The organism is Tepidibacter mesophilus (assembly GCF_002724055.1).
In the GTDB taxonomy this organism is placed as follows: domain Bacteria; phylum Bacillota; class Clostridia; order Peptostreptococcales; family Peptostreptococcaceae; genus Tepidibacter_A; species Tepidibacter_A mesophilus.
The window spans coordinates 57,672-98,535 of the sequence record NZ_BDQY01000011.1; the positions used below are offsets into that span (position 1 = coordinate 57,672).

Annotated in this window: 41 protein-coding genes, 5 tRNA genes and 2 riboswitches (1 of these 48 running past the window's edge); of the genes, 6 read left to right on the plus strand and 40 right to left on the minus strand. The window is 28.9% G+C overall.

Annotated elements, in window-relative coordinates:
• The 6 genes from spoIID to Tmeso_RS08730 all read right to left on the minus strand — a co-directional run.
• Window positions 1-86 carry the 5' portion of a stage II sporulation protein D gene (gene spoIID / locus Tmeso_RS08705; RefSeq protein WP_099190268.1) on the minus strand. It extends 892 nt beyond the left edge of the window, so 86 of the gene's 978 nt are visible here — the first part of the coding sequence; its start codon is at window positions 84-86; its stop codon lies beyond the left edge, outside the window.
• Window positions 87-142: 56 nt separating this feature from the next.
• On the minus strand, window positions 143-1,396 hold the full coding sequence (gene murA / locus Tmeso_RS08710) for a UDP-N-acetylglucosamine 1-carboxyvinyltransferase (protein ID WP_099190270.1): 1,254 nt from the start codon (window positions 1,394-1,396) through the stop codon (window positions 143-145).
• A gap of 16 nt (window positions 1,397-1,412) precedes the next feature.
• Window positions 1,413-2,186, minus strand: a complete 774-nt coding sequence (locus tag Tmeso_RS08715) for a YwmB family TATA-box binding protein (RefSeq protein WP_099190272.1) — start codon at window positions 2,184-2,186, stop codon at window positions 1,413-1,415.
• A 65-nt stretch (window positions 2,187-2,251) separates the two neighbouring features.
• The gene (locus tag Tmeso_RS08720) at window positions 2,252-3,823 is read right to left on the minus strand and encodes a glycoside hydrolase family 26 protein (protein WP_099190274.1); all 1,572 of its coding nucleotides are present in this window, start codon (window positions 3,821-3,823) and stop codon (window positions 2,252-2,254) included.
• 147 nt (window positions 3,824-3,970) lie between these two features.
• Window positions 3,971-5,146: a class I SAM-dependent methyltransferase gene (locus tag Tmeso_RS08725; RefSeq protein ID WP_099190276.1), complete on the minus strand. Its 1,176-nt coding sequence runs from the start codon at window positions 5,144-5,146 to the stop codon at window positions 3,971-3,973.
• A gap of 93 nt (window positions 5,147-5,239) precedes the next feature.
• Window positions 5,240-6,961: a methyl-accepting chemotaxis protein gene (locus Tmeso_RS08730; RefSeq protein WP_099190278.1), complete on the minus strand. Its 1,722-nt coding sequence runs from the start codon at window positions 6,959-6,961 to the stop codon at window positions 5,240-5,242.
• Between the two features lie 156 nt (window positions 6,962-7,117).
• Here Tmeso_RS08730 and Tmeso_RS08735 point away from each other — a divergent pair, with 156 nt between their 5' ends.
• A complete protein-coding gene (locus tag Tmeso_RS08735; RefSeq protein ID WP_099190280.1) occupies window positions 7,118-7,426 on the plus strand; it encodes a hypothetical protein in 309 nt (102 codons plus the stop codon).
• A 188-nt stretch (window positions 7,427-7,614) separates the two neighbouring features.
• On the opposite strand, the gene Tmeso_RS08740 is transcribed toward Tmeso_RS08735, so the two are convergent.
• From Tmeso_RS08740 to Tmeso_RS08750, 3 genes are all read right to left on the minus strand, one after another.
• Entirely contained in the window at window positions 7,615-7,932 is a 318-nt protein-coding gene (locus Tmeso_RS08740; protein ID WP_207653839.1) for a carboxymuconolactone decarboxylase family protein, read from the minus strand.
• 122 nt (window positions 7,933-8,054) lie between these two features.
• Window positions 8,055-8,366 carry a hypothetical protein gene (locus tag Tmeso_RS08745; protein ID WP_099190282.1) on the minus strand — a complete coding sequence of 104 codons (312 nt, stop codon included), beginning with the start codon at window positions 8,364-8,366 and terminating at the stop codon, window positions 8,055-8,057.
• A gap of 230 nt (window positions 8,367-8,596) precedes the next feature.
• Window positions 8,597-9,208 (minus strand): HD-GYP domain-containing protein, encoded by a 612-nt coding sequence (locus Tmeso_RS08750; protein ID WP_099190284.1) that lies wholly within the window; start codon window positions 9,206-9,208, stop codon window positions 8,597-8,599.
• A gap of 205 nt (window positions 9,209-9,413) precedes the next feature.
• Between Tmeso_RS08750 and Tmeso_RS08755 the strand changes: the two genes are divergently transcribed.
• The 4 genes from Tmeso_RS08755 to cloSI all read left to right on the plus strand — a co-directional run bounded on the left by Tmeso_RS08755 (window position 9,414) and on the right by cloSI (window position 14,510).
• Window positions 9,414-10,505 (plus strand): GGDEF domain-containing protein, encoded by a 1,092-nt coding sequence (locus Tmeso_RS08755; RefSeq protein ID WP_099190285.1) that lies wholly within the window; start codon window positions 9,414-9,416, stop codon window positions 10,503-10,505.
• A gap of 122 nt (window positions 10,506-10,627) precedes the next feature.
• The gene (locus tag Tmeso_RS08760; RefSeq protein WP_242967898.1) at window positions 10,628-11,560 is read left to right on the plus strand and encodes a helix-turn-helix transcriptional regulator; all 933 of its coding nucleotides are present in this window, start codon (window positions 10,628-10,630) and stop codon (window positions 11,558-11,560) included.
• A gap of 53 nt (window positions 11,561-11,613) precedes the next feature.
• Window positions 11,614-12,240 carry a DJ-1/PfpI family protein gene (locus Tmeso_RS08765; RefSeq protein ID WP_099190289.1) on the plus strand — a complete coding sequence of 209 codons (627 nt, stop codon included), beginning with the start codon at window positions 11,614-11,616 and terminating at the stop codon, window positions 12,238-12,240.
• Window positions 12,241-12,926: 686 nt separating this feature from the next.
• Window positions 12,927-14,510 carry a clostripain gene (cloSI, locus tag Tmeso_RS08770; protein ID WP_099190291.1) on the plus strand — a complete coding sequence of 528 codons (1,584 nt, stop codon included), beginning with the start codon at window positions 12,927-12,929 and terminating at the stop codon, window positions 14,508-14,510.
• Between the two features lie 435 nt (window positions 14,511-14,945).
• Here cloSI and Tmeso_RS16420 read toward each other — a convergent pair whose 3' ends face one another.
• The 11 genes from Tmeso_RS16420 to Tmeso_RS08820 all read right to left on the minus strand — a co-directional run bounded on the left by Tmeso_RS16420 (window position 14,946) and on the right by Tmeso_RS08820 (window position 24,010).
• A complete protein-coding gene (locus tag Tmeso_RS16420; RefSeq protein ID WP_187296285.1) occupies window positions 14,946-15,119 on the minus strand; it encodes a hypothetical protein in 174 nt (57 codons plus the stop codon).
• Between the two features lie 169 nt (window positions 15,120-15,288).
• On the minus strand, window positions 15,289-15,978 hold the full coding sequence (locus Tmeso_RS08775; protein WP_099190293.1) for a radical SAM protein: 690 nt from the start codon (window positions 15,976-15,978) through the stop codon (window positions 15,289-15,291).
• A gap of 20 nt (window positions 15,979-15,998) precedes the next feature.
• Window positions 15,999-16,706 carry a B3/B4 domain-containing protein gene (locus tag Tmeso_RS08780; RefSeq protein ID WP_099190295.1) on the minus strand — a complete coding sequence of 236 codons (708 nt, stop codon included), beginning with the start codon at window positions 16,704-16,706 and terminating at the stop codon, window positions 15,999-16,001.
• 39 nt (window positions 16,707-16,745) lie between these two features.
• Window positions 16,746-17,174 (minus strand): EamA family transporter, encoded by a 429-nt coding sequence (locus tag Tmeso_RS08785; protein ID WP_099190297.1) that lies wholly within the window; start codon window positions 17,172-17,174, stop codon window positions 16,746-16,748.
• Between the two features lie 238 nt (window positions 17,175-17,412).
• A riboswitch (guanidine-I (ykkC/yxkD leader) is annotated at window positions 17,413-17,508 on the minus strand.
• A gap of 651 nt (window positions 17,509-18,159) precedes the next feature.
• Window positions 18,160-18,468: a heavy-metal-associated domain-containing protein gene (locus tag Tmeso_RS08790; protein ID WP_099190299.1), complete on the minus strand. Its 309-nt coding sequence runs from the start codon at window positions 18,466-18,468 to the stop codon at window positions 18,160-18,162.
• A 42-nt stretch (window positions 18,469-18,510) separates the two neighbouring features.
• Window positions 18,511-20,007, minus strand: coding sequence for a TrkH family potassium uptake protein (locus tag Tmeso_RS08795; protein WP_207653840.1), 1,497 nt, complete (start codon window positions 20,005-20,007; stop codon window positions 18,511-18,513).
• Complete coding sequence (locus Tmeso_RS08800; RefSeq protein WP_099190302.1) at window positions 20,000-20,665, minus strand: potassium channel family protein; 666 nt, start codon at window positions 20,663-20,665, stop codon at window positions 20,000-20,002. Before Tmeso_RS08800 ends, Tmeso_RS08795 begins: the two co-directional genes overlap by 8 nt.
• A gap of 1 nt (window position 20,666) precedes the next feature.
• Complete coding sequence (locus Tmeso_RS08805) at window positions 20,667-21,104, minus strand: potassium channel family protein (RefSeq protein WP_099190304.1); 438 nt, start codon at window positions 21,102-21,104, stop codon at window positions 20,667-20,669.
• A complete protein-coding gene (locus Tmeso_RS08810) occupies window positions 21,094-21,777 on the minus strand; it encodes a response regulator (protein ID WP_099190306.1) in 684 nt (227 codons plus the stop codon). Before Tmeso_RS08810 ends, Tmeso_RS08805 begins: the two co-directional genes overlap by 11 nt.
• Window positions 21,770-22,150 (minus strand): response regulator transcription factor, encoded by a 381-nt coding sequence (locus Tmeso_RS08815; RefSeq protein WP_099190308.1) that lies wholly within the window; start codon window positions 22,148-22,150, stop codon window positions 21,770-21,772. The genes Tmeso_RS08810 and Tmeso_RS08815 overlap by 8 nt, the downstream gene beginning before the upstream one ends.
• A gap of 6 nt (window positions 22,151-22,156) precedes the next feature.
• A complete protein-coding gene (locus Tmeso_RS08820) occupies window positions 22,157-24,010 on the minus strand; it encodes an ATP-binding protein (protein WP_099190310.1) in 1,854 nt (617 codons plus the stop codon).
• Between the two features lie 72 nt (window positions 24,011-24,082).
• Window positions 24,083-24,212: riboswitch (cyclic di-AMP (ydaO/yuaA leader) on the minus strand.
• Between the two features lie 509 nt (window positions 24,213-24,721).
• On the opposite strand from Tmeso_RS08820, the gene Tmeso_RS17125 reads away from it, so the two are divergent.
• A complete protein-coding gene (locus Tmeso_RS17125; protein ID WP_408646055.1) occupies window positions 24,722-24,904 on the plus strand; it encodes a magnesium transporter CorA family protein in 183 nt (60 codons plus the stop codon).
• On the opposite strand, the gene Tmeso_RS08830 is transcribed toward Tmeso_RS17125, so the two are convergent.
• From Tmeso_RS08830 to Tmeso_RS08925, 20 genes are all read right to left on the minus strand, one after another.
• Entirely contained in the window at window positions 24,901-25,845 is a 945-nt protein-coding gene (locus Tmeso_RS08830) for a magnesium transporter CorA family protein (protein WP_099190314.1), read from the minus strand. The two genes, Tmeso_RS17125 and Tmeso_RS08830, sit on opposite strands and share 4 nt — an antisense overlap.
• 261 nt (window positions 25,846-26,106) lie before the next feature.
• Window positions 26,107-26,349, minus strand: coding sequence for a hypothetical protein (locus Tmeso_RS08835; protein WP_099190316.1), 243 nt, complete (start codon window positions 26,347-26,349; stop codon window positions 26,107-26,109).
• 246 nt (window positions 26,350-26,595) lie between these two features.
• Complete coding sequence (gene glmS / locus Tmeso_RS08840; protein WP_099190318.1) at window positions 26,596-28,422, minus strand: glutamine--fructose-6-phosphate transaminase (isomerizing); 1,827 nt, start codon at window positions 28,420-28,422, stop codon at window positions 26,596-26,598.
• 269 nt (window positions 28,423-28,691) lie between these two features.
• On the minus strand, window positions 28,692-30,038 hold the full coding sequence (glmM, locus tag Tmeso_RS08845; RefSeq protein WP_099190320.1) for a phosphoglucosamine mutase: 1,347 nt from the start codon (window positions 30,036-30,038) through the stop codon (window positions 28,692-28,694).
• Between the two features lie 254 nt (window positions 30,039-30,292).
• Entirely contained in the window at window positions 30,293-31,132 is an 840-nt protein-coding gene (locus Tmeso_RS08850; protein ID WP_099190322.1) for a YitT family protein, read from the minus strand.
• A 343-nt stretch (window positions 31,133-31,475) separates the two neighbouring features.
• Window positions 31,476-32,018 (minus strand): 2-oxoacid:acceptor oxidoreductase family protein, encoded by a 543-nt coding sequence (locus Tmeso_RS08855; RefSeq protein WP_099190324.1) that lies wholly within the window; start codon window positions 32,016-32,018, stop codon window positions 31,476-31,478.
• A 1-nt stretch (window position 32,019) separates the two neighbouring features.
• Window positions 32,020-32,766: a thiamine pyrophosphate-dependent enzyme gene (locus Tmeso_RS08860; protein ID WP_099190326.1), complete on the minus strand. Its 747-nt coding sequence runs from the start codon at window positions 32,764-32,766 to the stop codon at window positions 32,020-32,022.
• Window positions 32,766-33,824, minus strand: coding sequence for a 3-methyl-2-oxobutanoate dehydrogenase subunit VorB (locus Tmeso_RS08865; RefSeq protein WP_099190328.1), 1,059 nt, complete (start codon window positions 33,822-33,824; stop codon window positions 32,766-32,768). The genes Tmeso_RS08860 and Tmeso_RS08865 overlap by 1 nt, the downstream gene beginning before the upstream one ends.
• A gap of 29 nt (window positions 33,825-33,853) precedes the next feature.
• Window positions 33,854-34,069: a 4Fe-4S dicluster domain-containing protein gene (locus Tmeso_RS08870; protein ID WP_099190330.1), complete on the minus strand. Its 216-nt coding sequence runs from the start codon at window positions 34,067-34,069 to the stop codon at window positions 33,854-33,856.
• A gap of 92 nt (window positions 34,070-34,161) precedes the next feature.
• Window positions 34,162-34,839 (minus strand): ATP-binding protein, encoded by a 678-nt coding sequence (locus Tmeso_RS08875; protein WP_099190331.1) that lies wholly within the window; start codon window positions 34,837-34,839, stop codon window positions 34,162-34,164.
• Window positions 34,840-34,851: 12 nt separating this feature from the next.
• On the minus strand, window positions 34,852-35,925 hold the full coding sequence (gene buk, locus Tmeso_RS08880) for a butyrate kinase (RefSeq protein ID WP_099190347.1): 1,074 nt from the start codon (window positions 35,923-35,925) through the stop codon (window positions 34,852-34,854).
• 55 nt (window positions 35,926-35,980) lie between these two features.
• Window positions 35,981-36,886: a phosphate butyryltransferase gene (ptb, locus tag Tmeso_RS08885; RefSeq protein ID WP_099190333.1), complete on the minus strand. Its 906-nt coding sequence runs from the start codon at window positions 36,884-36,886 to the stop codon at window positions 35,981-35,983.
• Window positions 36,886-37,971 (minus strand): butyrate kinase, encoded by a 1,086-nt coding sequence (buk, locus tag Tmeso_RS08890; protein ID WP_242967899.1) that lies wholly within the window; start codon window positions 37,969-37,971, stop codon window positions 36,886-36,888. The genes ptb and buk (Tmeso_RS08890) overlap by 1 nt, the downstream gene beginning before the upstream one ends.
• Window positions 37,972-38,086: 115 nt before the next feature.
• Complete coding sequence (locus Tmeso_RS08895) at window positions 38,087-39,283, minus strand: CdaR family protein (RefSeq protein WP_099190337.1); 1,197 nt, start codon at window positions 39,281-39,283, stop codon at window positions 38,087-38,089.
• Complete coding sequence (gene cdaA, locus Tmeso_RS08900; protein ID WP_278281424.1) at window positions 39,280-40,098, minus strand: diadenylate cyclase CdaA; 819 nt, start codon at window positions 40,096-40,098, stop codon at window positions 39,280-39,282. The genes Tmeso_RS08895 and cdaA overlap by 4 nt, the downstream gene beginning before the upstream one ends.
• 240 nt (window positions 40,099-40,338) lie before the next feature.
• Window positions 40,339-40,415: transfer RNA gene (locus Tmeso_RS08905), tRNA-Arg, on the minus strand.
• Window positions 40,416-40,424: 9 nt separating this feature from the next.
• A tRNA-Gly gene (locus Tmeso_RS08910) sits at window positions 40,425-40,499 on the minus strand.
• Between the two features lie 13 nt (window positions 40,500-40,512).
• Window positions 40,513-40,596, minus strand: a tRNA-Leu gene (locus Tmeso_RS08915).
• A 5-nt stretch (window positions 40,597-40,601) separates the two neighbouring features.
• Window positions 40,602-40,676: transfer RNA gene (locus tag Tmeso_RS08920), tRNA-Thr, on the minus strand.
• Between the two features lie 68 nt (window positions 40,677-40,744).
• Window positions 40,745-40,821: transfer RNA gene (locus Tmeso_RS08925), tRNA-Asp, on the minus strand.
• Window positions 40,822-40,864 lie beyond the last annotated feature (43 nt).

A 40,864-nucleotide genomic window follows, 5' to 3' on the forward strand; every position in this document is an offset into this window, starting at 1 on the left:
TCCTTATATATTCCAACGGTTAATATTACAGGTAAAACTACTATAACTAAAAAAGTATACATAACAACTAAAAAAGGGTTTTTCATAGACCTTCCTCCTTTGATTATCTCTATCAATAAAGTCTATGAAAACCCTCTTATTATTATTCCTCTATAATTTCAATATTAGCACCTAAAGCATTTAACTTTTTGTCTATATCTACATACCCTCTAAATATATGATATGTATCTCCTATAACAGTCTCACCTTCAGATACAAGGCCTGCAAGTATTAAGGCAGCTCCTGCTCTTAAGTCAGTTGCATTAACAGTAGATCCCTGAAGTTGTCCAACCCCTTGAACTACTGCACTTCTTCCTTCTATTTTTATGTTTGCACCCATTCTATTAAGCTCTGGTACATTCATAAATCTATTTTCAAATACAGTCTCTATAACTACACCAGTTCCTTTTGCGACACTTAAAAGTGCCATAAACTGAGATTGCATATCAGTCGGAAAACCTGGATGAGGGAGAGTCTTTATATCAGTAGGTTTTATTTCATTTGGACCTATAACTCTTACAGCATTGTCCATTTCGTAAACCTCACATCCAACCTCTTTAAGCTTTGCAATAGTAGGTTTCAAATGATCTATTAATACATTATCTATTAATACATCTCCTTTAGTTATAGCTGCTGCTACCATATAAGTTCCAGCTTCGATTCTATCAGGTATTACAGTGTGAGTAGCTCCTTTAAGTTCCTTTACGCCCTTAATTTTGATAGTGTTAGTTCCTGCACCTTTAACATTCGCTCCCATTTCATTTAAGAAATTAGCTAAGTCAACTATTTCAGGTTCTTCCGCAACATTTTCTATTATAGTCGTTCCTTCTGCAAATACGGCTGCCATCATAATATTTTCAGTAGCTCCAACAGATGGGAAATCAAGGTATAACTTAGTTCCTACTAATTTATCAGCCTTAGCTTCTATAAATCCATGATCCATTTCAATTTGAGCTCCTAAAGATTTGAATCCTTTAAGATGAAGATCTATAGGTCTTGTCCCTATAGCGCAACCTCCCGGCATTGATATCTTAGAGCTTTGAAATCTAGCAAGCAATGGTCCCATTACTAAAAATGATGCTCTCATCTTTCTTACAAGCTCATATGGTGCTTCACATGTATCTATATTAGTTGCGTCTACAGTAAGTACATCTTCATTATATTCTACTTTAGCACCTAAATGTCTTAAAAGATCCGATATAACATGTACATCTCTTAAATTTGGTACTCCTTTTAATACTGATGTTCCATTTGCAAGAAGTGTTGCTGCTATAATTGGAAGCACTGCATTTTTCGCTCCATTTACTTTTACTGTTCCTTTTAAAGGCTGGCTTTTTCTAACTACTATCTTCGACACTCGTTTCAGTCCTTTCCTAATATTCTAATGTTATAAGAGGTGTACCTATATAAACAAAAGTCTTGTCATAATATTCACTATATCTGACAGACGTATTTACATTTATCTTTTCTTCACCGTATTTTATATAGTCACTCAATTTTTTAGTGTATGCTGTTATTGATAATATGTTATCGTCTCTTATTTCATCCTTTTTTTGCGCATCCAAACTGGATAATATATTGTTTGCTATATTATTATAACACTTTTCATCTATTTTTCCTTCAAAAAATCCAGATATACAAGAATATACATCTATATTTTTTGAATATTTTTTCAAATTATTTTTAAGTTTAATATAATCCTCTACTATACCTTTATACACTTGATTCGTGCTAATGTCAACTATAATATGAGTTTGTTCTATATTTTGACACCTTTCGCTATCAATTATAATAGATATAGCTCTTTCTGCTTTATTTTGACTTTTTTTGTCATATATATATATCTGCCTAAAATCCTTCTGTTCACTTCTTGTATATTCCATATTTTCTTTATTGATATCAAATTTAGTTGCAAGCTCATCAAATATAATATCCATTTCTTCAAAGCTTAAAAATTTATTATCCATAACAGCGTGACCATTTATATTGTAATTATAAAAAGTAGAACCAGTCTTTTCAAAAGAATCTAGGATAAGTTCATAATCATTTTTATCCTTTTGATTGTCTTCTATATTTACCTGCTCAGCTGATGACCCTATACTGAAAAATAAAACTAATATTATTATAAATGCACATATTTTTTTCATAATAAATCCCCCTTTAAATTGTATCTATTTTGATTATTAACAATTTAAAGAGGGTTATACATTTATTATTTTATTTTTTGAAATCCATTTTTGAATGCATTCATTAAATCTTCATTTGTATCTAATCTATATGTTCTAGCCGGATTACCATTTTTATCCCAATCTATTCCATTCCACCATATAGCTATTTTAATTCTTGGATAATTTTGTATAGTATTAAACATATTATTTACCCAATTGATTTTATCTCCTCCAACATCATTAGATCCAAATTCAGTTATCATAAAAGGTTGTTTAAATAATTTAGTATATTCATTATATACAGGAGTATATATACTATCAAACTCTCTCCAAACCTCACCCTTATAATAATTACCTGTGTTATAACCTGTAAGACCTATAACGTCTACATACTCATCTCCAGGATAGTAATTTAAATAGTGATTCCAAGAAAAGTTAGGAAAAGACTTGTCATTAGGATTCCATACCCAAATTACATTATTTACTCCCTCATCTTCAAATATCTTATATATATATTTCCAGAGTTCATTAAATATTAATGTATCCTTTGAATAATAATAACTAGAATATGTACACCAATCTCCATTCATCTCATTATTTAATCTAAATAAAACAGGTTTTCCAAACTTTTTAAGCTTTTTAGCATAATCTTTCAACCAATGATCATATTCTCCATCTAATACATCGTAGCTAATATTTTTATTCTCTGGAAGATTTAAATCTGCTTTTGATGTTTGAAGTGTTAGCTCAACTATTTTTTTGTCATTATAAGCTCTTTTAAGTTCTTCTATATCTAGTGTTGAGTCTAAGCTTTGATATTTTACTAAAACAGAAAAATCATAATCCAATCTATTTTCTAAACTATGTAAATAATTCATATCAGTTGGAGCTGTAGGCTCAAATATTCCAAATTTAATTTTATCAGTGCTAGTTAAATAATTTTTATAAAACTCTTTAGTAGAATCATTCCAATTTTTATGTTTATTATCATACATCTTGTTTATTTTTGCAGTTCCTTTTGAGTTAAAAAACTTCATAGTTCCAATAAGAGATTCAAAATACTGTATAGGCTGTTGAGATTTTAGAATTACTGTATAAACCTCGTTATTATTTTTCTTTATCTCAGCACTTGCGTAGTAATTATAATCTTTATCAAGTCTTTCAAGCTTCTTTCTACTCCATTTTATAATTCTAACATTATTACCATTAATATTAACTCTTTTATCAGTCTCTAGGTTATGATACTCTCTATTGTACAAAAACTTATTGCTGTAATTAGTGTACACATTAAAATTAACCTTATCATAGTATATTTCCATTATACTATTTCCATCTGTAAAACTAGTCTTATATAAAGACTCTGTTGTATCTAGATTCATATAATTTGCAAAGTGTATTGAATATCCCTTTGGATAATTTATGTACTCACTAGTATAGTCATTTATTTTAACTACTTGATGAAAGTCATCCCATTCATTAAATGCATTACTATTAGATATCTGTCCATTCAGTATATTAACTGAATTATCTCTTCCATATTCTACAGCATATGTTGGCTTTATATTAATACTTAAAATAAAAATAAATATAGCTGCATATAAATATATTTTTCTCATTAAATTCCCCCCTATAAAGCTATTTAATCCTCTATATTATAACTTAATTAGAGTTATTTTTAAACTGTATATATATTTTTTGATAATATAATTCATTTTTATTAAATAATATTCTATTTATAAAACCTTTAAAAAAGAAAAGAACAGCTATATTAACTGCTCTTTTGATATTATATTATTCTCTAAAATTAATTTTTCTAAATAAGGACTTGCATTTAAAAAATTTCTAAGTTCCTTATATTCATCTACAATAGATTTATCTACTTCTTCTTTAGACTTAACCGCTCTTATTAATAGATTTTTAGGTGTGTGCTCCGTCTCTATAAATTCTAATATCTGAGTTTTATATCCAAGTATCTCAAGTAAATTAGCTCTTATTGAATCTGTTGCAAGAGATGAGAACCTTTCTTTGATTATGCCATATTTTAACATAGGGTTTAATAAATCATTCTTTATCTGTGAATTTAACTCATGCTGACAACATGGAACCGATAGTATAACCTTACTCTTCCAGCAAATAGCTTTAAACAATGCCATATCAGTAGCTATATCGCAAGCATGAAGAGTTACCATCATATCAATCTCTGTAAACTCATTAAAATCAGATATATTACCTATTTGAAAATTTAAGTTATCGTAGTTTAACGCTCTAGCTACCTTATTACAATACTCTATAACATCTTTTTTAAGATCGAGGCCTACTATTTCCACATTAAATTTAGCAATCTTTACAAGATAATAATATAAAGCAAATGTAAGATATGACTTTCCACAACCAAAATCTATAATCTTTATTTTCTTATTTTTATCAAAGTTTGATTCTATATCTTTTACCATCTCTAAAAATCTATTTAATTGCCTAAACTTATCTCTTTTTTGTTTTTTAACATTACCATGTTCATTCATCACTCCAAGGTACTGAAGAAAATCACAAGGTACATCCTCTTCTAATATATATTTTTTCTTTCTATTGTGAGATATATCAACTGGTTTTTTAGTTGCTTTCTTCTTTATTACATTAGCGTTTAACTTTTTATTTATAAGTATTTGATAGTCATTATTAACGCAGTATAATTGTACTTGCTTGAAGTTCCCGTTTATATGACTTATTATCTCCTCTATACATTCTTTATCTGATAAGTTTTTGTGTATTTCTTTATTAGAATATGAATAAGTAAGGTGATACATAAAATCATCTTTTATTTTTATAGGTCTTATATTTATTTTTGTATACTCTACATCTTTATTTCTTTTGTTGCTCAGAACTAATTGAATTAATTCTTTCTTATCTATAATATCTTTAATTAGATTATTAGCATTCATATAAATATCCTCTTTCTATTTATCTTAATATATTTCATATATGCTATAGTACCATTTTATTTATAAAAGTACAAACTTACCATTATATTTATATTATAATTTGAATTTATCTACTATATTTTTTAATGATTTTGCAATTTCTTCTAATTCATATGATGAATTAGTTATCTCTTCTATTATTGCTGCTTGTTGTTGTATAGATGCACTTATTTGCTGCGTAGAAGCACTTGATTGTTGTGTAACCGCTGATATCTCTTGAATCGATTCTACAACTATCTTTTTATCATCGTTTATCTTTTGTATATTATCTATTAAACTATCAATTCGTGTAACTATATGAGTTATAGCTACAGTGATAGCTTCAAATTTTTCTTCAGTCATGTTAGATGTTTTTTCTGTGCTTAAAAATATTTCTTTTGAATCATGTATTTTTTCCTTAGTGCTGTGAATTTCTATTTTAATATTATTAATAGTATTCTCTATATTATCAACATTATCAGTTACTTGATCTGCTAATTTTCTTATTTCCTGTGCAACTATCCCAAATCCTTTACCAGCTTCACCAGCTCTTGCTGCTTCTATCATTGCATTTAAAGCCAATAAATTAGTTTGATCTGCAATAGATTTTATAGTTTCGGTTATTTCTTCTATTGATTTTGATTCATTATCAAGTACGTCAACTTGTGATACTACTTTTGATAATATAATAATGTTGTCAGATATTGATTTCTTCAATTCTACTATTGCTTTATTTCCTTCTTCATTTACTCTATTTATTTCATCTATATATTTTTCTATCTGATTAGAATTTTCTACTGTTATCTCTATATTTTTAGAAAGATTATCAAGTTGTAACACTGCATGCTCTGCATTTGTAGCTTGCTCTGATGATCCTTTTGCTAAATCATCTGTTGCATCTGAAATACCTTGAAATGTTGTTGAAGTATCTTTTATACTCTCATACATATTCTTTGCATTTTTCTCTACATTATTTGAGAAATCTTTTATACTCTGAATTATATTTCTAATAGATTTTCTCATCTCAATTAAACCATCTATTGTATGTGACAGTTCATCTTTATTTTTAATTTTTTTTATTTTATAATGTAAATCTTCATTAAATTGCAAATCGAAACCATTGGTATCTTCTAAACTTTTTGAAATAATTTTAAGCTTGTTATTTATATTCCTGCTTATAATATAAGCTAATAGAATGCTTATTATTATAATTATAATCATGTATATTATAAATATTTTTCTAAAACTATCATAAGTCGGAGTAGTATCTTTATGATCATTTTTGGCATTTTCTTCATTATATGTTATTAATTTAGATGTTATATTTTGTATATTTTCAAACTTGTATAATGATTCTTCCAGCATAATTGTATTCGCTTCTTGTATTTTTAAGTATCTACTCAATTCAATGACTTTATCACTTGTTTGTAAATACAATTCAACCTCTTTTTTTAATTTTTCTATTAATATCTTATCTTCTTCAAGATAAACAGTTTTCATATAAATTTCAAACTGTTTATATATATTACTTTTTATATTTTTCATTTCTTTTTCTACTTGTATTTTTTGATTTTTATCGTCAATGGATATATGTCTGTATTCTTTTCCTCTATAGTCTGCTATCTCAGCATTTATTGAATTTGCACAGTTTAAACCAGTAAACCATAACTGCATCATTTCCTTAGAATTTTTATTTATGCTATCAATCGATTTTATCGAAAAAACACTTAATCCTATCATCATAGTAACAATCAATCCAAAGCATATAAATAACCTACTTTTTATGCTTAATCTCATTATTCATTCACCCCTGTTGTCTATTTTTAAATATAATTATTAGCTTGTATCATTCTTTACTTCATTATATTCAAGGTTATTTTCTACGTGTTAATTATAATTTCTTGATTTAAGTTTCACTCTATGGGAATACTACTAAAAAAGGTGGTGATGTTTTTGAATATAAATAAGTCTATATCATGTCCAAACTGCAATAGTAAAGATTTTTCATTAAAGTACGAAGCCAAATATGTTTATATCTATAAAATAGATACCAATAACATTGAATCTATAAATAAATCTTCTCATGTGCCTTTTTTATTTGATACAAGGGACAAAACGGACTCTAATCAATATATAGAATGTGAAAGTTGCAAAACTAAATATAAGTGCGACCTTGAACACGACCATGAGAAAATAGATTTTACTATACTTCAAAGAGCAATCCGCTCAGACCATATAGAAAAACCTGAATTTTTGGGGTAAATATAAAAGACATGTTAATTTATAATTAAACTAACATGTCTTTTACATTTATTTTTAGCATGACTTTTAATATCTTATTTTAATTTAATGTTAAATGAGTTATTAATTATATCTTTATCGTATTCAAACTCTAATCCATACGAACTCTTCTCTTTCATAAATGAATCTTTTTCATCACTTCTTTGACTCTATTCATTATCATATGCCTGTAAGGCAACTGGAAGTGATGAGGTCACTATATTCCCTACTGCTGGTAACCCTACTAATATGGCACTTATTATTTCTTCCCTACTTGCACCATTAGCCTTTGCTTGTTTTACATGAAATGGTATACCACTTTCCAGTCTAGTTGCTGCTAAAACTGATATATAAGCAAGAGTCTGTGTTTTCTTATCAAGAGCGCTTACTTTATCTAGCTTTTGTACTACTTCCATCCATGCTTTTGAATACTCTGGCGCTTCATTCATAAATGTTTCAAATGCATTGCTAATCAAAGATTTATTCATAATATACATACCTCCTTACAACAGTATGATAACATTATATGTAATATTTTTAAATAATTGTATATGTTGAGTTAGATGTAATTCTAGCATAATAAACAAAAAAAGGCTATTAGCCTTTTTTATTATCTATAACAATAGTTATTGTTATAGTAATTTTTCTTTTTCCCTTTACTTTTTCTTGTTTCTATTAATCCTTCTATCTTATCAATATAATCTTCATCTTGTGCAATTCTTATTAAACTTGTTAGGTAATAAAAATTTGTACTCTTTGGTATTTTTTTGTTTACTACTAAATCAATAGCCATTTTTGCTGAGTTAAAATTTCTCAAATGTGTATGTCCATCACTAAAATCTTTTTTTGAATTGTAAATAACATATCCTTTCTTTATAGGAAATACCATAAACTCTTTCTTTTCATAAATTTTATTGAACATACTACTCATTCCTTTCAATTTTATTTTATAATAAGCAAAGCTTATATATTAAACTTTTATATTGAATGGTAATGGAGCTATTAATTATTAAGTTATATATTATTTTTTAATTAAAGTTTCGTCTTCACGTCCCTTATTTTATTGTATAACATTTAGCATTGCTTTATTGTAAATTAATTATTAAATCTATAATTTCATATTTATCTAAGAATTTCTTAAACTAATTTTTTCTAGCACTTTAACTCTTGTGACCATATAGGTATAAGTTTGAGTGCAACTTTCCCAAAAGCAGGGTCGAACATAACACTTAGATTTTTTTCTATTTCTAATTTACAAAGCTGCCAATCCATAGCATCTTTATATGACCTTTTGCTAGTCATTGCATCTATAGAATCACATATTGCTATTATTCTCGATCCCATTGGAATTTCTTTTCCTTTTATACCTATAGGATATCCTCTTCCATCCCATCTTTCATGATGGTGAAGTACTATTTTTGAAATTTCTTTTAACTCTTTTGAATCACCCAAAATATCATGACCTATAGTCGGATGGAGCTTTATTTTTTCCCATTCATCATCACTTAAATTTCCTGGTTTGTTTAATATTCCATCAGGAATCCCTATCTTACCAATGTCATGAAGATGTGCAGCTATATGAATTATTTCTCTTGTCCTTCCTCTAATTTCCAATTCTTTACACATATCTTCAGCCATTTTAGCCACCCTATCTGAATGCCCTTTTGTATATATATCTTTTGCCTCTAAGGCTTTTATAAGGCTTTCTATTATATCATGGTAGAATTTTTTTCTTTTAAAATGTTTAATAAAATCTCTAAGCATAAATTTTCACTTTCCCCCTTTATGTACAGTTGAAATTCATTATCAATTATACCATATCTATTTTTACTTTTTCTTTATTTTTTTATAAAAACATTACAACTCTAAAATATTGTGTTATTTATTGGGATTTTAATTGACAGGCAAATGAATTTTGTTTATCATTATTATTGATAATAATTATCATTAACGAAGGAGGTTTTATATTTTGTTTACATTTAAAGAAGATCAACCTTTAAAGATTAAAGTCTTTAAAGAAATATATATGGGAATTAAAATAATGTCTTTATTTTTTGTGGTAATGTTAATAGTTTTTGTACCATTAGATAAGTATCTCAGATCTAAGTTGATACTTTTTTCATTTTTTTATTTTTCTTATATCGTATTAACTTGCTTCTTGTTTTTTAATGAAATAGAAAAATTCAATACATTCATTTCAATTTTTGATGCTATTTTTGCATCACTTTTTATACATATATGCAAAGATAAATTTTATTCTTTTTTAACTATATCTTATATATACATAATGTTTGAAATACTCATTAACAAAAAAGGTCGTATATTTTTTTATCCTTTTTTATTTACTGTTTTAGATTTTACCTTAATATATTTTTATCCTGAAAATTCTATAAATATTAATACTTTTTTTCATGTATTTTTTATGTATTTCTTTGCTTATATCTTCTCTTCTATAGTAAAAGAACAATTAGAGCTAGAAGATAAGCTGCATTTCTTATTCTCTAAGGTTGAGAATACAAATAAAAGCTTAAGAAAAATGGTAGATATGGACTATCTTACTAATCTTTTTAACCATAAAAGTTTCTATTGTGCCTTTGATAGGGTATTAGATCATTACAAAAACTCAAAAATGGAGTTTTCACTTGCTCTTATGGATATAGATAATTTCAAAAGAGTGAATGATACATATGGTCATCTAGCTGGTGATTTTATTTTAAAAGAAAGCGCTACTATAATATCTAATATAGCTGGGAGTAAGCATATGGCTTTTAGATATGGAGGTGAGGAATTCGCACTTCTTTTAGAAGATACTTGTCTTCACCCTTCTTATGTGATTTGTGAGGAAATAAGAAAGACTATTGAAAATCATATTTTTGTAGTAAATGGAGATTGTATCAAAATAACATTGAGCATAGGTCTTATGTCTAGCTGTAATGAATTTGATATTTCTAACCCTAGTGAATTTATATCTAATACTGACAATCTCTTATACAAAGCCAAGAATTCTGGAAAAAACATAGTAATGATTGAAGATTTAGATAAGCTTTTAGATGTTATCTAAATATAAAACTTCCTATATCTTAGCAGAAAATTTTATAATAAATAAGCAGTTTTAATTTGGTAAAATTCGTTGTCATTTGTCGAGTAACAATATAAAATCTATATATATTGAATCGAGGTGAAATGATGAAAATCGAAAGATTGTTAGGGATATTATTTTATATAATAAATAGAAATAATGTTAGTGCAAATAATTTAGCTGAACATTTTGATGTTTCTCGAAGAACAATTATTCGTGATATAAATACATTGACATTAGCAGGGATTCCAATTTATTCTGAAACAGGCTCTAAAGGCGGCTATTCAATTAATCGTGATTATAAGTTAAATGAAAAAATAATTGATGATGCTAACTCTGAATATATTTTACTTGCTTTACAAAGCTTGAAAAGTGTTTATGGTGAAAGAAAAGTTCATGAAACATATGAAAAAGTAAAACATATATATTCTGATAAAAATAATAATCCTGCAATAAATATTGATTTTTCTATAGTAAATGAGAACAGAAATATAATTTACTATATTTCTATGTTAAAAGAAGCCATCCAACATAATAAAACAGTCTTATTCCAATACACTAGCCTCAATAGTAATACTCGAATAGTTAAATGCAATATCATACATGTTCTCTATAAATGGTACTCTTGGTATGCTTTTGCTTATGATTTAGAAAAAAGTGATTTTCGCATGTTTAAGATAGTAAGAATGAGAAAGTTAGAAATAAGTGAAGATTATTTTGATAATGATTATGATGTAACAAAGTTACTTGATTATTATGAAGAAAAAAGAGATAAGCACAATATATATGTTACTATTGAATATTCTAAAGAAATCGACACTTTGATTAATGAATATTTTCATGGTGATGTTATAAATGTGTCGGAAACATCTGTAGTTAAAAAGGTTACTATAAAAGAAAATGACTTTATTATGTTTTCTATAATTTTAGGTTTTGGAGAAAAAATCAAAGTTCTTTCGCCTTTATCATACCAGCAAAGAATTAAGGAACATTTGAAAAATACTTTAATAAAAAATTACGATAACAGTGACATATAGGTGTCACTGTTTTTATGTTACAATGTTTTTAAATTAATTTAAGGAGGAACAAAATGAAGAAAATTATATATCTTTACATTTTAGAATCTATGGCTGAATGGGAAGTTGGCTATATTCTACAAGCTATCAGTATGGAATCTATGTTAAAAAAACAAAATAGAGAATTTGTAATTAAAACTGTTAGTACTAGTAAGAACCCAATACAAACAATCGGTGGATTAACTATCACTCCAGACTGTCTATTAGATGAAATAGATGAAAATAATATGGTTGCCTTGCTTTTACCTGGTGCAGAAACATGGAATCACAAAGAAAATAATCATATTTTGCAAAAAGCCTTATCATATATAGCTAAGGGAATTCTTGTAGGCGCTATATGTGGAGCAACGCTTGCTTTGGCCGATTTAAAAGTTTTAGACAAATTCAAGCATACAAGCAATTCTTTAGATTACCTAACATTGTTTTCAAAACAATATAGTGGTAAGGAATTATATGTTGATTCTCCAGCTTTTGCAGATTGTAACTTGATAACTGCAAGTTCAGCAGGGGGTTTGTTATGGGCCAAGCACATTATACAATATTTGAATGTTTTCCCTTGTGAGATTATTGAATCATGGTACAACTATTATTCTACCGGTGATCCTAAATACTATACACAGCTTATTTCACAGAGTATTTAACCTAAGTCCCCTAATAAAAAAACTATTAATTTATTCACTATTTTTTAGTGCTTTCTTTGAGATATTCTTGATTAAATAATCTAAATCTAAAACCTACCACAATTTAAAGTAAATGCATTTGTGATTTATAATAGTTAATCTAGGATTCATCTTAATAACAGAGATATTCAGACCTATTGCCCCACAATTATATACTATCAAAGATGGAATAGAAATTTTACGAAAAGCTCTATCAAATGTTTTATTTAAAAATTCTATTTCTTCTTTTGAAAAATCATACATAAGTAAAGTAGGTTGTATTTTTTTCGTTAATAAATAAAACTCATGTTTCATCTTTCATTTGTTTTTTTAAATTTTCTGTTAATATTTCATATTATAACAGAATACACTTTAAAAATTTTACATATATCACAATCGACCTATTTTATGGCATATATAGTTACATACGTAGCCCAAATAATTTTGTTGGCATAAATTTATATTGCGTAATATAAAATAAGTCTTCTTACATCGCTATATTTTTTAAATTACAATAAGAGAAAACACTCGAAATATTCAGTAAATAATTGACTTAATTTCAATTAAATGGTAGCATTATGACTACAATATAAACTTCCACGTGGAATATATAATTAAATTACAAGGTTTATATTCAAAAAATAAAATGAAATAAAGGATGATTGATAATGATGAAAAAAAGAACAGTCGTATTAAGTCTAGTTTTGATGACATCTTTATTCTTTGCAAATCCTAATGTTATTAAGGCTGAAGAAGGGTTAAAATCAAATACACTTGAAAGCACAGCAGATCCTGTAATGGAATCAGTATATGAAAAACCTAATGAAACTCAAGTAGAAACACTAGATAGAAAACCTATTACAATTATGTATTATTGTGATGCAGATAATGACCTTGAATCAGACTTATTAAATGATGTCGAGGAAATTAAAAAAGGTATTACTAATGAAATTAATTTAGTAACTTTAATTGATAGAACTGAGGGATACACTTCCAACAAATCAGTTCTTGGAGAGGATTTTTCTGATACAAGATTATATGAAATAAATCCAAAAAAAGCGATAAGAATAAGTGGTGGAGAACAGTTTCCAGAAATAACTACAACTTCAACAAATTTTGAAGCAAATATGGGAGACGCTAATACATTAAAAAACTTTATTGATTTGTGTAAAGAGAAATATCCTGCTGATAAATATGTTTTAATTCTTGCAAATCACGGTGGTGGACCAAAAACAAATGATGAAGCTGAATCTCGCAGAGCAATCTGTTGGGATGAAACAAATGGAATGGATACTTTATATACAGGGGAAATTTCAGATGTACTAACAAAAGAACAATCTGTAGATGTTTTTGGTCTAGATGCTTGTTTTATGGGAAATGCAGAGTTTGCATATCAATTTCATAAAGGAAACGGTGGTTTTGAAGCTGATATAATGGTTGCTTGCGCTCCAACTGAGTGGGGTGATGGGTGGCAATATAATAAAATATTAGATAGACTTCAATCAAAAGATGGAGATAATGGTGAAGAGGACTTAACTTTGAAAGGAAAAGAAAAATATTATTCTCCTAAATCTGTAACTGCTGCTGAGATAGGTGGAATAATCATAGAGGAGCAAAGAGATTCTTGCGAAGGTTCTATTACAGACCAAACACTGGCTTGTTACGATATGTCTAAAATAAAGGATGTTAAAGTTTCAGTAGATGCTTTAGCTCTAACTATTCAAGATAAAAAATTAGAAGTTGAAAATATAAGAGGAGAAATCAATAATCCTAAAATAATGTATTATTTTAATTCTGACAATAAAAGAGAACAATTAAATTATCCATTTTTTGATCTATATGATTTGGCAAAAAAAATAGAAGAAAATAAAAATTTAGAGAAGAATATTAAAGATAAAGCTCAATCAGTTATGGATGCAGTAGATGATATGGTTCTTTATTCATATGGTGGCAAGAACTATAAAGAATTTAAAGATGGTAAAAATGGATTATCTATATTTTTTCCTTCTGGAGAAAGTAAAATTTATATGAACCGCAAACTTTGTAAACAGTTCGAATTTCAATATTGGTATAGTCCTAATGATTTAACTGAGTACTTAGCACTTGGAGATAGTTGTTATGGAAAATTAAAATGGTGTCAAGATGGATTAAACCAAGAAATAAATAAAGTAGGTAACTGGTTTGAATTATTAGATAGTTGGTATGATGACTCTAATGATTTACAGGGTGGATATAATCAGTATCAATGGTAAATCAGTTAAAGTATGGCACATGTTGAACTAAAATCCATGGCTTATATTCATTTCCTATTCTCTAACCTCTACCTTCTTTTACCAATTTTTCTATTTTACTTTCAGTTAGACTTCTTTTTATTTTTGCCATAAAAAATCACCTCGTTTAGAATAAATTTTGTCCTAAATGAGGTGATTTTATCAAACTTTTTTTAAAACTACATAATTGTTGTTTTGTAAAAAAGTTTGATTACTTTTTATATAATTCTCTATAATACAGTTTTTGTAATTATTTACATTTTGTTCATTATTGAAAGTAAAATTCGTCCGAATCAAATATTTCTATAGTTTCAGTAATCTTTGAAATGCTTGTAAAGCTACTTCTATCCCGTTAGCTATTTTTAATATTCCTTGTTTCGGTTCTATTCTAAATTACTAAAAATTATCTATATACTATTATAAATTAAGTTCCTTTTTGACATGGTATAGAGCTTGGTCTAAGTCCTTAATGATTTCTTCTACTTCTTCAATACCAACCGCTTCACGCTCTTCGCTAGTCATTGAAGCATAACTCATTGATGGTGAGTTCTGAATTGCTCTTGCATTGAATAATAAATCTTTTTTGTTCATTACTAATCTCCTCCTACTTGATATTAAAAACTTGACCTTGAATCAATACAAATCATTTCAAAATCAATTAAAAAATCACTTAAAGATCACTATAGCAACAATTAATAGAAAAAAGCATTACTGTCTTTTGGGTTGGCTTACAATATAAGAATACTATATATTAGCATTACTAAATATTTAGTAATTCATTTGAAATCTGCTCAAATCTTTCATCAGTTATACCAAGTTTTTTCTTAAATGGTTCATCCTCCATTCTTGTAATAATTATCTTATTAGGAGATATTTCCTTAATAATATTTTTTGTTTTCTGAATTGATTCTTCATCATCGTTATAGCCTTTAATAACAGTAATTTCAAGTATAAATTTACCTTTGTATTGATTATTAAAAGAAACCATATTTGAAATATGTTCTTCCATTGTATATCCGTTAATTGGTCTTTGAATTTTTTGAAATTGTTCTTCAGATGCTACTTTTATTTCACCAATGACTTCATCACACATATTGGCAATTTTTATATATTTATCCCTACCGAATAGGTATCCGTTTGAAAGTAATCTTACAGTTAATCCCTTACCTTTAATTAAATTAATAACATTAACAATTTTATCATTTACTAAAGCCTCTCCTTTAGAGTTAATAAAAACTAAGTCTACATTACTATTTTCTAAGATACTTTCTAGCTCTCTTAATGAATTCTCCATTCCATCAAAGGACTGTGGAGTATCTATCTTATTGTTTGATCTTCCAATTGGGCAGAATATACAATCGAAGTTACAATATTTCTCTGGCAAAATATTAACTTCAAGTACCCTTAGTCCATCCTCTAAATAAACATCTTTGTAATCGAAAATACTCATTTTCATACCTCCAAATTAAATTAGTCAATTGATATTTTCTTATTATTAATATCCAAAATTGAAATTTGAGTTGTTCCTCCTAAATCGTTTTGTACTGTTTTTGCCAGTTCTTTTAAAGCATTCTCAAACTCTTTTAATCTTTTTTCATCAATCAATTCAATACATAAAAAAGCGTTATTTGTATTTTCAGTAAGCATTGTTCTTACTGCTTCACGCCAATTCCAACACCTGCAAATTGCTCCTTCATTATCTTTATATACTATTTCACCTTCATATGGTTGTGCATTTTCATCTGTCCCTAATGTAACAAAATTTTCATTTCCAACTGCCTTAGTCAATCTTATATCTCCAACAAATGTATCGATATCCTCACCACCGCAGGGCAATCCATATCTTAATGAAATAGAGTTATAAATATCAACTAGAGGATTAATAGTTCCTAAATGGTTTCCATTATACACTCGCTTTAGTAATGCCTCGATGGATGCCCTTGCACCTTTCTTTGTTTTAAATTTTTTGAATGCATCTCTCCATACTTTTATAACTTCGTTACTACTGAACTCTGCATTTTTCAAATATTTTAAGGCTTCTTTTTCTGAATTATAAATCATATCCTTATATCTGTCTTTATCTTTTATGGAGTTATCGATTCCGTGGCAAAGAATAACTCCAATCTTTGTATTAGGGAATAAATCCCAAAAATCATCCTCAATTACAAAATTTTTCATTAAATTACCTCCTCAATATTATAATAACTTTTGTAACTATTATCTTCTGGAAACAAGAAATAAGCCTGTTATACATAATAAAAAACCTGAAATATTGATAATAGAAAGCTTTTCTTTATAAAACAAAACTCCTACAGGAATAAGTAAAAGTGCTACCAAAGTATTTGCTAAAAAACCAGCTATACTTATATTCCAACCGGCTCTATAAGCCAGTAAAAAGCCTAATTCCAAACCTACTACGGCAAATCCTAATAGAATACTTGCCCAATTTACAACTTTAATAGATTCTATAAGGTTTGCCCCAGGAGCAAAGATAAAGAAAACTGTAATAGATACAATCAATGCACAAGTATAAGTAACAATTAATGCAGCGATAGGGTTTAAATTTGATGGTGTTGATTTTTGAAATAAATGATAACATGAATTAGATAGAACTGCTAACAAAATTGAGAAATACTCCAATTTCACAAATATCACTCCTAACTACTTTATTTTTGAACGATTGGGAAATTCCTCAATCGTTAATCTGCTTAACTTTTAAAATTTAAATTCTCAGAATATTTACAGAAAAATGATAGTGAATTGTTTTTTATATTATTCATTAAATTATTATTGGCTATTTATTCATAAAATATTGGATTTTATTTCTGAAGAATTGCGATAGAAAACAAAAATAAAAAAAAACCTAAAGAAATATTATAAAAATATCTCCCAGGCTTTTATCCTTCCGTGTACACAATTAAATGTGCGTTTTCTCTCGGACCAGCCAGTCACAGACTGCGGAACCCTAGAAAACTATTTAACTATTCAGTTATTTATAAGTTGCAACTTACATTTTTATATTAGCATAATAAATTTATTAAGTCAACTTAGTCTTTTTCTGTTGCTTGAAAATTCATAAATATATATATTTTGCATCAACTATATTTCAATAATACGTATAAATATGAAGATATACTATAACGCACCGTGAAATGAGTGTGATTGCACTTTACTGTAATCCACATATTTATATATGGCGAATACCTTTAAATTAGGCTTAATACCAGCATCCCTATTCGTTTGCTGGTACTACTTCTATCAGAACATATAACGCCTAAAGATATTAACTTTCTAGCATCATTACCTAGTTATTCAACAGTACTTATACAAGGTAGAAGAAAAAAAAATAAACGATAAAGAATAGCTTCTTTACTCTATATGAAAATCCTAATGTAGATTTTTTAAAAAGGTTTAATCAAAATACTACTTAAAAACATTGATTCTTCGTAAAAATAAGAACTCCATTTTGAAAAAAAGTTTAATCAAAATTGAGTTCTTTATTATTTTAGTAATATTTATTTTTATAAAAAAGTTTGATAATTTTTGTAGGTCTTAAGTTTAAAATTAAACTTGAATTAATATAAGGCTTTCAACTAGTACTCTTTAAGTATATCCTTAAAGATATACTTACTTATAAAAAATAACTCACCATATAATATAAGAAATATATAGATATAATAATTGTAAATACATAAGATATATTTGTTTTTCTTTTTACTTTTTCTTCACTACCTTTTACAGTGTATCCTCTCGATTCTATAGTTTGAATTATATTCCCTATTTTATTTATTTTGTTATTGTGAATAAATGTAACATGAGAACCTAAAAAATTTGCTTTTATATTCTTTACCCCATCTATTTCTAATAATGCTTTTTCTATCTTTGTTTCACAATTTAAACATGTCATTCCTTCTATATAAAAAAAACTTCTAACCCACATATCATCCTCCTTAATTCAAGTTCTTTATATAATGCAATCAATTCAATTTTTTAATTTATGTTTGCAAGCAAATTTTATATCCCTAAATAATTTTATACCTGCAAAAAATAATACAAAAAACTCTAATCTTCCAAACATCATTCCAATAATTTGACTCCACAGTACCATACCCGGAGCATCTGGTGAAGTTATCCCTATAGATAAGCCCACTGTACTTAGACTAGATGCAAACTCAAACATAGAGTCTTTAAGTGGATAACCATGATATATTAATATAATTACACCTAATACATATATAATTAGATATATTACTGTAAAATTAGATACTTCTAGTATATGATCTTTTGTCACATAGTATCTTCCATCTGGTCTATTTATGAAATTTTCTTTTATTGAATTTTTAGGGGAAACATACTTTTTTATGTCCCAAATCAAAGATTTTATCAGTAAATAAACCCTATATAATTTTAAACCTCCTGCTGTAGACCCTGCTCCTCCACCTATAATCATTACCAAAATCATTATGAATATAGCAAAGTTATCCCAATTAGTGTAAGGTACAGTGGAAAAACCTGTAGTAGAAATAGCAGATATAATCTCAAAAGCACCTATACGAATACTCCTACTTACACTTCCAAATAATTTTATTAAGGATAAAAAAGATACAACAGGTATAGTTATTGACATTAAAAAGAACATAAACTTTGTTTCTCCTATTTTAAAAAACCGTTTTATATCTCCTTTTAAAAGGACAAAATGTGCTGCGAAGTTTATTGTACCTAGTAACATTAGTATAATAGTTATTAGCTCTATTGCTAAACTATTATATTCTCCTATACTCCCAGCTTTTGTTGAAAATCCTCCTGTAGATAGAGCTGCAATAGCATGATTGATAGCATCAAACACAGGCATTCCAGCTAACACATACAAAATAATGCCTGCTACTATATATCCACAATATATGCTCATTATAAGTTTTGTGGATTTTACAACATGTGGAAGAAGCTTATCTGATCTTCCTTCTGCATTATAAAGACTTAATCCATGAGGCCCAATTATTGATGATAGCATAACTACAGCAATTCCTGCCCCTCCAAAAAATTGCATAATACTTCTCCAAAATAAAAATAAATTAGAAGTTTTTGTTACATCCACAACAGATAATCCCGTTGTAGTCCATCCGCTAACAACCTCAAAAATAGCTTGTGTAAAATTAAGTTGATTAGAAAGTATAAAAGGTATAGCAGAAAACAAAATTGCAATAATCCAGCATAATACAACTATAATCCCTCCTTCTGGAAGGGTTAAAGTTGTCTGCTTTTTGCTTTTATTTAAATTTTTCATCATATACCCAAGTATAGTTGCTGCAATTGATGGTATAATAAAATATATAGATTGATATAGTTCATTTACATATATAGGAAGTATCAATAATGGAAGTAATAATGAAAAGCCTATCCCAATTGTTACTATCCCAGTATACTTCATTATAATACTATATCTTTCTCTCAAATAATTTAGTTGCATAATTTTAATCAACCTTCCCTCTTACTACTTTTAAAGCCTCAGATTGGGCTTTTGCTAAAGATAGAACAATTAGCTTATCTCCCTTTTCTATTGTTGTATCTCCTCTAGGTATAACAGCTTCTTCTTTTCTAATTATACATCCAACTAAAGAGTCTTTTGGAAAATCTATATCCATAAATCGTTTATTTATAATTGGATAATTTTCATAAACTTCAATCTCCATAATAGCTAATTTACCTTCTTCTATTGGCAAAATATTTAATATTTCTTCACTGGCTACTTTTTGCTCTATAAGAGATGATATTATATTAGCTGTACTAATTACTGTATTTACTCCTAATTGTTTAAAAATATCTATATTCTCAGGGTCATTCACTATAGCAAATGTTTTTTTAACTTTATATATTTTTTCTGCAATTTGACATACTACTAAATTATCTGGATCCTTACGTGTTAAAGCTATTACTATATCACAATAATGTATACCTGCATCTTCTAGTATATATGGTCTTGTGCCTTCTCCATTAATAATTGTAGCTTTATGCATTCTTGCTAGTTTTTTACAATATTCTTTTTCTTCATTTATAATTGTTACACTATATCCTTTTGATATAAATGATTTAGTAAGAAAATGTACTACTTTTCCTCCACCCACTATAATAATATTCATTTTAGTCCTCCAATTCATTTTCAACAATTGTATTTTTTAATTCCAAAGCAGAAAGCATTGTTGGACAAACAGTTTCTATACCTAGCTCTTCATAAATACTTTGTTTAGATGGTTCAAATAATCTAGCGATTACTTTTGGAACTTTATATATTATCTTTGCAATTTGTGCTATCATAATATTTGTGTTATCGTCATTTGTTACCGTAACAACTACATCTGCTTTATCTATCTTTGCTTCTAAAAGTGTATCTTTTTCTATTGCATCTGCTTCAATCGTAAATCCACTAAAACTATCTTTCAATCTTTCAAAAGATTTTTGATCTCTATCTATAACCACTACACTTTTACCTTTTTTAGATAACAATGTAGCTAAATGAGATCCTAACCTTCCACACCCTATAATAATTATATACTCATTTTTCTTTTTTCTATATGTCATCTGATTCATCCCCTAAATTTATTCCAAATTTTGTATATTTGTAAGCGACTGCCCTTTCTAAATTTTTTTGTGCCGGTTCATAGGATGGATCAAATATAAGAGCAGCTCTATAATAATTTTTAGCTTCTTTGATTTCATTTTTAGATTCTGCAAGCACACCTAGAAGATTATATATTTCTGCTGATTGAATTTCTTTAAGTAATGCTTTCTTTAGAAAGCTTTCAGCCTTATTATAATGTTCTTCAACAATGCATTTTTTTGAATATCCCACTATATCTTTTAATGTCTCTAAATTATTCTCATTTAAATTTTCTCTATTTAATACATCTTTTACTAAAATTCTTATTTCCTCAGGAGTAAAAGGTTTACCAATAAAATCTACTGCACCCAATTTCATCGCTTCTACCGCTTTTTCTACCGTTCCATATGCTGTCATAATAATTACATCCACTTTATTTTGTTGCTGTCTTACTTTTTGAAGAACCTGCATTCCTGTAAGTCCTGGCATTTGTATGTCTAATAAAACCAAATCAAATTTTTCACTTTGAATTTTGTCTAAACCTTCCTCTCCATTTATTGCAATACTTATATCATAATTTTCTTCTTGTAAACAGTATTTCAGCGTCGTTCTAATATTTTTTTCATCATCCACTATTAATATTTTTTTATTCATTTCCTTCATCCTCCTCAATATATTTATGAATACTATTTTGTATTTCTTGATAAGTAAAAGGTTTAACTATATAATCATCTCCACCAACCTTAAACGCTCTCTTTATATCTTCTTCCTGTGTTTTAGCACTTATGAATATAACAGGTATATTTTTTGTGTTTATATCTTCTTTTAAGGCTTCACATACTAGATATCCATTTAATTTAGGTAATACTATATCCAAAAAAATAATATCAGGTATATGTTCTTGTGCCATATTAACAGCTTCAATCCCATCCATAGCTGTTAATACCTGAAATTTTTCTTTTATAAGCAACATCTTTAAAGATAAAATTATATTTTTTTCATCATCTACTATTAATATTTTTTTCATTTGTTATCATTGCCTTTCTAGATTAAGCGTGAAATAAAAAACACTACCTTCTCTTAGTTTGCTTTTAACCCATATGTCTCCACCGTGAGCGTTAATTATTTCTTTACTTATAGCTAACCCTAAGCCTGTAGACCCTTTGATTTCGTCATCCTCGTTTTTTACTTGTATAAATTTTTCAAAAATCTTCTGTTGGTACTCTTCTGGTATTCCTTTTCCATTATCTTGCACAGACACAAGTATTTTATTTCCTGTTTCTTTTGCATTTATTTCTATCTTTCCGTTACCATCTCTAGAAGTGTATCTCAATGCATTTCCTATAAGATTTGTTAATACCCATGATATTTTATTAAAATCAGCTTTTACTTTATTTAAGTTATCTTCTACCTCTATTTTAAGAGTAATATTTTTATTCCTAGCTGTGATATCAAATGGTTTCACAGCATACTCCAATATACTTTTGATATTACATACCTGAAAATCCATATCTATTTTTCCTGACTCTATCTTAGACAAATCTAAAAGATCACTTACTAAATTTTTCAGTCTATCACCATCTTCTTTTATTGCTCTTAAAAGTTCTTTTTGATCTTCATTTATATAACCTGCAATTTCATCCAATAAAATACCTGAAGCCATAATTATAGAAGTTAATGGGGTTCTAAATTCATGAGATACAGTTGAAATAAAATCTGATTTCATCTGATCTACTTCTTTTAAATTTGTAATATCTTGCATAAGAGTTACCATTCCTATGTGTTCTTCATTTTTACTAATAATCGGCTCAACGTTAATTCTGTAATGTTTAGATTTTTCGGTAGTTTTTATAGTTGTATCAAAGTAAGTCTTATAATATTGAATATCTGAATTATTTTTTGATTTATTTATTATTTCAAATATACTTTCTTCCTTAATAACTTCTAAAAAATGTCTATTCAATGCATCTTTCTCTCTTATATCTAGAGCTTTTTCAGCTGCTTTATTAACAAGTAGGATTCTATTTTCTTCATCAGTAACAATAATACCGTCATTTATACTTTCAACAATAGCATCTGATTTTTGTTTTTCTTTCATCAATTTTAATACATTCAGTTGCTCATAATATTTTAATTTTTCTGTCATAGAATTGAATTCCTGTGACAATTCAGCAATCTCATCATTACCACTTATATCAAGTTGTTTAGAATAATCTCCTTGTGCTATTTTCTTCGTTTTTATTATAAGCTCATATATTGGACTCACTATTTTGTTTGCAAAATAAAATGCTAGAGATAATCCTACTATTATCGTAATAATAGATATAATTAAAGTAGAATATGTAGCTTTTTGGGCTACATTATGTGCTGTATTCTTTCGATCTAACATTGCCTCTTGATTTAAATTCTGTAAGTTTCTACATTCATTTTTTAATGACTCAAAATTTGGTAGAATCTCATTATAATAATATATTCTTGATTCTTTTGGCCCTTTGTTATTATTTATTTGAATTAAGATAGAGAACTTATTAATATAACTTGTATATAATGTATTAATCTTATCTAAAGTAGCTTCTTCACCTTCTTCTGTTATATTATCTTCTGCCCTAGAAAACCATTTAAAAAAAGATTGTTGATTTTCTAAAAATATATTTTCAGCTTTCTTATCAGTTGTAAACATATAAGTAAGTTCTGCACTATCTTGTCTTTCTAATGAAACAATCATATTCTGCGCAGCGACTACACTTTTATAATTTGCTTGCATAATATCATCTATTGAATTACTTAATCTATCAAAGTTCATAATAGACCATATGCTATTCATAACTATCAATATGAATATAAGTACAAAGATGATTAACAACTTGAATTTAATTCCTTTTTTCATTATTGCACCTTCTTTTTATATTTATAAATACAAAAAATAAAAAACCATAGAGAAAATATGATTTTTTTCATAACTTTCTCTTTCATAGCTTACGAAGTTAGCTGACGGGCTAGGACTGAAAGAGATATCCTTTCCATTTAGGAATTCGCCCCAAAAAATTATGGGTCCTCCGTTTTCTTACGAAACTCAGCATTTGAATTTTTATTTTATCTAGTAATTATATTACTACCCAAAATATTAGTCAACCATCAAAAATTTAGTTTTCTAATATGATTTGATTACATTTATTAATTGGTTTTGGAAGAGTTTTAATTCTATTAGAAGCTATCTCTATTTTACCATATTATTTTTTATATAAAGTTAATACTCTTTATCTATAATTTTTATTGTATTTTCATCTAATTTAGGTATACTTTTCAGAGGTTTATACAAACCTCTTAATAAAATACTTCTTTTTCAAGTATTTTAAAATAACTGAGGTAGCTAAAAGATTTAATGTGGACTGTAATCATATAAAAGTAGCCATTGATGAGGAAGAAAGATCTAGAATTGAAACTGAAAAAAATATACAGTTATTTTAGTTGACGTTCCCCCTAATAGAAAAAGAAGCAGATTCAGAGTTTTATGCTATAGCCCTATGGGTGTGATTTTATTAAAAAATTTCATTATTATAATTTTGCTTCGGTAGTTTCTAATAATTTAAATATATTAATAAAAACTTTAACTTCAGTTACAATAGTAATGGAAGTTCCAACAACGGTAGCTAGTTTTTATAGAATAAACGCTAGTTTACCGCTTCAAAATAATCCTAATGCATTCGTCTTCATAATGAATTTGCCAAGTAATATTATCTTTTGCATTTGCTTATTTTCTAGTAAAGAAAAAATGTTTTAAATCCACTTTTTTCTTTTAAATATAATATAAATAACTAGTGTTATTACGAACATAAAAAACAATGCGAAGGGGTATCCATAAACCCAATTAAGTTCTGGCATGAATTTAAAATTCATACCATATATCCCAGTTATTACTGTAAGGGGAGCAAAAAACAAAGCTATAATCGTTAATTTTGTTGCAATATCATTAGTTTGAATACCTATACTAGAATCATATAAATAAATTAAATTATCAGATATATCTTTTAAATAGAATGTAAAATCTGATAATTTATTTATACGTGTATCTATACTTTTAAAAAATCTTAAATTATTCTTTTGAATAAATTTATTTTCATTAACTAAAAACTGATCTCCAATGTAAAGAAGAGGACGGATATATTTAGCTATTTTATTTATCTGCTCCCTAGTTTTGTTAATTTGTAAAAATTGCTCTTTTTTTATATTAGCTATTATTTCATGTTCTAATTTCAGAATAATATCTTCAAGTTCTTGTAGATTGTAAAAAAGTTGTTTTACAATATAATCAAATATCCAAAAATATATTTTGTTCAATATATCTTCATTAGTTTTTATTGTTTGAATTTTATTATTTACATACTTTTTTATATCACTTACTATTTTTTCATTATTTAATCCTACTAAAATCACATAGTTTTCTCCGATATACAAATTAATTTCTTCTAATTGTATCCTTTTATTTATTATATAGAAATAATTCAAACTGATAAAATCATAATTATCAAAAACTTCAAATCTTATATTCTCATCAATATTGATACAGTCTTGAATAGTTTCTTCATCAAAATTAAAAATACTTTGAATCTTTTTTATTTCATCAGATATACAACTAATAAAATACTTATCCTGCTTATTATCCCAATCTAGGTTTTCTAAATTATCATAAATCATATTTTGTAAAATATTGTGAATATACATCTATCATCCTTCTTTCAAATTAAAATTATAAAACTTTAATTAATATATATAAATTTATTAATTAAATACATTATATTGTACATATATCTAAATTTAACTTTATGTATATTTATCCATTTATAGAATTTGTTTTAATACTCTTATATTGTTTCTAAATTTCCCCTAATTTATTATATATATGTTCTGCTTTTTCTCTTAGCTTGTTTTTATTCAATATGTGTCTCATTCTATTAGAATATCCTTCTATTCTTTGTAAACTACTTATAATATCTCATATACATGAAGTTTTTTTGATAAGTCATATATATTTCTTAAATCCTTTTCTTCATACAATCCATTATTAATCTTATTTTTATCATTTAGGTGTAAAGCCTTTTTTATGACCTCCGAATTAGTAAGATTATAATCATTATCTACCTCAAACTTATCAACAGTTTTTCTAATTAAATTCTCTAATTCATGTTCTGTAACCCTATCAAATATCCCATATAATATTACCTTCACTTCCAGCTTGTCTGAAATCGCTTTTGAATATCCGTTAATAAAGTTCGTTGTCTGACCAGAGGGGGGTTAGAACTTTTAGGATATTCAATAAGTTGTAATACTTAGTTTTATAAAAATATTTACCACATTCACGGTATTTTAATAAGTATTATTTTTCTCTTAACCTCATAAAAATTAACTCCAAAAATAAAAAAAACATGTAATCATATACAAAAATGTATATAATTACATGTTATGATTTATAAATTATTCAACTGTAACAGACTTAGCTAAATTTCTCGGCTTATCTACATCGCAACCTCTCTTAGTGGCAACATGATAAGAAAGTATTTGAAGTGGAACGACAGTTAATATACTAGATAATACATCATCAACCTCTGGTATATATATAACTTTATCTGCTGCCTTTTCTACCTCTTTATTTCCTTCTTTAGCAACAGCTATTACATAAGCCCCTCTTGCCTTAACTTCCTTCATATTAGAAACCATCTTCTCAAATAATCTATCTTGAGTAGCTATAGCTACAACTGGAGTACCTTCCTCTATTAAGGCTATAGGACCATGTTTTAACTCTCCTGCTGGGAAAGCTTCTGCATGAATATAAGATATCTCTTTTAATTTAAGAGCACCCTCCATAGCAAGACAATAATCAAGACCTCTTCCTAAATAAAAAGCATCTTTAGAATCTTTCATTTCATCTGCTACTTTTTCTATTTCATCAGAATTATCTATTATCTTCTGAACCTTATCTGATGTCTCTCCTAACTTATTTATCATATCTTTATATTGTTCCTGAGATATACTTCCCTTCTTGATTGCAAAGTCAAGTGCTATCATATATAAAGAAACAAGTTGAGTCGTATAAGCCTTAGTAGATGCAACAGCTATCTCAGGTCCTGCCCAAGTATAGAATACATCATCAGCTTCTCTTGCTACAGATGATCCTACAACATTTGTTATAGCTAAAATTCTTGCTCCTTTAGACTTAGCTTCCTTAAGAGCTGCTAAAGTATCTGCTGTTTCTCCTGATTGACTTACAACTATTAATAAAGTATTTTCATCAACAAATGGATCTCTATATCTAAACTCTGATGCTATATCAGTTTCTACAGGTATCTTTGCAAATTTCTCTATAGCATGCTTTCCAACAAGACCAGCGTAATACGCCGTTCCACAAGCAACAATATATACCTTATTTATATTATCAAGCTCAGCTTTAGTAAGCTTTATATCATCTAACTTTATATTACCATTTTCATCAAGTCTTCTATTTAAAGTTTCCTTTATTCCATTTGGTTGCTCATTAATTTCTTTTATCATAAAGTGGTCAAATCCGCCTTTCGATGCAGCTTCTATATCCCATTTTACGTTATATATTTCTCTTTTCACTTCTTCTCTATCTTGATTAAATATCTTAACATCATCCTTAGTTAAATGTACAACTTCTCCATTTTCTAAGAAATATACATTTCTTGTATACTTAAGAAGTGCAGGTATATCCGATGCTATAAAGTTTTCATCTTCTCCAATACCTATAACTAATGGACTCTCATTTCTCACTGCTATTAACTCATCTGGATTATCCTTGGATATTACGCCTAGTGCATATGCTCCTCTTAACTTAGCCATAGCCTTGAAAACTGCATCTAATAAATCTCCTTCATAGTAATAATCTACTAAGTGAGCTACAACTTCAGTATCTGTCTCTGATTTAAATACTTTTCCTTCAGATATTAACCACTCTTTTATTTGCATATAGTTCTCTATTATTCCATTATGAACTACAGCTATAGTTGAATCCATATTTAAATGAGGATGAGAGTTAACATCTGATGGTGCTCCATGAGTCGCCCATCTTGTATGCCCTATTCCTATATTAGATATTAAAGGATTTACTTTTAAATCATCTGCCAAAACAGAAAGTCTCCCCTTAAATTTTCTAACTGATAAACTATCTCCTGAGTTTACAGCACAACCTGCTGAATCATAACCTCTGTACTCAAGCTTTGAAAGCCCCTCTATTAATACCTCTGTTGCTTGCCTATTTCCAATATAACCTACGATTCCACACATAATAAATAAACCTCCTTAAAATTTTTAAAAATTTAATATATTTAAGGAGAAAGGTCTTTTTGCTCAAGCTTTTTTTGTACATATAATCACTTATATGTTTTGTTAAGCTCTAACGATGGCAAAATCACCGCAGGGCACCCGCTGATAATCGATACTCCCTGACCTCGTTAACTAAATATAATTTAGTCCTAGCGCTTTTTTGTAAAGTTTCAACTACTTTTTAAAGGAGACTTATATCTTACATATAGCCTCCTTATATTAAACTTTACTTATGATAATTTTGATTCTATAAGTTTAGCAAGTTTACTCGCTAAACTGTGTAACTGACCTTCCTCTTTACCCTCAAGCATAACTCTCACTAATGGTTCAGTACCAGATGGCCTTATTAATACTCTGCCTTCTCCATCTAGTATTTGTTCTATTTTATTAATTTCTTGTATAATTTGTTCGTCTTTTAGATACATATCTTTATTTTCATTTTTTACTTTAGCATTTATTAGTACCTGAGGATACTTAGTCATTATACCACAAATGTCTGATAATGTCTTTTCTTCGCTAGCTAACACATTTGATAAAAATAATGAACTAAGTATTCCATCTCCAGTAGTTATATAATCTAAAAATATCATATGACCTGACTGTTCTCCACCTAGATTATATCCTTCTTTTATCATCTCTTCTAATACATATCTATCTCCTACTTTAGTAGATATAGTATTTATATTGTTCTCCTTTGAAGCTATATGAAGCCCTATATTGCTCATAACTGTAACTACAAGAGTATCTTTTTTTAACTTACCTTGTTCTTTTAAAGACTTAGCACATATAGCAAGTATATAGTCTCCATCAACTATATCTCCTTTTTCATCAACAGCTATCAACCTATCTGCGTCTCCATCGTATGCAAGCCCTATATCTGCCCCATTTTTAACAACTTCTTCCTGAAGAGATCTAGGATGAGTTGATCCACAATTTAAGTTTATGTTACAACCATTAGGATTATTATTAATAGTTATAACCTCAGCTCCAAGTTCTTTGAATACTATAGGTGCTGCTTCATATGCTGCTCCATTAGCGCAATCAAGCACTACTTTTAAATTATTAAAGTCCACATCTATAATTGTTTTTAAATAGTCTATATAATCCCTTACAGCATCATTTTTATCTACTTTAGTACCTATATTTTCGCCTGTAGGATTATACTCTATTTTATTAATATCGTCTATTAATTGTTCTATTTTTATTTCAATACTATCATCTAGCTTATATCCATCTTTATTAAAGAACTTTATTCCATTGTATTCAACAGGGTTATGAGATGCAGATATTACAACACCACAATCTGCATTATAAAGCTTCGTTAAATATGCAACAGCTGGAGTTGGAACTACTCCCACACATACAACATTTGCTCCAACGGACATCATCCCAGCTATTAAAGAAGACTCTAGCATATCTCCTGATATTCTTGTATCTTTTCCTATTACTACCTTTATATTTTTTTTCCCCTTAGCAAGAACATATGCACCTGCTCTTCCTAATTTATATGCAAGATCATTTGTAAGCTCAGTATTAGCAATTCCTCTTACACCATCTGTTCCGAAATATTTTCTCATTAAAAGCCTCCCCATAACTTTTTAGCTCATCCATAATATATTCAAAATTCGTCTAGTTGCTACGCACTGACTCATGTCGCCAACGACCCCTACGGGCTCCGTTGCTCAAAAGTAGTTGTAAATGTAGCTCTTTCATCAATGTTATCCAAAACTTAAGAATCATATAATTCCTTAAGCGTAAAAAAAAATAAGGGTACAAATACCCTTATTATATTATCATATCATATATTAAGTTTTCAATAATAATGTTTTGTTTAAATCATGCTTTCCTTAAATCCTCTTCCCTTTACCTCTTGTGTTTCATTTATAGTTATAAAAGCATTTTTATCGTATTTTTCAACTATTTCTTTAAGTCTAGGTATTTCAACTGGGTTTATTATAGTGTATATAACCTTTTTAGTATCCTTTGAGTAAGCTCCTTCTCCATTTAGAAAAGTTACTCCTCTTCCCAAATCCTTCATGATATCTTTTGATATCTCTTCAGACTTATCAGATATAACCATAGCTGACTTTTTAACATCTAGCATCATTTGTACCTTATCAACAACCTGATATCCTATATACATATTTATAAGTGTATACATAGCCTTTTGTATTCCAAATGTAGCTCCACCTATAGTTACAATAAGTAGATTAGCTCCCATAAGAGCTGTACCTAAATTTATATTCCATTTTTTCTTAGCAAGAGCTGCTATTATATCTGTACCGCCCTGAGATCCTCTATTTCTAAATGTTATTGCCATTCCTATACCATTTAATAATCCACCAAATATACAAGAAAGTATTAAATCATCCACAACAATGTATGAACTTATATTGTTAGTTATACCTATAAAGAATGAATATATCAACATATTCACAAGACTATACACAATAAAGTCTCTATCTAACTTTTTATAAGCTATTAAAAATAGTGGTATGTTTACAAGTAAAACAATCAAACCTATATTTAAGTTGAATATATAGTTAAGTATTATAGCTATTCCTCCTACACCTCCACTTAAAAGGTGATTTGGTGCTAAAAAACCATTAATTGCTACTGCACAAAATAGACTGCCTAATGATAAGCTTAATATCCTAAACAAGGGATACATGTTTTCATCTCCTTAAATTTTATATAATTTCACTTAGATTATACACCCTGATTTTTCATTATACAATCTATTTTGTACTATATGCATGATTTTTTTCTTCAACTTCATATTTTGCAACTTTTGATTCATTCGAATTTTTTATCATATATTATATATCTTTTTAATTATTGAAATTACTTATCTTAAGTTGTTTTGTAAAATTTTAGTTTAAATGTGATTCTTTTATGAAAATTGAAGGATATTTAAAAGTAACATCATATGTTTTCATTAAAAATAGTCAATATATCAATTTCTTCATAAATAAAAAAGATTGCTAATAGAATTAGCAATCTTTTTTTATAAACTACTTAACAGCAGCTGCTCCTCTTTCAAGAGCTGATTTATTAAGTGGTACAAATTTTTCTTTACTTGGTCCGAAAACTTTCTTGAATGCTTCAAGAACAGATTCAACCTCAACAGTTTTAGTAATTTCAAGGTAAGCTCCAAGCATAACCATGTTAGCAACTTTTGCATTACCAAGCTCTAAAGCTATTTCATTAGCTGGAACATAGTAAGTTTCTACATCAGTTCTCTCTACCTTTTGATCTATTAAAGAGCTGTTTACAAGTATTTTTCCACCTTCAACAACATCTTTCTCAAATTTGATAAGAGATGGTAAGTTCATAACTATAGCAGTAGTTGCATCATCAGTTATTATAGGTGATCCAACTGGAGTAGAAGATACTGTAACTGCACAGTTAGCTGTACCTCCACGCATTTCTGGTCCATAAGATGGAAGCCAAGAAACTTCTTTATCTTCAAGCATTCCTGCATAAGTCATTAACATACCCATAGACATAACACCTTGTCCACCGAATCCTGCACATATAATTCTTTCTGTTGCCATATTATTTCGCCTCCTCTGGGTTTCTTAAGTTGCCTAATTGATAATAAGGCATCATATTTTCTTCTAACCACTTAAGAGAATCTACTGGATGTAATCCCCAGTTAGTTGGACAAGTTGATAGTACTTCTACTATACCAAATCCTTTTCCTTCTAATTGTATTTCAAAAGCTCTTTTTATAGCTTTTTTAGCTTTTCTTATGTTTGCTGGGTTGTTAACTGATACTCTCTCTACGAATACTGCTCCGTCTAAAGTAGCTAACATCTCAGACATTCTTATTGGCATACCAGCGTGAGCTACGTCTCTTCCTAAAGGAGCAGTTGTAGCTTTTTGTCCTGGTAAAGTTGTTGGTGCCATTTGTCCACCAGTCATACCATATATAGCATTATTTACGAATATAGTAGTTATTTTCTCTCCTCTTGCAGCAGCATGAACTATTTCAGCAGCACCAATTGAGCAAAGATCTCCATCTCCTTGGTATGTGAAAACTACTTTATCAGGTTGAACTCTCTTGATTCCTGTTGCAACAGCAGGTGCTCTACCATGAGAAGCCTCGTGCATATCACAATTGAAGTAATCATATGCAAGTACTGAACAACCAACTGGAGCAACACCTACAGTTTTTCCTAATACTCCTAATTCATCTAAAACTTCTGCTGTTAATCTGTGGATTATACCATGAGTACATCCAGGACAGTAGTGAGTTTGCTTATCTGTTAAACCTTCAGTTTTTTTGAATACAACTGCCATTATTTCGCACCTCCTATTACTTCCATAGCTTTATCCATAATTTCTCCTGGAGTAGGTATCATTCCACCTGTTCTTCCGAAGAAATCAACTGGTAATCTTCCTTCATTAGCTATTTTAACATCATCTATCATTTGACCTGTACTCATCTCAACTACTAATAAGTTTTTAGCAGCAGGGATTTCATTAAAAGCTTTGTGTGGGAAAGGCCATAAAGTTATTGGTCTTATAAGACCTGCTTTTATTCCTTGAGCTCTTAAATCTTCTACAGTGTTCTTAACTATTCTTGAAGTTGTTCCATAAGCTACAAATACAAGATCTGCATCTTCAGTTTTGTACATTTCGTACTTAACTTCGTTTTTCTCTATTTCTTTGTATTTTCTATCTAATTTAAAGCAGTGATCTTCAAGAGCTTGAGGATCTAGGAATAAAGAGTTTATTATATTTGGCTTTCTTTCTCCATTAGTTCCTGTTGTAGCCCAATCTTTATTAGGTAATTCTCTCTTCTTAGGAGCTTTGAATTCTACTGGCTCCATCATTTGTCCTATCATACCATCAGCAACTACCATAACTGGTGTTCTGTAGTAATCAGCAACTTCGAAAGCTTCCATTACCATATCAACAGCTTCTTGAACTGTAGCTGGTGCATAAACTGGAGTTCTGTAGTCTCCGTTTCCTCCTCCTCTTGTTGACATAAAGTAGTCAGCTTGTGAAGGTTGGATTCCTCCAAGACCAGGGCCACCTCTCATCATGTTTACTATAACAGATGGAAGCTCAGCTCCTGCTAAATATGTAATTCCTTCTTGCTTTAAAGCGATTCCTGGTGAAGAAGAAGATGTCATAACTCTAGCGCCACAACCTGCTCCTCCGTATATCATGTTTATAGCAGATACTTCTGATTCTGCTTGAACAAATACTCCATCTACCTTAGGTAATTCTTTTGACATATATTCTGGTATCTCATTTTGAGGTGTTATTGGATATCCAAAGAAGTATTTACATCCAGCTTCTATAGCTGCTTTACCTACTGCTTCGTTTCCTTTCATTAAAACCTTAGCCATATTCTTTCCCTCCTTAAATTATATATTAATTAGTCTCTCTCTACGCTTATTACTGAATCTGGACACATAAGCGCACAACTTGCACATCCTACACATTTATCCATTTCTTTTACTGTTGCAGGATTGTATCCTTTTTTGTTTATTCTTTCTTTGTCCATAACAACTATTTTAACTGGACAAACTGTTGTGCAAAGTTCGCATCCTTTGCATCTATCTTGGTCAAAATGCACTCTACCTTTAGCCATTTCAAACCCTCCTTAATATATTTTTTAATTGAAAAACAATATATTATAAGTCTTTATAAAGAGAGCTAAAAGCTCTCTTTTAGACTAATAAACTACATCCAAGATTCCCTCATATACATCTTTATAGGGAATATTTCTCCTTCAATACCATCTGGGAGATCTTTTACTATATTTTCAATACAGACTACATACTTTATAGGTATATTAGTTTCCTTAGAAACCTCTTTAACAAGCTCTTGGCCTTTTAATACATCATCTACAGTAGTTTCTCTAACTAAGTGAGTGTTATTTATAAGTCCTGTAACCTTACACTTAGAAGCTTCTTCTATTTTCCTTATATGATCTATAACCTTTGCTGCTGTATCAGACTCTATTCTGTTAGCATTTACAACACAGAACATATCATATTCTTTACCTTCAAGGATATGAGAAAATCTTCCTACAACTTTTGCTCCTGTAAAATCTCCACCTACATCCATTACATAATTGTAACTTTCATCTTGAATAGGCGACATGACTTCTGCTGATACAGCTGGTACATCTACAGCTGCTGCTCTTACAGAAGAGTCTATAGGTCTTATGTTATTTTCAATTAACATTTCTCTTTTTTCTCTTGTCCTAAAGTATACATTTACAATATCAAGGTCAGATATTGCTATATTACCTTCTACTTCTTGTCTTAACTTCATTACATAGTTCATAGAGAATTCAGTTTTACCACTACCATAATGTCCTATTATGATTCTTATTCTCTTATCATCTTTTATCATTATCTCACCTACTTAGTAAGTCTTAGCTTCCTCTTCACCATTAAGAACTCTAAGTCCTCCTTGAGCTAAAGCTGTCATTTCATCTTCGCCAGCATATACAGTAACATCTGATATAAAAGAAACTCTTTCTTTTATCCACTCAACCATCATTTTTGAGTAAGCTATACCACCAGTTAATACTATAGCATCAACCTTACCCTTAAGTACAGTAGAACATGCTCCTATTTCTTTTGCTACTTGGTAAGCCATAGCTTCGTATATAAGCTTAGCTTTTTCATTTCCTTCTTCTATCATGGCTTCAACTTCTCTAGCATCATTAGTTCCTAAGTATGCTACTATTCCACCATTTCCTTTTATCTTTTTCTTTATATCATCTAAAGTGTATTTTCCAGAGAAACACATTTTAGCTAAATCTCCAACTGGAAGACCGCCTGTTCTTTCTGGAGAGAATGGTCCTTCTCCATCAAGTGCATTTGCAACATCTACAACTCTACCATTTTCATGAGCTCCAACAGATACTCCTCCACCAAGATGAGCTACTATTACATTTATTTCTTCATACTTTTTGCCTAATTCATTAGCTACTCTTCTAGCTGTAGCTTTTTGATTTAAAGCATGGAATATACTTTTTCTTTCAAGTTCTGGCATACCAGATATTCTAGCAACATCTTGAAGTTCATCAACAACAACAGGATCTACTATGAATGATGGAACGTCTATTTTTTCAGCTATTTCTTTTGCTATTATTCCACCTAAATTTGATGCATGCTCTCCTAAAACTCCAACTTTTAAGTCTTCTATCATTCCTTCAGAAACTGAATAAGTTCCTCCAGCTATAGGCTTTAAAAGTCCTCCTCTTCCAACTATTGCATCTAAATCTTCTATTTTAACTCCATTTTCACTTACTGCTTCTTCTATTACGCTTCTTCTAAAATCAAGTTGATCTGATATCTTTTCATATTGACCTATTTCTTCAGCAGAATGTCTTAATGTTTTTTCGAATACTAATTCTTCACCTGCATATACAGCAATTTTAGTAGACGTTGAACCCGGGTTTATAGCAAGAATTTTAAACTTTTTACTCATAGACATTATTCTCTCCTTAGTAAATATATTTATTTATATTATTTTTATTTAATAATTACCCATTTTTAGCAGCTGTTAAAACAGCAAGTGCTATTGAGTTTAATTTAGTTTCTTCATTATCCGCTCTTGAAGTTAATATTATAGGCGCTTTAGCACCGACTATAACTCCTGCATTCTTAGATTCTCCAAAGAATACCATAGATTTATAAAGTATATTACCAGCTTCAATATCTGGAGCCAATAGTATATCCGCTTTTCCAGCTACAGGATGGTCTATTCCTTTGTGCTTAGCAGCTTCTACAGATACTGCATTATCAAGAGCAAAAGGCCCTCCAACTATACATCCAGTAAGTTCTCCTCTTTTGTTCATCTCTTCTAATTCTTTTGCATCTACAGTGTCTGGCATCTTAGGGTTAACTTTTTCTTTTGCACAAAGAACCGCTACCTTAGGCTCATTTATATCTAACGCATGCGCTATTTGGCAAGCATTTTCTATTATTAGCTTCTTAGTATTTAAGTCTGGAGCTAAGTTCATAGCTGCATCTGTTACAAAGAATAATCTATCATAAGCCTTTAAATCAAATACTGCAACATGACTTAAAACACTTCCTGTTCTTAGACCTATTTCTTTGTCTAAAACAGCTTTTAATATTATTGACGTATCTACTAGCCCCTTCATAACCATATGAGCTTTTCCACTTGAAACTAATTCTACGGCTTTTCTAGAAGCTAAAGCTAAATCAGCTTCTTCTATTAGCTCATAATTGTTTAAGTCTATATTAATTTCTTGTGCTATTTCTTTAGTTTTTTCCATATCTCCGACAAGTATAGCATTAGCTATTCCTTCTTTTCTAGCCATCTCAACAGCCATTAAAACTTCTTTATCTTGAGAGCAAGCTACAGATATAGTTTTAGGTCCTCTTTCTTTAGCAAATTTGATTACTTCTTGAAAATCTCTCATTAGAATGCCACCTCTTCTTCGTATATTTTAGCTTTTTCTTCATCATTTATAACTCTTAATGCACCTTCATTTAAAGCCATCATTTCATCTTCGCCAGGCTCAACTATCACAGGTGCAATAAAATCTATCATATCTTTTATATAATTTATTAAATACTCAGAGTACGCAAGTCCTCCAGTTATTATTATTGCTTTTACATTTCCGTTTAATACTGTTGCCATAGAGCCTATTTCTTTTGCTATTTGATATCCCATCGCTTCAAATATAAGTTTTGCTTTTTCGTCACCTTCATTTATCTTCCTTGTAACTTCTCTAGCATCATTTGTATTAAGGTATCCTACAAGTCCACCTTTGCCTTTAAGCTTAGATTTAATCTCCTTGTAAGTATATCTTCCTGAAAAACACAATTTGGCTAAATCTCCTACTGGAAGTCCACCTGTTCTTTCTGGAGAAAATGGTCCCATCTCATTTGCATTATTATAATCTACTGATTTTCCTTTTTTTAAAGGAGCAACACTTATTCCTCCTCCAAGGTGAGCTACTACCATATTTATATCTTCAAAGTTTTCCCCAAGTTTTGTTGCAACTCTTCTTCCTACAGCTTTTATATTCAAAGCATGTCCTAAAGATCTTCTATCAATTTCAGGAATCCCAGATATTCTAGCAATTTCCTCAAATTCATCTACTGCGACTGGGTCTACTATAAAGCTTGATATATCTTGCTCATCAGCTATTGATTTTGCTATTATTCCACCTAAATTTGATGCATGTTCGCCTTGAATTCCTAATTTCAAATCATCTACCATCTTAGGCGTAACCTTATATGTACCTCCTGGCATAGGTCTTAACAAACCACCTCTACCAACTACAGCTATAAGGTCTTCACATTTATAGCCTTCTTCCTTTAACCAGCTTATTATAATATCTTTTCTCATTTCAAATTGATCTGCTATTTTATCATATTTTTCTAGTTTTTCTATTGAATGAGTCAGGTTTTTTTGGATAACGTTTTCATTTCCTTTGAATAAAGCCACTTTTGTCGAAGTTGAACCTGGATTAATAACAAGAACATAATTCTTTGACACAGTATCACCCCATAAGAAATTTTTCTCTACGTATATTATGATATATTGAAATAAAAAAAAATGCAATAAGAATTGCAATATCATTTCGCAATTTTTTTACATTTTTTTTAATTAACTATTCACCTATTACAACGTATTCAGGTGAAATTTGTACACTCTCAACTTCAATCGGTATATTGTATTTTATTCTAAATTTTGAAGGATTACCTTCCGGTTCTTTCATATTGATAAATAACTGTACATCTTTTTCATCTATATTTATTCCCTCTTCTTCTATATACGTGACTTTCACATTTATATCATTCGGCAAATTATTTTTTGAAATATCTAAATTGTGTATGTTGTCTTTGTATTCGATTCTTTTTGATGGTATTGTTAAATTTTTACTTATTAATTTAGCAACTTTAAAATTTACATTTACGCTTTTAATATCACTATTTATATTTTGCGGAATGTTTATGTCTAAATTTATATTTTTGTTTTCTTTTAAATTAGATATATCTATTTCTTGTGTATATATTTCCTTTATATTATCTATTTGATTTATTTTTCCAGTTATATTTATAGTTTTTGAACTCAAATCATAACCTAACAATTTATATTCTTCGCCCATTTGACCTTTCAAATTCAAAATCAAAGGTATTTCTTTAGTTTTAGTAAATCCTATATCTACATATGTATACTGATCTTTTACTTTTATATTTTGTACTGCTTTCCCATTCTTATCTACAGGTATAATTTGGACCTTTGAATGGAAATCTTCGCTCTTATTTTTTAAATCTACTTTACATATAAGTCTATCTACCTTTTCAACAAGACTTTTAGGCCCTTCTATAAATGTATTCTTAGGAGAATATGATATATTATCCACTTTCAAATGTTTGTTTGATCCATTTACTATTTCAGCTTTTATATCTTTCTTAGTATAAATGTTTTTTTCTATATTCAAATCTATACTATTAGGCATAATAGTATAACTGATATTGCTCGGTAAATCTAAATCCAACGCTAATTTGTTTTTTCCTATTTTAGGAGATTTTAAATTAGTGTATATATATAAGTCATTTTTCTGAATATCCTTTATTAAGGATCTTCTACCTCTTAGTATTATTTTTGCATTTGAATCAGGTTCTGGATATAATACCATATCATTTTTTTGTAATATATCTATATTATTAATTTTTATAGCTACTTCATCATAGTCTTTTAGTATTATAGGATCTACCTCTGCCATTACATATATCCATATGAAAAAGGCGAAAAATATAGATATTGTTTTTATTTTTAAGTTTCGTTTAAAAATATCTATCATTTGAAAAATACACCTCTTTTAAAAATGCTTTTATTTTCTCCTTGTTTTTTAAAGTTTTGATTTAATATATTTTTTATGTATTCTTTCGATATAGATTTGTATAATTTTCCATTTTCTGCTATAGATATTGTTCCAGTTTCTTCCGATACTATTATGGATATACAATCTGATCTTTCACTTATACCTATACCTGCTCTGTGTCTAGTGCCTAATTCTTTATTTACATATTTACTATCTGTAAGAGGCAAAAAACATCCTGCTGCTCTTACTCGATTATTCTTTATTACTAAAGCTCCATCGTGAAGTGGTGTGTTTGGAATAAATATGTTTATTAAAATTTGTCGTGTTATTTTAGCATCTATAATTGTTCCAGTCTGAATTATATCATTTATCCCAGTTTCCCTTTCCATTATTACTAAAGCTCCTATTTTTTGTCTTGACAAAGAATGTATAGCTTCTATTAGTTCTTCTATTATCTCATCTATATCTTCTTCATCAAATTCACCTATAGGCTTTGATATAAATTTTGTTCTTCCAATATATTCAAGTGCTCGTCTGAGTTCCGGCTGAAATACTATTAGTATAGCTATTACTCCTATTGATATAGTATTTGCTAGTACCCAGTGTACAACATGCAACTGTAAAAGTTCACTTAATTTGGTAGCTACTACAAGTACAAAAATCCCTTTTATTAATTGTTCTGCACTAGTTTCTCTTATTAGCATATACAGTTTATAAAATACATAAGCTACTATACTTATATCTATTATATCTAAAATAGTTATATTCATTATTATATCTTTTATATCCCACAATTTAGTAACCTCCTATAATATTTGTTATTATATATTATTTTACGGATTAATTATTTCATACATTGATAAATATTTCAATAAGCAAACTATATATATTTCATAATATAAGTATAAAGTATTATTTTTGCTTAAAATAAATACTACTTTAGTTTAATAATAATTATTACGAGTAAATCAAAAACTACATATTTTATTATTATAAAAAAAGCTTAACCATATATATGATTAAGCTTTATGAAATGGCGTACCTGCAGGGATTCGAACCCCGGACACGTGGCTTAGAAGGCCACTGCTCTATCCAACTGAGCTACAGATACATATTAAATTGGAGCGGAAAACGAGATTCGAACTCGCGACCCTCGCCTTGGCAAGGCGATGCTCTACCACTGAGCCATTTCCGCTCATATGATATTTTGGTGCGGGTGGAGGGACTTGAACCCCCACGCTGAAAGCGCTAGATCCTAAGTCTAGTGCGTCTGCCAATTCCGCCACACCCGCATGTGTGGAGCTAGTGATAGGAATCGAACCTACAACCTGCTGATTACAAGTCAGCTGCTCTACCGTTGAGCCACACTAGCATATTTGATTTTTGCAAAACAAAAACCCAAAGACATTTTATATCCATGAGCCTATTCTTTAAATTATTTGGCGACCTGGAAGGGACTCGAACCCTCGACCTCCAGCGTGACAGGCTGGCATTCTAACCAACTGAACTACCAGGCCAAATAATTGGTGGGCTCAACAGGGCTCGAACCTGTGACCCCCT

Bases quoted from the DNA above. Each gene is read 5' to 3' on its own strand.
- Tmeso_RS08750 (WP_099190284.1), bottom strand. From the start codon at position 9,208: ATGCTTAGAGATTTTATTAAACATTTTAAAAGAAAAAAATTCTACCAT.
- Tmeso_RS08830 (WP_099190314.1), bottom strand. From the start codon at position 25,845: ATGTATATTCACAATATTTTACAAAATATGATTTATGATAATTTAGAA.
- Tmeso_RS08850 (WP_099190322.1), bottom strand. From the start codon at position 31,132: ATGTATCCCTTGTTTAGGATATTAAGCTTATCATTAGGCAGTCTATTT.
- Tmeso_RS08730 (WP_099190278.1), bottom strand. From the start codon at position 6,961: ATGAGATTAAGCATAAAAAGTAGGTTATTTATATGCTTTGGATTGATT.
- Tmeso_RS08725 (WP_099190276.1), bottom strand. From the start codon at position 5,146: ATGAATGCTAATAATCTAATTAAAGATATTATAGATAAGAAAGAATTA.
- Tmeso_RS08800 (WP_099190302.1), bottom strand. From the start codon at position 20,665: ATGAATATTATTATAGTGGGTGGAGGAAAAGTAGTACATTTTCTTACT.
- Tmeso_RS08720 (WP_099190274.1), bottom strand. From the start codon at position 3,823: ATGAGAAAAATATATTTATATGCAGCTATATTTATTTTTATTTTAAGT.
- cloSI (WP_099190291.1), top strand. From the start codon at position 12,927: ATGATGAAAAAAAGAACAGTCGTATTAAGTCTAGTTTTGATGACATCT.
- Tmeso_RS08865 (WP_099190328.1), bottom strand. From the start codon at position 33,824: ATGGCTAAGGTTTTAATGAAAGGAAACGAAGCAGTAGGTAAAGCAGCT.
- Tmeso_RS08875 (WP_099190331.1), bottom strand. From the start codon at position 34,839: ATGATAAAAGATGATAAGAGAATAAGAATCATAATAGGACATTATGGT.
- Tmeso_RS08740 (WP_207653839.1), bottom strand. From the start codon at position 7,932: ATGAATAAATCTTTGATTAGCAATGCATTTGAAACATTTATGAATGAA.
- Tmeso_RS08780 (WP_099190295.1), bottom strand. From the start codon at position 16,706: ATGAAAAATTTTGTAATTGAGGATGATTTTTGGGATTTATTCCCTAAT.
- glmS (WP_099190318.1), bottom strand. From the start codon at position 28,422: ATGTGTGGAATCGTAGGTTATATTGGAAATAGGCAAGCAACAGAGGTA.
- ptb (WP_099190333.1), bottom strand. From the start codon at position 36,886: ATGAGAGATTTTCAAGAAGTAATCAAATTTGCTAAAGAAAGAGGACCT.
- Tmeso_RS08820 (WP_099190310.1), bottom strand. From the start codon at position 24,010: ATGAAAAAAGGAATTAAATTCAAGTTGTTAATCATCTTTGTACTTATA.
- Tmeso_RS08810 (WP_099190306.1), bottom strand. From the start codon at position 21,777: ATGAATAAAAAAATATTAATAGTGGATGATGAAAAAAATATTAGAACG.
- buk (WP_099190347.1), bottom strand. From the start codon at position 35,925: ATGAGTAAAAAGTTTAAAATTCTTGCTATAAACCCGGGTTCAACGTCT.
- Tmeso_RS08805 (WP_099190304.1), bottom strand. From the start codon at position 21,104: ATGACATATAGAAAAAAGAAAAATGAGTATATAATTATTATAGGGTGT.
- Tmeso_RS08870 (WP_099190330.1), bottom strand. From the start codon at position 34,069: ATGGCTAAAGGTAGAGTGCATTTTGACCAAGATAGATGCAAAGGATGC.
- Tmeso_RS08895 (WP_099190337.1), bottom strand. From the start codon at position 39,283: ATGATAGATATTTTTAAACGAAACTTAAAAATAAAAACAATATCTATA.
- Tmeso_RS08855 (WP_099190324.1), bottom strand. From the start codon at position 32,018: ATGGCAACAGAAAGAATTATATGTGCAGGATTCGGTGGACAAGGTGTT.
- Tmeso_RS16420 (WP_187296285.1), bottom strand. From the start codon at position 15,119: ATGAACAAAAAAGATTTATTATTCAATGCAAGAGCAATTCAGAACTCA.
- Tmeso_RS08760 (WP_242967898.1), top strand. From the start codon at position 10,628: ATGATGAAAATCGAAAGATTGTTAGGGATATTATTTTATATAATAAAT.
- Tmeso_RS08715 (WP_099190272.1), bottom strand. From the start codon at position 2,186: ATGAAAAAAATATGTGCATTTATAATAATATTAGTTTTATTTTTCAGT.
- Tmeso_RS08815 (WP_099190308.1), bottom strand. From the start codon at position 22,150: ATGAAAAAAATATTAATAGTAGATGATGAAAAAAATATAATTTTATCT.
- glmM (WP_099190320.1), bottom strand. From the start codon at position 30,038: ATGAGAAAATATTTCGGAACAGATGGTGTAAGAGGAATTGCTAATACT.
- Tmeso_RS08860 (WP_099190326.1), bottom strand. From the start codon at position 32,766: ATGGCAGTTGTATTCAAAAAAACTGAAGGTTTAACAGATAAGCAAACT.
- Tmeso_RS08765 (WP_099190289.1), top strand. From the start codon at position 11,614: ATGAAGAAAATTATATATCTTTACATTTTAGAATCTATGGCTGAATGG.
- Tmeso_RS08775 (WP_099190293.1), bottom strand. From the start codon at position 15,978: ATGAGTATTTTCGATTACAAAGATGTTTATTTAGAGGATGGACTAAGG.
- Tmeso_RS08745 (WP_099190282.1), bottom strand. From the start codon at position 8,366: ATGTTCAATAAAATTTATGAAAAGAAAGAGTTTATGGTATTTCCTATA.
- Tmeso_RS08790 (WP_099190299.1), bottom strand. From the start codon at position 18,468: ATGTGGGTTAGAAGTTTTTTTTATATAGAAGGAATGACATGTTTAAAT.